This is a genomic window from Streptomyces morookaense, from assembly GCF_013030945.1.
GTDB classification, from domain to species: Bacteria; Actinomycetota; Actinomycetes; order Streptomycetales; family Streptomycetaceae; genus Streptomyces; species Streptomyces morookaensis.
The window spans coordinates 1-55,655 of the sequence record NZ_JABBXF010000054.1 but is presented as its reverse complement, the minus strand read 5'-3'; the positions used below and the strand labels follow the sequence as shown (position 1 = coordinate 55,655).

Genomic DNA, 55,655 nt, shown 5'->3' with positions numbered 1-55,655 from the left:
GAGGAGCGCTTCCAGGGGCTCTACGCGCCGTCGGCCGGCACGGTGTACCCGCGGCTGGCCAAGCTGGAGGCCGAGGGGCTCGTCACGCACGCGACGGAGGGCGGCCGAAAGGTCTACTCCATCACGGACGCCGGGCGCGCCGAACTCGCCGACCGGCAGGGCGAACTGGCCGAGCTGGAGCTGGAGATCGGCGAATCCGTCGCCGCGCTGGCCGCGGACATCCGCGAGGACGTCCGCGGCGCGGCCGGCGACCTGCGCCGCGAGATGCGCGAGGCCGCACTGCGGGCCCGCGCGGGCAACGGGGCGGGCGGCGGACCGGGCGGCGCCGAGGCGTTCACCGACTACTTCGCGGGCGCCAGGGAGGAGTTGCGGCGCGCGAAGGAGGAGTGGAAGGAGCAGGCCCGGCGGGCCAAGGAGGAGAGCCGGCGGGCCCGGCAGTCGTGGAAGGACGCCGGCCGCGAACTCGAGCGGCTGCTCGACCGGTTCCGCGACGAGGTGCGGGACACGGCCCGGGACCACGGCGTGACGGCCGATCAGCTGGCGGAGGTACGGGCCCACTTGACGGAGGCGGCGGCCGGCATCGGCGCCGTGCTCAGTCGAGGGCGGGGCCGGAAGGAGTGAACGGGCGCGCGGTGAGCTCCTTGTTCGGCAGGAACCGGCCCGCCGTGTCCACCGCGCAGTACCCGGCCCCGTAGCACCAGGTGTAGCTCGCCCAGCCGGAGGTGTACCGCTCCATCGACGCCAGCGCGTCGCGGTAGAACCGCCGCATGTGCGGCAACTCGCTGCGGGGCGAGCCCCATTCGCCCACCACGACGGGGACCTTGTACTCCCGCGCGTACCGCACCACGGCGGCCTCGAACCGCGCGAGCCAGCCGGAGGCGGGGTCGTAGTCCCGTCCCGCCTCCATCGCCGCGTCGTACAGATGCGGCGCGTACACCACCTTCGGGTCGGCGATCCGGCCGAGCCCGGTGGGCAGGCCCTCGCCGGCGGCGGGGGTCGGCTCCACGAACAGCCAGTTCCGCCGGTCCACGCGGCGGATCGCCGCGGCAATACGCCCGTACATCGGCGTCAGTTGCGTCGATTCGATGCGGCGCGCCGCGGCGGGGAAGTCCTCGCCGGGGCGCACTTTTCCCATCGGCTCGTTCATCAGGTCGTAGCCGAGAACCGCCGGATGCCGTACGAACCGGGCGGCCAGCACCTGCCACATGCGGGCCTGCGCATTCCGCAGATCCGCATCCTGGTAAAGGTGCTCGAACGCGGCCTGTACGGCGGGCTCGTAGTACTCGGAGAACCAGTCGCCGGGATGCGGCGTATACGGCAGGCCGTCCGTGCGCGTGGCCCATTCCGGAATGCCGCGGTGGCCGCCGAAAGCCGGTCCGTAGACGTCCTGATGGGCATCCAGGAGCACGCGGAGGCGATACCGGTGCGCCCAGTCCAGAATGCGCTCGATTCGGGCGAGATATCGCTCGCTGTAATGGCCGGGAACCGGTTCCAGATCGTCCCAGAACACCAGCAGGCGAACGAAGGTGAAACCGTGGGCGGAAAGGTCGCGGAAGTGGCGTTCCGTGATGTCCCGGAGGGCGTCGGGGCCGCGGTGGGTCTTGTCCTCGACGTTCCAGCCACGGAGCGGGACCGGCCCCGCCGGGGGCGGGGCCGGTGCCACGGCCACCAACAAGGCCGCCAGGACCGCGCGTAACACCCGGTACCTCCCCTGCGGGGCTCAGACGGTCAGGACCACCTTTCCGAACAGGTCTCCGCCCGCCATCTTCTCGAAGCCCTCCCGCGCCCGGTCAAGCGGCAGGACCGAGTCGATCACCGGCCGGACCCCGGTCGCCGCGCAGAAGTCGAGCAGGTCCGCCAGCTCGTCCTTCGTGCCCATCGTCGAGCCGAGGACCTTCAGCTCCAGGAAGAAGATGCGGTTGAGCTCGGTCGCGGGCGGGTTGGGCCCGCTGGTCGCGCCCGAGATGACCAAAGTGCCCCCGGGCTTCAGGGACTTGACCGAGTGCGACCACGTCGCCGCGCCCACCGTCTCGATGACCGCATCCACGCGCTGCGGCAGCCGCGCGCCCGTCTCGAACGCCGCGACCGCGCCCAGTTCCACGGCGCGCTCCCGCTTGGCCGCGTCGCGGCTCGTCGCATAGACCCGCAGTCCGGCGGCCGCGCCCAGCGCGATGGCCGCGGTGGCCACGCCGCCTCCGGCGCCCTGCACCAGGACGCTCTGGCCCGGCCGCACATTCGCGTTGGTGAAGAGCATCCGGTAGGCGGTCAGCCACGCGGTCGGCAGGCAGGCCGCCTCCTCGAAGGACAGCTCCTTCGGCTTCGGCAGCACGTTCCACGCCGGCACGGCGACGCGTTCGGCGAACGTGCCCTGATAGCGCTCGGTGAGGATCGAGCGGGGCTCGTCCGGGCCCACGCCGTGGCCGGTCTGGCCGATGACGGAGTGCAGGACGACCTCGTTGCCGTCCTCGTCGATCCCGGCCGCGTCACAGCCGAGGATCATGGGCAGGGCCTGCTCGGACAGGCCCACACCCTGCAGCGACCACAGGTCGTGGTGGTTGAGGGAGGTGGCCTTGACGGTGACGGTCGTCCAGCCGGGCCGCACCTCGGGCTCGGGGCGCTCCCCCAACTCGAGGCCGTTCAGCGGCTGGTCACGGTCGATGCGTGCGGCATAGGCAGCGAACATGATCAGAACCTAGCCGGGGCCGCGCCCGCGGCGGAACCGCAAACGCATGTGACACGCGCCGCGTCCGTCCAAGCGGTTCCCCGCGCCCCGTAGGGACGCGGGGAACCGCGCGAGCAACCACGAACGACCCGCAGCCGCCGAACCACACCTCGGCTCAGCGCCGCGCAACCCCGTCCTTCCGCGCGGCAAGCGCCACGGCGGCGGTGACGGCGGGCGCGACCCGAGGATCGAACGGCGACGGAATCACGCACTCCGCACTGAGCTCATCGGCCACCACAGCGGCCAGCGCCTCGGCGGCCGCCAGCTTCATGCCCTCGGTGATCCGCGTGGCCCGCACCTGGAACGCGCCGGCGAAGATGCCGGGGAAGGCGAGGACGTTGTTGATCTGGTTCGGGTAGTCGCTGCGGCCGGTCGCGACCACGGCCGCGTACTTGTGGGCGACGTCCGGGTGGATCTCCGGCGTGGGGTTCGCCATCGCGAAGATGAGCGCATTGTCGGCCATCGTGGCCACGGCGCTCTCCGGGACCGTGCCGCCGGAGACGCCGATGAAGACGTCCGCGCCGTCGAGCGCGGTCTCCAACGAGCCGGAGAGACCGGACCTGTTGGTGAATCCGGCCAGTTCGCGCTTGACGTCGGTGAGGTCCTCGCGGTCCCGGGAGACGATGCCCTTGCGGTCGCACACGGCGACGTCGCCGATGCCGGCCTCGACCAGGATGCGGGCGATGGCCACGCCGGCCGCGCCCGCGCCGGAGATGACGGTGCGCAGGTCGCCGAGCTCGCGGCCGGTGAGGCGGGCCGCGTTGCGCAGGGCGGCGAGGGTGACGACGGCGGTGCCGTGCTGGTCGTCGTGGAAGACGGGGATGTCCACGCGCTCCTGGAGGCGGCGCTCGATCTCGAAGCACCGCGGCGCCGAGATGTCCTCCAGGTTGATGCCGCCGAAGGAGGGCGCGAGCCGGGCGACGGTGTCGACGAGCTCGTCGACACCGCGGCAGTCGAGCGCGATCGGCACCGCGTCGACGCCGCCGAACTGCTTGAAGAGGATGGCCTTGCCCTCCATGACGGGCAGCGACGCCTCGGGGCCGATGTCCCCCAGGCCCAGGACCGCGCTGCCGTCCGTCACCACGGCGACGACCTGGGACTTCCAGGTGTAGTCGTGGACGAGTTCGGGCTGCTCGGCGATCGCGCTGCACACCTTGGCCACACCGGGCGTGTAGGCGAGGGACAGGTCGTCCCGGTCCCGGACCGGGACCGTCGCCCGGATCTCCATCTTGCCGCCACGGTGCAGCGCGAAGGCCGGGTCGAAGAGCTCGCCGTGAGCATCTCCGTCCTGACCGCTGTCGCTCCTGTCGCTCCGAGGATTCACAATCTCCGCTGACACTGTTGTTGACCCCTTTGTCGTAACTGCTGTCGAGGGTAGCCGCCCCGGGATGCGGAGCGGGTCGGACGCCGCGTCCGTGACAGGGGTGGTACGGACACCGGGCGCGCGCTGCAAACGGCGCGCCCTGAGCCCCGGGTGAGGGGTCCCGTGCCTTTCTACCGGATGAGTGCGAGCGCGGACGAGCGAGTTCCCGGGCGTTCTGCGGGTATGGGCGATTCCTGGTGACAAAAACATGCCAAGCCCGACCGGTTCCTTACCGACCAGTAGCGCATGCGGACGACCCGTTATCCGATTTTGATATAGCTGGGCCCCCGAATGGGGCACTCCGGATGGCAAGATGCGCAGACCGCACGAGGTCGCGACCGCACACACGGCGCACCGGACCTCTTCGGTACCCCTGTGCACCTCGGGTAACGCGTTACCGCTTGTGAACCACACGCAGTGTTGACCAGTCGGCTTACCCCCCCTCACCCGCAGGAGGAACCAGCAATGACCGCAAGCACCACCCCCCGCCCGGTTGCCGCCAGGAGTCGTTTGGCCGCGGCCGGCGCGATCGCGGTCGCCGGCGCCCTGCTGCTGACAGGCTGCGGCGACCAGCGCGGCAAGTCCGGCAACGGTGGCGGGGAGGCCACCGCCAAGGGCTCGTCCTCGGCGCCGCTCTTCGCCAAGCTGCCCAAGTCCGTCCAGGACGCGGGCGTCATCAAGGTCGGCTCCGACATCGCCTACCCGCCGGTCGAGTTCAAGAAGGACGGCAAGACCGTCGGCATCGACCCGGACATCGCCGCCGCGCTCGGCAAGCAGCTCGGTGTGACCTTCGAGTTCAACAACGGCACGTTCGACACGCTGCTGACCGGTCTGCGCTCCAAGCGCTACGACATGGCGATGTCCGCGATGACCGACACCAAGGACCGGCAGGAGGGCGTCGACTCCAAGACCCACAAGAAGGTGGGCGAAGGCGTCGACTTCGTCGACTACTTCACCGCGGGCGTGTCGATCTACACGAAGAAGGGCGACACCAAGGACATCAAGTCCTGGGACGACCTCTGCGGCAAGAAGATCGCCGTGCAGCGCGGCACGGTCTCGGACGACATGGCCAAGTCCGAGTCGGACAAGTGCGAGAAGGCCGACAAGGACAAGATCGGCATCGAGGCGTTCGACACGGACCTCGAGGCCCAGACCCGGCTGAAGGCCGGCGGCGTCGACGCCGTCTCCAGCGACTTCCCGGTCGCGGCCTACGCGGTCAAGACCTCGGGCGGCGGCAACGACTTCGAGATCGTCGGCGACCAGGTGGAGGCCGCTCCGTACGGCATCGCCGTCGCCAAGGGCAACACGCAACTGCGCGACGCCCTGAAGGAGGCCCTGGACGCCATCATCAAGAACGGCGACTACGCAAAGGTCATGAAGACCTGGGGTGTCGAGGCCGGAACGATCAAGGAACCGAAGATCAACGGCGGTTCCTGACCTTCCTTCCCTCGCACTGACCGTTGAAAGGTCGTTTCCATGACTGACTCCCCAGAGAAGCCGGAGAAGCCGCAGAATCCGGAGAAGGACGGGAAGGACGGGCAGACCGGGCAGCCCGGGCAGCCCGAGCCCGATGTCATACGGGCCATACCCGTACGGCACTACGGGCGTTGGGTCGCCGCCGCCGTCGTGATCGCGCTGCTGGGACTGCTGGTCAACGCGTTCGCCTCCGCGAACGTCCACTACGGCGCCATCCCCGACTACCTCTTCGACTCCTCCGTCGTCTCCGGCCTCGGCAAGACCGTCCTCATCTCGCTCCTCGCCATGCTGCTGGGTCTCGTCCTCGGCATCGTGCTGGCCGTGATGCGGCTGTCGAAGAACCCGGTGACGTCGTCCGTCTCCTGGCTCTACATCTGGTTCTTCCGCGGCACCCCGGTCTACGTCCAGCTGCTGCTGTGGTTCAACCTCGCGCTGATCTTCCCGGAGATCAATCTCGGCCCCATCTACCGTGACTACATGAGCTCGTTCATGACGCCGTTCATGGCCGCGCTGCTCGGTCTCGGGCTCAACGAGGCCGCGTACATGTCCGAAATCGTGCGGGCCGGCATCCAGTCGGTGGACGAGGGACAGACCGAGGCCGCGCACGCGCTCGGCATGAGCCAGGGCAGGACGCTCCGCCGGATCGTGCTGCCGCAGGCCATGCGCGTGATCGTGCCGCCGACGGGCAACGAGTTCATCAACATGCTCAAGACCTCGTCGCTGGCCGCGAGCGCCGCACAGTACCTGGAACTGCTGCGCTCCACCTCCGACATCGGGCAGACCACCGGTGCGACGGTGGAGATGCTGTTCCTCGCCGCCACCTGGTACCTGATCCTCACCAGCGTCTTCAGCGTCGGACAGTTCTACCTGGAGCGGTACTACGCACGCGGTTCGCTGCGCAGCCTGCCGCTCACGCCCTGGCAGAAGATCAGGACGAATCTGGCCGGTCTCGGCAACCGCACCAAGGGAGGCGTCAGCGCATGAGCGCCATGGTCAAGGCCGAGGGCGTCCACAAGTCCTACGGCGCCACACAGGTCCTCAAGGGCATCGACCTGGAGGTCGCACCGCGTGAGGTGTTCTGCCTCATCGGCCCCTCGGGTTCCGGCAAGTCGACGTTCCTGCGGTGCATCAACCACCTGGAGAAGATCAACGCGGGCCGGCTGTACGTCGACGGCGAACTCGTCGGCTACCGGCAGAAGGGCGACCGGCTCTACGAGCTCAAGGACAGCGAAGTCGCCCAGAACCGCCGGGACATCGGCATGGTGTTCCAGCGCTTCAACCTCTTCCCGCACATGACGGCGCTGGCCAACGTCATGGAGGCCCCCGTCCAGGTCAAGGGCGAGACCAAGGCGGTCGCCCGCGAGCGGGCGCTGAAGCTGCTGGACCGGGTCGGCCTGGCCGACAAGGCGGGCAACTACCCCTCGCAGCTCTCCGGCGGCCAGCAGCAGCGCGTCGCCATCGCGCGGGCGCTGGCGATGGAGCCGAAGCTGATGCTCTTCGACGAGCCGACGTCGGCCCTGGACCCGGAGCTGGTGGGCGACGTGCTGGACGTCATGCGGGGCCTCGCCGAGGACGGCATGACGATGATCGTGGTCACGCACGAGATGGGCTTCGCCCGCGAGGTCGGCGACTCGGTCGTCTTCATGGACGACGGCGTGGTGGTGGAGTCGGGAGCGCCGCGGGACGTGCTGACGAATCCGCAGCACGAGCGGACGAAGTCGTTCCTGTCGAAGGTGCTGTAGCGCCCCGTCAGGGGCGCGGGGCCCCGTTCGATATGCGGCTCCGCCGCGTGGGCGCGACCACGGCGCCCCGTCAGGGGCGCTGGGGGTACCCCCAGCGGTAGCTGGGGGAGGAACTGCGCGACCGGCCACAGCCGGCCCGCAGCCGACGCACCGCCTCGGGGTCCGGGGCGCAGCCCCGGGAACCTCGACCGCGGGCGCGTCACGGCTGAGCGCGCAGTTCCCCGCGCCCCTACGGGGCGCGGTCACCCGTCACTTCAGCGCCAGCACCATCGCATCGGACGGCGAACTCCACACGGTCCGCGCCTCACCGAACCCCGCCTCCCGCAGGGTGGCCGCGTGCCACCCTGCGGGAGGCGTGTCACCGTCGGCGTGCTCGCCGTAGATCCGGAAGCGCTCGGCGGTCGGCTCGGCCAGGACCGGGTCGGCGGCCGCGAGCTGCCACCAGTCGCGCCAGTCCAGGGCGCCCGCGGCGCGGGCGCGTTCCTGGCGGGTGTGGCGCAGGGCGCGCTCGGCCTGGTTGATGCGCGGGGTGGCCGGGTCCGGCATGTGGTCGGCGTTCATGAAGACGCCGCCCGTGCGCACCACGCCCGCGATCTGCCCGTAGAGGACGCGCAGATCGGTGGAGTGCAGCCAGTGCAGGGCGGTGGCGGTGAGCACGGCGTCGTATTCGGCGTGCGGCAGCCGGTCCGTCCAGTGCGGGTCCTTGAGGTCCGCGGTCACGAACTCCACGCGGTCGTCGCCCTCGAAGGTGCCGCGGGCGATGGTCAGCAGGGCGGGGTCGAGGTCGATCCCGGTGACGGTGGCCTTGGGGAAGCGCTCCAGCAGCCGCTGGGAGATCGATCCGGTGCCGCAGGCGAGGTCCAGGACCCGGGCCTCGGCGCCGACGCAGGCCTCGACCATGTCGAGCATGACCCGGAACCGCTCCTCGCGGTCGGGCAGGTACCACTCCTGCTGCCGGTCCCAGCTGGTCTGCCAGGCGCTCCAGTCCGGGGCGGTCGCCATGGTCTCGGACGTCTCGGACATCTTTCAGCTCCGCTCATCGAATGCGCCGCGGCAACGCGGTCGCACATGCCTACGGGCCGGGCCCCTGCGAAGCGAACACATGTAATACCCTCGAAGCAGGACCGGCCATTACTGATCGATGCCCCGCACCATAGACCTCGCCGCGTAAGGACCACAAGTGGAACTGGCTTATTACTCGGACTACGCCGTGCGGCTGGTCAACACCGAAGAACCCGCACGCGGCACGGACACCCTCACGTCGCTCGACGCCGTCCGTGAACTGTGCGGCTCCAGCACCCAGATGGCCCGCCGGCTCACCGACGGCGACCTGACCCGGCTGCGCGCGGTACGGATCCGGCTGCGTGCCGTCTTCGAGGCGGCGGACGAGGGCGACGAGGTCCGGGCGGTGGACCTGCTCAACGCCCTGATGATGGAGTTCCCCGTCAGCCCGCAGATCTCCGGCCACGAGCAGCGCGACGAGGACGGCCGCCCCGACTGGCACATGCACATCGCCGACCACGCGGCCAACGCCGGTGCCTCGTACACCGCCACCGCCTGCATGGGCCTGGCCGTCCACCTCACCGAACTGGGCGTCGACCGGCTCGGCATCTGCCACGCCGCGCCCTGCCGCAACGCCTACCTCGACACCTCCACCAACCGCTCCCGCCGCTACTGCTCGGACCGCTGCGCCACCCGCGCGAACGTGGCCGCCTACCGGGCCCGCAAGCGCCTGGAGAGCGCCCGCTCGGAGACCGCCCCCCGCAACGGCCGCACCGCCGAGAAGGCCCAGGACAGCCAGGCCCTCACCGACCGCTGACCCCGCTCCGGCGGCCGGCGCAGCCGCAGCCGCGCCCGGGCCACCACGAGCTCCTCCGGCACCACCCCGAACTCCCGGCTGTCGTTCTCGACCAGCGGGTTGTCCCCGGTCACCCACCAGCCGCCCGCGCGCCGCTCCACGGCGCGCTTGACGATCAGCAGGTCCTGCCGGAACGGGTGCCGCAGCACCACCACGTCGCCCGGCCGCACGGTCGCCCCGTACTGCACGAGCAGCTGGTCACCGGGGTTCAGCGTCGGCACCATCGACGGGTTGTAGACCTCGGCCAGCCCGATCCGCAGCAGCCCGCGACGCTCGCGGTCCAGCTCCTGCCCGCGTTCGTCCAGTCCCACCTGCACCACGGCACCTCCGTCGTCCTCTCCGTCCACGGTCCCAGACCGTCACCGGCCTTTTGACCCAATCCCCCCGGGCCGCCCGGGAAAAGCCTTCCCGCACCGAGTAATCTCGCACCCGAGAAGACGATCACGAGGAAGGACAGCACATGCTTTCCCGCCTGTTCGCCCCCAAGGTGAAGGTCAGCGCCCACTGCGACCTCCCCTGCGGCGTGTACGACCCGGCCCAGGCCCGCATCGAGGCCGAGTCGGTCAAGGCCGTCCAGGAGAAGTTCCAGGCCAACGAGGACCCCCACTTCCGCGCCCGCGCCACCATCATCAAGGAGCAGCGCGCGGAGCTGGCCAAGCACCACGTCTCGGTGCTCTGGAGCGACTACTTCAAGGCCCCGCACTTCGAGAAGTACCCCCAGCTGCACCAGCTGGTCAACGACACCCTCAAGGCCCTGAGCGCCGCCAAGGCGTCGACGGACCCGAAGACGGGCGAGAAGGCGCTGGAGCTCATCGCCGAGATCGACCGGATCTTCTGGGAGACCAAGAAGGCCTGACGCCTTCACGATCCCGCCCCCGGTGCGCCACGCCACCGGGGGCGGTTTCATGCCCGCGCCGGCTCACCTGACAAAAGTCACCGTGAGCCGTGGACAGCCCACACTGCCTCCGCCACCGTCCCGACCGCGAAGCTGGACGCATCCGCAGAACGGGATGCACCGCACCACGAGACGGGGGACTCCGACCATGTTCCAGACCACCACCGAACCCACGACCGCCACCGAGACCGCCACCCCGCAGCCGGTGTCCGCCGACGAGGCCGCCGCGCAGCGCCGGGCGCTGGTGCAGAGTCTCAAGCCGTTGGTCGTGGACGCCGGCATCCCCATGGCCGCGTACTACGTGCTCACCCGCGGCTGCGGCATGAGCACGATGGCCGCGCTGGCGTGGAGCGGTGTCGTGCCGCTCGTGCGGACCGTCTGGGGCATCGCCAAGGAGCGGAAGGTGAACGGGCTCGCCGCGGTGATGCTCGTGCTGAACGTCGCCGGGGTGCTGCTCAGCATGGTCGCCGGTGACGTCCGGCTGATGCTCGCCAAGGACAGTGCCGGCACGGGGGTGTTCGGGCTCGTGGTGCTCGCCGCCGCCTTCGCCGGGCGGCCGTTGATGAGTGCGGGGCTCAAGCCGTTCGCCACGAAGGGGGTACCGGCCAAGGAGGCCGCCTGGGAGCGGCTGTCGGAGGGGTCCGCGCGGTTCCGGCGGCTGGAGCGGCGGTTCTCGGCGATCTGGGGCGGTGCGCTGCTGATCGAGGCCGTCGCCCGGGTCGTCGGTGCCTACACCCTGTCCCCCGACGTGATGGCCTGGCTGGGCAACGTGCTCTTCGGGGTCGCCTTCGTCGCGGCGATGGTCGTCGGAGGCGGGGCGGCCGCCGACCCGATGGAGAAGTTGGTGGAGCAGGAGGCAGCGGCCTGAACGGCCTGCGGAATTGGTCTGGACAAAACCTCCCGCAGCGCCGGATAGTGATCCACTCCAAGATCACCACTTGTCCGGCAGCTCCCGAGGGTCACATGTTCGCCGCGTTCGAGTTCCTCTTCCCCGCCGTACCCGGCCTCATGGCGGCCGGCTCGGTCGCCGGCATCGTCGGAGCGGTCCGCAAACAGCGCCGCTTCCGGGCCGCCTGGACCAGCGGCATCGAGTTCGAGGCCCGCTGTGTGCGGTCGTACATCGTCAACACCACGACGATGCGCGGCCACCGGCCCGTCTCGTCGAGCAGCCACCACAAACACGTCTACGAGTTCACCGACGCCGACGGACAGCGCCGGCGCTTCGAGGAGGCGGGACCGGCGACGGTCTTCGAGGGGGACACGGTCGTCGTCCGACATCCGCCCGGGCGGCCCGACCAGGCCACGGCCGTCCCGCCCGGTGACCGCGGGACCAGGGCCGGGGCCCGCGTGCGGATCGGGTTCCTCTGCATCTTCACGCTGATATGCGTCACGATCGCGACGCTCTTCTTCACCATCGCCCACAAGATGACCGAACCGGACGACAACCGTCCGCCCGCGATCCCGCCGCTCCCGTCGCTCCCCTCCGGTCCGCCGCCCGGCTTCCCCACCGGCTTCCCCACCGATTTCCCCGACCCTCCGGCCCCCCGCTGACCCGCCCGACTTCTCCCGGTTGCCTAGACTGGTGACTTCCCGGGCGCACGACCGGCGCCCGAGTGCGGGGACGGGAGAGGGCTGTGACGGCAGGCGTCGGGAACTTCGACAGCATCGAAGGGTCTTTCGACGACCACTACGACCCCTACGGCCTGTCCGACCCGGCCGACCCGCCCGCGGATCCCCCGGCGGAGCTGCTGGCCGAGGCCGCTGCCGCGTTCGGGCTGCTCGCCTCCTCCGCCCGGCTGCACCTGGTCTGGGCCCTGGCCCAGGGCGAGAGCGACGTGAGCGGGCTGGCCGAGCGGGTCGGCGGTGCGCTGCCCGCGATCAGCCAGCACCTGGCCAAGCTCAAGCTGGGCGGCCTGGTGCGCTCCCGGCGCGAGGGGCGCCGGGTGGTCTACCTGGTGGACGACCCCCATGTCGTGGCCATGGTCCGGCTCATGCTGAAGCAGCTGGCCTCCCGCGAGCCGGAGACCGGCACCGCCTCCGTGGCCGGACGCCTCCGTGGCCTGGGCGCCTGAGGCCTCGCGTACGGCCGCGGGGGGCGGCGGTACGAACCTGGAGGTCCTGCGCGCGCTGGAGAGCGGACCGCGCGGACTGGTCGAGGCGGAGGCGGAGGAACGGCTCCTGCGGCACGGGGAGAACGTCTTTCCCGGCCGCCGCCCCGAACCCCTGCCGCTGCGCTTCGCGCGCAGCCTGCGCGACCCCTTCACCGCCGTCCTCGTGTGCCTGGGCCTGGTCTCGGCCGTGCTCGCGAGCTGGGCCACGACCTGCGTCATCGTCGTGCTGGTGGTCGTCAGCTGCGTGCTGCGCGCGACGGGCGAGCACCGCGCCGACCGCTCGGCGGCCGGCCTGCGCGAGCTCGTCGCCACCACGGCCACCGTCCGCCGCCGGGCCACGGAGACCTCGCCCCCGACGGCCCGCGAGGTCCCGGTCGACCAGCTCGTCCCGGGCGACCTGGTGCTCCTCTCCCCCGGCGACCTGGTCCCGGCCGACCTGCGGCTGCTGCGCACGACGGGCCTGACCGTCCACGAGGCCGCCCTGACCGGCGAGTCGGCGCCGGTCGACAAGAGCGCCCCGGCGGCCGAGGGTGCCCCGGACGACCGCCGGCACCTGTGCTTCCAGGGCAGCAGCGTCGTCTCCGGCAGCGGCAGCGGCGTCGTCGTCGCCACCGGCCGCGGCACCCTGCTCTCCGGCGCCCTGGCCGGCTCGTCGTTGCGGACGCACACACCGCGCGGGCCCTTCGACCGGTCCGTGAACGGGATCGCCTGGACCCTCATCCGGTTCATGCTGCTCACCGCCCCGCTCGTGCTGGTCGCGAGCGCGCTGCTGCGCGGACGCGGCCTGGAGACACTGCCGTTCGCGGTCGCGGTGGCGGTCGGGCTCACGCCCGAGATGCTGCCCGTCATCGTCACGTCCGCGCTGGCGCGCGGCGCGGCGCTGCTCGCGCGGGACAGCGAGGTGATCGTCAGGCGGCTGCCCGCGCTGCACGACCTCGGCGCGGTCGACGTGCTGTGCGTCGACAAGACCGGCACCCTCACCCAGGACCGCCCGGTCGTCGAGTGCTCGGTGGACGCGGACGGCGAGCCCGACCCGGCCGTGCTGCGCTGGGCCGCGGTCAACGCCCTGTGGACCCTGCACCTGGCCGAAGTGCCCGTCCCCGACGCCCTGGACGAGGCGCTGCTGGACGCCGACGAGGAGGCGGGCGCGGCGGCGTGCACCGGGGCGTTCGACGACTACGACGGCGTCGCCTCGCTGCCCTGCGGTCCGGGCCGCCGCATCTCCACCGCCGTCGTCCGACTGCCCGGCGACTCCCGGTTCGCCCTCGCGAACACCCACACCCTGGTCGTCAAGGGCGCCCCCGAGGACGTCCTGGACCGCTGCGCCCTCGACGACACGGAGCGCGAGCAGCTGGCCGGCCGCGCCGCCGCCCTGGCCGCCGACGGGCTGCGGGTGCTGGCGGTGGCCGTCGCCGAACGCCCCGCGTGCTCCGGCCCGTACACCCACGCCGTCGAGCGCGGCCTGGCCTTCACGGGCTTCGTCGGGCTGCGCGACGCGCTCGCCCCGACCGCCGCCGAGGCCATCGCCGAGCTCGCCCGCGGCGGCGTCGCCGTGAAGCTCCTCACCGGCGACCACCCGGGCACCGCCGCCCGGGTCTGCCGCGAACTGGGCGGCGACCCCGGCGTGCCCGTCACCGCCGACCGCATCGACGCCCTCACCGACGAGGAGGAGCTGAAGCAACTCGCCGCCGGGACGACCGTCTTCGCGCGCTGCACCCCCGAGCACAAGGCCCGCATCGTCCAGGCGCTGCGCTCCGGCGGGCACACCGTCGGGTTCCTGGGCGACGGGGTCAACGACCTGGCCGCGTTGCACGCCGCCGACGTGGGGATCTGCCCGCGCGACGGGGTCGACGTCGCGCGCGAGGCGGCCGATGTCGTGCTCGCCTCGAAGGACCTCACCGCCCTGGACCGGGCCATCGTCGCCGGACGGCGCAGCACCTCCAACATCGCGGCCTATCTGCGGATCACCCTGTCGTCGAACGTCGGCAACGTCGTCGCGATGCTGGTGGCCGGGCTGATGCTGCCGTTCCTGCCGATGCTCCCGGCCCAGGTGCTGGTGCAGAACCTGTGCTTCGACGCGGCCCAGCTGGCCCTCGCCTTCGACCGCCCCGACCCCGTCGCCCACAACCGCCCGGTGGTGCTGCGCCCGCGCGCGCTGCTGCGCTTCGTCACCGGTTTCGGTCTGCTGAACGCGGCCGCCGACCTGGCCACCTTCGGGGTGCTGCTGCTGGCCGTGCACTCGCTGGGCGAGGACGGCCAGGAGGCGTTCCACGCCGGGTGGTTCACGGAGAACCTGCTGACGCAGGCGATGGTGATGCTGCTCCTGCGGTCCGGCCGGCAGCTGGCGGAGGGCGGCACGCCCGGGCCGATCCGGTGGGCGACGGCAGGCCTCGCCGTGGTGGGTCTGCTGCTGCCGCTGTCCCCGATGGGGCCGCTGCTGGGGATGGCGGTACTGCCGGCGATGTACTACGCGCTGCTGGCGGTGGTGCTGGCGCTGTACGCCGTTGGCCTCGCGGCGGCGCGGGCGCGGTTCGACCGCGCCCCGTAGGGCGGCGGAGCCGCATGGCGAAACGGCCCCGCGCCCCTTACGGGGAGCGGGGCCGTGTTCCGGCGAAGCCGGTTTACCAGTCGCCGCCGCCGAAGTCGCCCCCGCCGCCGAAGTCTCCGCCGCCGCCCCAGTCCCCGCCGCCGAAGTCGTTCGGGTTGAAGTCCGAGCCGGAGTAGTCGCCGCCGTCGACACCGGGGTCGTACGACGGCTCGGCCGCCCAGGCCGACGGGCCGCTCAGCATGCTGCCCAGCAGCGTGCCCGCGAGCAGCCCCGGCAGCATGCCGCCGCCGAAGTAGCCGCCGGCCCAGGGCCCGTACGCCGGTCCGGCGTTCCAGTACGGCTGGGGGCCCGCCTCGGTCTGGACGGTGCGGGACATCGGCTCCTGGCCGTCGGCCAGCCGGGCCGCGTCCGCCGCGCAGGCGGGCACGGTGCGCATCGCGCCGCCCGGCGGGGCCCAGGCCACGTCCTGGACGGACGGCCCGTGCCGCGGGTCGAAGAAGCAGGGCATCCGGCGCTCGGGCAGCGGGGCCCCGGTGCGGCGGGCGGCGAGGGTGGCCAGGGCGAAGCGGCCCTTGTCGAGCGAGTCGGTGACGCCCGTGACCTCCTGCGGCCTGGTGGCCGCGGCGATCCGGGTCTTGGCCTCCTCGTAGGCGTCGAGGGCCTGCTCGTAGTCGTGGCGCATCTCGTCGGTGGCACCGGGCTCGGACGGCTTGAAGTCCAGCCGGTCGAGCTCCTCGCCGAAGGCGGTGATGTCCTCGTCGACGACGACGCGCAGCGCCTGCAGCTCGGCGCGCTCGCGCTCCTCGCGCCGCTTCTTGTTGCGCCGGTAGAGCGCGTAGCCGCCGGCGCCGCCGGCCACCACGACGCCGCCGATCACCAGCAGCCCGGTGGTGGCGGCGTCGCCGCTGCCACCGCCCCAGGAATCGGGGGCGTGGCCCTTGGCCTGCTTGTCGGCCTGGTCGACGAAGTTGCCGACCACGGTCTTGGTGTCGCCGCCCTCCGCCCGGACGGCGCCGACCAGGTTGCGGACGGAGTTCCGCGACATGACCTTGCTGTCCGCGTCGGCGTTGAACTTGTCGCCGAGGTGGACGGCGTAGACGCCGCTGATGCCGACGAGGGTGCGCAGGTTCTTCAGGATGGTCTGCTGGGGAAACTCGGGCGCGTTGGGCAGCACCGCGACGAACACCGGCTTGCCCGCGTCCTCGATCTTCTTCGCGAGATCCTTGGCGTCGGCGTCGGAGAGCTGCGAGCTCGCCCTCGGGTCGACGTAGACCGGGCTCTTCTTCAGCCCGTCGGCCACGGCCTTCAGGCCGGTGTCCGTGCCGGTGTCGGCGTGCGCGGCGGGAGCGTACGACGCCGCGCCTGCCAACGCGAACAGGGCGATGGCGAGAGCCGCGAGCGGCCTTGCCAGGGCCCGGGGAGTGGCGGACATGGCGTTGCTCCTCCAGGAAGGGCTCATGAGGGTCATGGCTTTACTCTTCGCTCACCAACAAAACGGGCCGAACGGTCACGAGGTTCCTCACGCATGGACTCACCGGTGGACTCACCCGTAGGAGAGGTTGGCGCACGGGTCGTCGTCGGCGGAGCGGGCCTTGTCCGCGACCTCCGAGGACACCGCGTCCGGCGTGGAGGCCGAGGCCGACGGGCTCGCTGCCGGGCCGCCCGCGGGGGCGTCCGCGTAGTCCTTGCCGAGCGTGACCGAGATGCCGCTCGCCGAGGCGCCCCGGACGTACGAGCCGGGGAAGAGCTTGGCGAGGGTCCTGGCGTGGTCCGCCTCGCCGGGCCCGAATTCGATCACGGTGGTGGCCTCGCCGCGCAGCCGGGAGTTCGAGGTGCCGGTGACGGTGTAGCCGTGCTGCTGGAGCAGTCCGGCGGCGCGGGCGCCGAGGCCGGGGACCGTGGTGCCGTTGGCGATGGAGACCTTGACGCCGGCGCCGTCGACGGCCTCGGAGGAGGATGCCGAGGGCGAGGGCTCGGACCCGTGACCGTCCTTTCCGGCGTCCTTGCCGTCGATGGTCCGGTCGGCCTTGAGGGAGGCCCACAGGGCGTTGGCGTCGGGCTGCTTCACGGCGACGCGGGCGCCGTCGTACTGCCAGGGCATCGTGACGAACTTGATGTTGTGCAGGTCGATGTTCTTCATCGCCATCGCGAAGGAGATCATCTTGTCGGCGCTGCCGAGCCCGGGGTCGACGGTCATCGACTTGGTGGCGGCGTCGGCCAGCGGCAGCAGCGTGGTGGGGTTGAGGCCCTGCGACTTGACCTTCTTGATCATCGAGGAGACGAAGGCCTGCTGGCGCTGGATGCGCCCGATGTCGGAGCCGTCGCCTATGCCGTGCCGGACGCGGACGTAGTCCAGCGCCTTCTGCCCGGAGACCTTCTGCGGCCCCTTGGGGAAGATCAGCTCTCCGCGCGAGCCGAGGTTGGGGTTGAGGTCGCCCTCGTAGAGGTCCTTGGGGACGCAGACCTCGACGCCGCCCACGGCGGAGGTCATCGCGGAGAAGCCCGAGAAGTCGACCACGACGGTGTGGTCCACGCGCAGCCCGGTCAGCTGCTCGACGGTGTTCTGGGTGCAGGCGGGGTTGCCCTTGGCGGTGTCGCCCACGGAGAAGGCCGAGTTGAACATCGCGTGGTGCTCCCCGGACGTCCAGCTGCCGTTGGGCAGCTTGCACGGCGGTACGTCCACGAGACTGTCCCGGGGTATGGAGACGCCGATCGCGTGCTTCCCGTCACCGTAGACGTGCAGGATGAACGCGGTGTCCGAGCGGCCCACGTCGCCCGTGCCGCCGCCCAGTTTGGCGTTGCCGCCCGCCCGCGAGTCCGAACCGATCACCAGGACGTTCTGCCCGGCGGCGTTGGCCGGGGGACGGTTCTTGGAGAGACCGTCGGCGCCGAAGGTGTTGATGTTGCCGTTGAGCTTCAGGTACAGCCAGCCCGCACCGGCGGTCACCAGCACCAGGAAGGCCACGGCGACGATGGTGGCCCCCCGCATCTTCCCGCGCTTCGCGGGTTTCCCCGGGGATATCCCCTCGGGGCGCTTGCCCCGCTTGCCACTCATATGCGCGCCTCGTTCCACTCCCCCGCCGCCCGTTTGTTCACGCCCGGTTAGACGATTGGCCATGGGCTTTGGTTGTCCATTTGCGCAATCTAGCAAGTATGGTGGGGAAAGCTGTTATGGCATCCGAGCCGGAGCAAGCGGAAAGAGAGGTGGGCGGCCATGCTGCGCAACGCCCTGGAACCCTGGCACCTCCTGGTGGTCGTGCTCGTGGTTGTCGTCCTGTTCGGGTCGAAGAAGCTGCCCGACACCGCCCGCGCACTGGGCAAGTCCATGCGCATCCTCAAGAGCGAGGCCAAGGCGATGAAGGACGAGGGCGGCACCGCACCCGCGAACACGGGCGCCGCGAGCGACACCGCCGCCGCCCCGGTCAGCGGCATCGTGCACCCCTCCTCCCCCAACGGCAGCACCGCCGACAGCGCGCGCTGAGCCGCCCCCCTGGGGGGAAATCAGCCCGTGGTGAGCCTCCTGCGGACCGGGACACGTCCCGGCCGGCACCGGAAGGCTGCGCACCGCGGGCTTTCACGCATGCCGTCGCACGACCAGCCGGCGTGATGGGGTTGCGACAGTAGTTCCGGCACAACATTGGCGGATCACGCACCGGGATCCGGCCAGGAAGCGTCGAGACTGGTCACCCGCACCGCTCGCGCGCCCAGGAGGAACCGCCATGTCCGGGTCTCGTGTACTGGCCATGGGCCACTACCAGCCGTCCCGGGTGCTCACCAACGACGAGCTCGCCACCATGGTCGACACCAGCGACGAGTGGATCAGCTCCCGGGTGGGCATCCGGACACGCCGCATCGCCGCGCCCGACGAGACGGTCGCCTCGATGGCCGCCCAGGCCGCCGCCAAGGCCCTCGCCAACAGCGGCCTCGCGCCGGAGGCCGTCGACCTCGTCCTCGTCGCCACCTGCACCGCCGTCGACCGCAGCCCCAACACGGCGGCACGCGTCGCCGCCGCACTGGGCCTCGCCGCCCCCGCGGTCCTGGACGTCAACGTCGTCTGCGCCGGCTTCACGCACGCCCTCGCCCAGGCCGACCACGCGATCCGCGCGGGAGCGGCCACCAACGCCCTGGTCGTGGGCGTGGAGAAGTTCAGCGACGTGGCCGACTGGACGGACCGCACCACATGCGTCCTGGTCGGCGACGGCGCCGGGGCCGCCGTGGTCACCGCCTCCCCCGAACCCGGCATCGGCCCCGTGGTGTGGGGCTCCGTCCCCGAGATGGGCCACGCGGTACGCATCGAGGGCGCCCCCTCGCGCTTCGCCCAGGAGGGCCAGTCCGTCTACCGCTGGGCCACCACGACCCTCCCGCCGATCGCCCGCAGCGCCTGCGAACGGGCCGGGGTGCGGCCGGAGGACCTGGCGGCGGTGGTCCTGCACCAGGCGAACCTGCGCATCATCGAACCGGTGGCGCGCCGGATCGGCGCGGTGAACGCCGTGATCGCCACAGACGTGACGGAGTCCGGCAACACGTCGGCGGCGAGCATCCCGCTCGCGCTGTCGAAGCTGGTGGCCTCCGGCCGGGTGGAGCCCGGCGCCCCGGTCCTGCTGTTCGGGTTCGGCGGGAACCTGTCGTACGCGGGGATGGTCGTGGAGTGCCCGTAGCGGCAGCCGCCTACGGCTGTTCCCGCAGGTACAGGGCCCCGCACGAGTGACAGATGGGGACGCCCGGCGTCCCCCAGTCGTCCGCGGAGCGGACCTCGGCGGCCGATTCCAGCTCGCGTCCGCACATGGCCGTCGACTCCTCCTGCCGCACCACGTGCCAGACCTTGACCTCGGCCCGCGGGTCCGCCGCCGCGCGGCCGTCGATGTACTCGGCGCGGAGTTCGTGGTTCATGCACCCCACCATGCGGTACCCCTGTCGGGGGCGCCACCCCGCGGTCCGGTCTCAGAACACCGACCAACCGGTCAGCGTCGTGAAATGGTCCAGCGCGGCGACACCCGCCACCGAGTTGCCCCGGGCGTCCAGGCCCGGGCTCCACACGCACAGCGTGCAGCGGCCCGGTATCACCGCCACGATGCCGCCGCCCACACCGCTCTTGCCGGGCAGACCGACCCGGTAGGCGAAGTCGCCGGCCGCGTCGTACGTGCCGCACGTCAGCATCACGGCGTTGATCTGCTTCGCCTCGCGGCGCGGCAGCAGCCGGGAGCCGTCGGCGCGCAGGCCGTGCCGGGCCAGGAAGCTGCCGGCGCGGGCGAGGTCGCCGCAGCTCATCCGGATCGAGCACTGCCAGAAGTAGTGCTCCAGGACCGTCGGTACGGGGTTGTCGAGGTTGCCGTAACTGGCCATGAAGTGGGCCAGCGCCGCGTTGCGGTCGCCGTGCTCGGTCTCGGACCTGGCGACCGTCGCGTCGAAGGAGACGTCCGGGTTGCCGCTCTCGGCGCGCAGGAACTCCAGCATCGTGGTGCTCGCGTCGCCGGTCAGCGTCTGCAGCCGGTCGGTGACGACGAGCGCACCGGCGTTGATGAACGGGTTCCGCGGGATCCCGTTCTCGTACTCCAGCTGCACCAGCGAGTTGAACGGGTTGCCGGACGGCTCGGTGCCGACGCGCTCCCAGATCTTCTCGCCGCCCTCGGCGAGGACCAGCGCGAGACCGAACGCCTTGGAGATGGACTGGACCGAGAACGGCCGTTCCCAGTCCCCCACTCCGTACACGCCGCCGTCGACGTCGGCGACCGCCATGCCGAAGTGGTTGATGTCGACCTCGGCGAGCGCCGGGATGTAGTCGGCGACCTGTCCCCGGCCGACCAACGGCCGCGCGAAGGCGGTGACCTCTTCGAGTACGGCCTGGTAGTCCACGTGGTGTGCTTCCTGTTTCTCCTCGCTGGCCGGGCCAGCGTACAAAATGGGTGACATGACCAGCGACAATCCCCCCGGCGCGGCCGGACTCGCCGCCCTCCGGCCCGTGCTGCCGTCGCCGCTCGCCGAGGTGGCCGACGCGCGGTTCGCCCGGCGCGGGCTGCGTCTGCTGCTCAAGCGGGACGATCTGATACACCCGGACCTTCCGGGCAACAAGTGGCGCAAGCTGGAGCCGAATCTGAACGCCGCGGCGGCGGCGGGGCGGCGCACCCTGCTCACCTTCGGCGGCGCCTACTCCAACCACCTGCGGGCCACGGCCGCCGCCGGCAGGCTCCTCGGCTTCGCCACGGTGGGCGTCGTCCGGGGCGAGGAACTGGCGGACCGGCCGCTCAACCCGTCGCTCGCGCAGTGCGCTGCGGACGGGATGGAGCTGCGGTTCGTCGACCGGGGTACGTACCGGCGCAAGACCGAGCCGGAGGTGCTGGCACGGCTGGCTCCCGAAGGGGCGTTCGTCGTCCCGGAGGGCGGCAGCAACGCGGCCGCCGCACGGGGCTGCACCGCGCTGGGACGGGAGTTGCACGGGGTGGCGGATGTGGTGGGGGTGGCCTGCGGGACCGGCGGCACGCTCGCCGGTCTGGCGGCCGGCCTGGCCGGGGGTCAGCGGGCGATCGGCTTCCCGGTGCTGAAGGGCGGCTTCCTCGGCGCCGAGGTGGAGCGCCTCCAGCGGGAGGCGTTCGGGGGGCGGCGCGGGGACTGGACGCTCGACGAGCGGTTCCACTTCGGGGGGTACGCGAGGAGCTCTGCCGAGCTGGAGCAGTTCGCGGAGGACTTCGGGAGCCGGCACGGGGTGCCCGTGGAGCGGGTGTACGTGGCCAAGTTGCTGTTCGGCCTGACGGCACTGGCGGAGGCGGGGGCGTTTCCCGCCGGTACGAACGTGGTGGCCGTCATCACGGGCGCGCCGCACACGGACGCCCCGTACACGAGCGCCCCTTAGGCCTGCTCCTCCCGATAGGCGGCCGCCTCCTCCAGGTCCAGCCTGCGCAGCAACACCCTCAGCATCTCGTCGTCGATCCGCCGCTCGTCCCGCAGCCGCACGAACACCTGGCGCTCCGCGCCGATCACCTCCCGCGTCAGCCGGCGGTACGTGTCGTCCGCCGTCTCGCCCGTCTGCTCGTCGACGACACCCAGCCGCTCCCACACCGCATTGCGGCGGCGTTCCAGAACCGCACGCAATCGGTCCGCGAGCGGAGCGGGAAGGGAGTTGTGCTCGTCCGCGAGGAGCTCCTCCAGCCGCCGTTCCGCCGCCGCGGACGCCTCGCTCTGTGCCTGGGCCTCGACCAGCGTCAGCGCCTCGGCCGGGGGACGCGGCAGCCGCAGCCGGCGGATCAGCGGCGGCAGGGTCAGGCCCTGCACCACCAGGGTGCCGATCACCGTCGTGAACGCCAGGAACAGGATCAGGCTCCGCGCCGGGAACGGCGCCCCGCTGTGCGTGGTGACGGGGATCGAGAAGGCGATGGCCAGGGACACGACGCCGCGCATGCCGGCCCAGCCGATGACGAACACCCCGCGGGCATCGGTGTCCGGCTCGCGCTCGCGGATCCCGGCGAAGAGCGCCCGCGGAACGAAGGCCGCGGGATAGACCCAGGCGAAGCGCGTCACCACCACGGCCGCGAACAGCACCACCGCGTACCAGGCCGCCGATCCCGGCCCGTACGTCCCCAGGTCCCGCAGCACGACCGGGAGTTGGAGCCCGATGAGGGCGAAGACGGCCGACTCCAGGACGAAGGCGACCATCCGCCACACCGCCTCCTCCTGCAGCCGGGTGGCGAAGTCGACCTGCCAGGACCGGTGTCCGAGGAAGAGGCCGACGACGACCACGGCGAGCACGCCGGACGCCCCGACCTCCTCGGCGGCGCCGTAGGCGACGAACGGGATGAGGAGCGAGAGGGTGTTCTGCAGCAGCGGTTCGCGCAGCCGCTTGCGCAGCCAGTGCAGCGGCACCATGAGGACCAGGCCGACGCCGATGCCGCCGACCGCGGCGACCGTGAATTCCCGGGCGCCCTCGGCCCAGGTGGCGCCCGCGCCGACCGCGGCGGCGAGGGCCACGCGGTAGGCGGTGATGGCGGTCGCGTCGTTGACCAGGGACTCGCCCTGCAGGATCGTCGTGAGCCGCGACGGCAGCCGCAGGCGGCGCGCGATGGCCGTTGCGGCCACCGCGTCCGGCGGGGCGACGACGGCGGCCAGCACGAGCGCCGCCGCAGCGGGCAGTCCGGGCACGACGAGGAAGGCCACGTACCCGACGACGAGCGTCGCGAAGAGCACGTACCCGACCGAGAGCAGGGCGACCGGCCGCCAGTTGGCCCGCAGGCCGAGGTACGAGCTGTCGAGCGCGGCGGTGTGCAGCAGCGGCGGGAGCACCAGGGGCAGCACGACGTCCGGTTCGAGCGTGTAGTCCGGTACGCCCGGCACGTACGAGGCGACCAGCCCGGCGGCGACGAGCAGCAGGGGCGCCGGAACGGGGGTGCGGCGGGCGGCGCCCGCGACGGCGGTGCTGCCGGCGACCAGCAGCAACAGCGGCATGACATTCATGTGTCCGGCCATCCCTCGGAGTGCGGGCGTGCGAACTACCCTGGCAATCATGATCGAGTGCACGCATGTCGATGCGCTACCGCGCCCCGAGCCGGCGCCGGCGAGTGCGACCTGCCCGGAGTGCGAAAGAGCCGGCAGCCACCCCGTGCAGCTGCGGATGTGCCTGGTGTGCGGGCACGTGGGCTGCTGCGACTCCTCGCCGTACCGGCACGCCACCGGGCACTTCGAGGAGACCGGCCACGCGGTGATGCGCAGTCACGAACCGGGGCAGACGTGGCGCTGGTGCTTCGTGGACCGGCACCTCGTGTGAGCGCCGCTCCCCGGAGCGGGCGCCGCCCGCACGCCCCCGCGCATGCCCCCGGCGGGGGCGCCGGTTCCGGGGGCTCTGTCGGCGGGGCCCGCTAGCATGCACACATGATCCGATCCGCGACGCCCGGCGACGTGCCCGCCGTCCACGCGATGATCCGTGAACTCGCCGCGTACGAACGGGCGCTGGAGCACGCGAAGGCGAGCGAGGAGCAGCTGCGCGAGGCGCTCTTCGGGGAGCATCCGGCGGCCTTCGTCCTGATAGCGGAGAGTGACGAAACGACGCCCGACGGCGGCCGCGCCGAGCGCGAACCGGTCGGCTTCGCACTCTGGTTCCGCAATTTCTCCACCTGGACGGGCACGCACGGTGTCTACCTCGAAGACCTCTACGTCCGGCCGCACGCGCGCCGTGCGGGCCACGGCAGGGCGCTTCTCGCGACCCTCGCCAAGATCTGCACGGACCGCGGCTACGAGCGTTTCGAATGGTCAGTGCTGGACTGGAACGAGCCCTCGATCGCCTTCTACAAGTCGCTCGGTGCCGAGCCCCTGAGCGAGTGGACGGTGCACCGGATGTCGGGAGAGCCGCTCCAGACTCTTGCGGCGCTCGCGCAGAGTGACGAAAATCCCAACAGGGCGATTTCTCTTTCGATTTGAGACCGCACAACCCTAGCCACTGTGCGTACTCATGGGCTTACCATGAGTGACAGTCGCGGGGCTGCGGCGCGGACCCGCAGATCGCGATAGCGTCTCAGCCGGACCATGTGCCGCACCGGCCCGCTTCTCCCCCGTCCGTTCTCCGGCCGGGGGGCCGCGGGACCGTGCCCCGTTACAGCTCAAGAAGCTTGTGCCACCTTGGAGGTGAGGGTGTCCCCCATCGCAGGCGAGCCTGGGACGACCCAGGACTTCGTGGAAGTCCGGCTGCCCGCTGCGGGTGCCTACCTGTCGGTGCTGCGGACGGCGACAGCCGGCCTCGCGGCCCGTCTGGACTTCACCCTCGACGAGATCGAGGATTTGCGCATCGCCGTCGACGAGGCCTGCGCGATCCTGCTCCAGCAGGCCGTTCCGGGCTCCGTCCTCAGCTGCGTCTTCCGCCTCGTCGGGGACGCGCTCCGGGTGACCGTCTCGGCACCCACCACCGACGGCCGCGCGCCCGAGCGCGACACCTTCGCCTGGACGGTGCTCTCCGCCCTGGCCGGCGAGGTCGACTCCACCGTCGCGGAGGACCGCACGGTCAGCATCAGCCTGCACAAGAAGCGCGGCGCCGGCCCCGGGCAGCCGTGACGGAAGAGGGGGCTCCGTGAGTACTGCGTCACCGCGGGGAGTGCGTACCCCGGCCATCCCGCAGCAGCCTGCCCGGCCCCGCCCGGGGAACCCGGCGGATCCGCTGCCGGTCCAGGCGGGCGACCCATCAGAGCGGGCGGACCACATGGATCATGTCCAGCACCGGCAGCAGCACGGCGGTCCGCACGACCGCAGCGGTGCCCGGGCCCTGTTCGTCGAGCTGCGTGCACTGCCGGAGGGCTCGCCGGAGCGGGCCGAGCTGCGCAATCACCTGGTGCGGATGCATCTGCCGCTGGTGGAGCACCTGGCCCGGCGGTTCCGCAACCGCGGCGAGCCGCTGGACGACCTCACCCAGGTCGCCACGATCGGCCTGATCAAGTCCGTGGACCGGTTCGACCCGGAGCGCGGGGTCGAGTTCTCCACATACGCCACGCCCACGGTCGTCGGCGAGATCAAGCGGCACTTCCGCGACAAGGGCTGGGCGGTGCGGGTGCCGCGCCGGCTCCAGGAGCTGCGGCTGGCCCTGACCACGGCCACCGCCGAGCTCTCCCAGCGGCACGGCCGCGCGCCCACGGTGCACGAGCTGGCCCAGCACCTGAGCATCTCCGAGGAGGAGGTGCTGGAGGGCCTGGAGTCGGCGAACGCCTACAGCACGCTCTCGCTGGACGTGCCGGACACGGACGACGAGTCCCCGGCCGTGGCGGACACCCTCGGCGCGGAGGACGAGGCGCTGGAGGGCGTCGAGTACCGGGAGTCCCTCAAACCGCTGCTGGAGGACCTGCCGCCGCGGGAGAAGAAGATCCTGCTGCTGCGCTTCTTCGGCAACATGACCCAGTCCCAGATCGCCCAGGAGGTGGGCATCTCCCAGATGCACGTCTCCCGCCTGCTGGCCCGCACCCTGGCCCAGCTCAGGGACCGCCTGCTGATCGAGGAGTGACGCGGGCGCGCCCCGTTCAGGGGCGCCCCGTAAGGGGCGCTGGGGGAGGAACTGCGCGAGCAACCACACCCGGCCCGCACTCGCCGGCGAGCTGCAACCGCCCGAGCTGTCAGGCGTCGCGAGGCCCGATACCGAGCGCCTCGGTGGCGGTCGGGTTGACCAGCAGGACAAGCGTGGCCACCGCCACGACCGCCACCGCGACCCCGGCCGCGAGCAACGCCCCGCCCGCATTGGCCAGCGTCCAGGCGACCGGCAACGCCATGATCTGCGTCGCCAGCGACGGCCCCCGGCTCCACCGCCGTCGCAGCCACAGCCCGCGCGCCGCGACGAGCGGCAGCGCGGCGAGGACGAGCACGGTCAGCCCGCCCATCTCCGCCTGCCGGGGGCTGTCCGGCCGCCCCAGCAGGCCCATGACCAGCAGGTAGAGCCCGCCGGCGACGAGCACGGCACCCTCGGCGCCGGACAGCACGGCGGCGGCGGTCAGCCGGCGCGGCCGGGGACCGGCGGGCACGGGCGGCGTGCTCCCCGCCTGGGTCGTACGGGCGGATTTCGGGGCGGACTGCTTGCTGCTCACCCCAGCAGGGTAGCTGTAGGCCTGCTCGTAAAAGGCCGACCTGGGACCGTTCATGTACCGGCAGGTAGGTAGGCTGGCGCGCATGCGTGCGCTTCTCGTGGTCAACCCTTCGGCCACCACCACCAGTGCCCGTACCCGTGATGTCCTGGCGCACGCCCTGGCCAGCGACCTCAAGCTGGAGGTCGCCACCACCGAGTACCGCGGGCACGCCCGCGACCTCGCCCGGGCCGCCGTGGAGAGCGGGAACACCGAGCTGGTGGTCGCGCTCGGCGGCGACGGCACGGTCAACGAGGTCGTCAACGGCCTGCTGCACGCGGGCCCGGCCCCGGAGCAGCTGCCCCGGCTGGCGGTGGTGCCCGGCGGGTCCACCAATGTCTTCGCCCGCGCGCTGGGCCTGCCCAACGACGTCGTGGAGGCGACGGGCGCCCTGCTGGACGCCCTGCGCGAGGGCCGTGAACGTACGGTCGGCCTCGGTCTGGCGGCCGGAACCCCGGGCACCGAGGACGAGGGGGTCCCGGAGCGCTGGTTCACGTTCTGCGCGGGCTTCGGCTTCGACGCGGGCGTCGTGGGCCGGGTGGAGCAGCAGCGCGAGCGCGGCAAGCGTTCGACCCACTCCCTGTACGTGCGACAGGTGGCCCGTCAGTTCTTCGGCGAACACCACCGCCGGCAGGGCACGATCACTCTCGAACGGCCGGGCGAGGAGCCACTCCGCAATCTCGTCATGTCGATAATCTGCAACACGGCCCCGTGGACCTATCTGGGCAACCGCCCGGTCTACGCGCTGCCGGACGCGTCCTTCGACACGGCCCTTGACGTGCTCGGATTCACCAAGCTGAGCACGCTGACGGCCGGCCGCCACGGCACCCAGCTGCTCATGTCCACCCCCGAGCGCGGCCCGCACGGCAAACACGCTGTGTCACTGCATGACCAGGACTCGTTCACCTTGCAATCGCAGGCCCCTCTCCCGTTCCAGATGGACGGCGACCACCTCGGACTGCGCACGAGCGTGACGTTCACAGGCGTTCGCCGTGCACTGCGTGTGATTGTGTGAGTGCCAGGGCCTAAAGTCCTTCCACTCGAACGTTTAGACTGGGTTGCACCCCCTGGAAGTACGGCTGTGACCTAGCCGACACCGAGGAATCAAAAAAAACTTTCCGGAAGGGGTTGTATCCGTCGCCGAGGTTTGCGAGGCTCTTCCTGGCGATCGGGACAGCCCTCCATCAAGGCTTCCTCTGAGAGCCCGAACCCCCTCCTTCACTTCATGGACCACACCAGTCTTATGACTGGCAGTCGGCCCTTCCCTTGCGGGGGGATTCGTGAAAGCGTTCACATTCACAAGCCACGTAGCCGTAACACGAGGAGATGGAGCAGCCATGGACTGGCGTCACAACGCCGTTTGCCGCGAGGAAGACCCCGAGCTGTTCTTCCCCATCGGCAACACCGGTCCTGCGCTGCTGCAGATCGAGGAAGCCAAGGCCGTCTGCCGCCGCTGCCCCGTCATGGAGCAGTGCCTGCAGTGGGCGCTCGAGTCCGGCCAGGACTCCGGCGTCTGGGGTGGCCTCAGCGAGGACGAGCGTCGTGCGATGAAGCGCCGCGCTGCCCGCAACCGGGCGCGCAACGCGACCGCCTGACCCCCCTGCTGTCTCACGACGGCCCTCGGCCCCCGAGCCGCAGCGCGCAGTAACCCCGGAGCTCCCCTGGCATCCGGGAGTGCATCAGCACAGTGAAGCTTTGAGCCCCGGACCTGAACATCAGGTCCGGGGCTCAGTGCTGTGCACGACCTGCAGGTCGTGCAGGGTCAGGGCTTCTCGGCGCGCACCGGGAGGTCGAGGGTGACGCGCGTCCCCTGCCCGGAAGCGGGCAGCATGTCGAACGTTCCGCCCAACTCCCCTTCCACCAGGGTGCGTACGATCTGCAGGCCCAGATTGCCGGCCTGCTGCGGGTCGAAGCCCTCGGGCAGTCCGCGCCCGTCGTCCTGCACCGAGATCAGCAGCCGGGAGTCGCTGCGGGTGCCGCCGCGCACGGCGGTGACCTCGACCGTTCCCGACTCGCCCGGACCGAAGCCGTGTTCCAGGGCGTTCTGCAGCAGTTCGGTCAGCACCATCGACAGCGGAGTGGCCACCTCGGCGTCGAGCACCCCGAAGCGGCCGGTGCGGCGGGTGCGGACGCGGCCCGGGGAGATCTCCGCGACCATGGCCAGGACCCGGTCGGCGATCTCGTCGAACTCGACGCGCTCGTCAAGGTTCTGCGACAGCGTCTCGTGCACGATCGCAATCGAACCGACACGGCGGACGGCCTCCTCCAGCGCCTCACGGCCCTCCGTCGAGGAGATCCGGCGCGCCTGCAGCCGCAACAGGGCCGCCACCGTCTGGAGGTTGTTCTTCACCCGGTGGTGGATCTCCCGGATGGTGGCGTCCTTGGTGATCAACTCGCGTTCGCGCCGACGCAGTTCGGTGACGTCGCGCAGCAGCACGAGCGAACCGATGTGCGTGCCCTTGGGCTTGAGGGGGATGGCCCGCAGGTGGATGACCCCGTCGTTGGCCTCGACCTCGAACTCGCGCGGCGCCCAGCCGCTGGCGAGCTTGGCCAGGCCCTCGTCCACCGGGGTGCGCGAGGGCGCCAACTGAGCGGTGGTCTCGCCCAGATGATGTCCGACGAGATCGGCGGCGAGGCCGAGGTGATGGTAGGCGGACAGTGCGTTGGGGCTGGCGTACTGGACGATGCCGTCGGCGTCGAGCCTGATCAGCCCGTCGCCGGCGCGCGGCGAGGCATCCATGTCGACCTGCTGCCCCGGGAAGGGGAAGGTGCCGTTCGCGATCATCTGGGCGAGGTCGGAGGCGCTCTGGAGGTAGGTGAGCTCCAGCCGGCTGGGGGTGCGCACGGTCAGCAGATTGGTGTTCCGGGCGATCACGCCCAGGACCCGGCCCTCGCGACGGACCGGGATGGACTCCACCCGGACCGGCACCTCCTCGCGCCACTCCGGGTCGCCCTCGCGCACGATGCGGCCCTCGTCGAGGGCGGCGTCCAGCATCGGCCGGCGGCCGCGCGGCACCAGGTGGCCGACCATGTCGTTCTGGTACGAGGTCGGGCCGGTGTTGGGCCGCATCTGGGCCACGGACACATAGCGGGTGCCGTCCAGGGTGGGGATCCACAGGACGAGATCGGCGAAGGACAGGTCGGAGAGCAGCTGCCACTCCGAGACCAGCAGGTGGAGCCACTCGAGGTCCGAGTCGTCGAGGGCGGTGTGCTGGCGTACGAGATCGTTCATGGACGGCACGGTCCCGAGCCTACCCGGGCGTACCCGGGCGCCCGCCGCCCACGGGCCGCCGGAAGTTCGGGGAGAAGTCGCCGGCCGGTCATGGACACCGCCGAATGGTCTAGTCCACAATGAAAAGGCAAAGAGCCCGCCCCTCCCGCACAGGGGGCGGAGCGACCGGCCGCGGCGCCGGCCGGGCCGAGGGTCCCGGCCGGGCGCTGCGGCCACCAGATGGTTAGAATTGGTCTATACCACCCTCTCCAGATCGGCAGGCCCAGCGTGGAAGTTGTCATCGTCCCGGACGCCAAGGCAGGCGGCGAGATCATCGCCGAGGCCATGGCCGCTCTGCTGCGCCGCAAGCCCGACGCCCTGCTCGGTGTGGCCACCGGCTCGACGCCGCTGCCCGTCTACGAGGCGCTCGCCGGCAAGGTCCGGGCCGGAGCGGTGGACGCCTCGCGGGCCCGCATCTGCCAGCTCGACGAATACGTCGGGCTGCCCGCCGACCACCCCGAGTCCTACCGCTCCACCGTGCTGCGCCAGGTCGTCGAGCCGCTCGGCCTGACCGCGGACTCGTTCATGGGCCCCGACGGCACCGCCGCGGACGTCCAGGCGGCCTGCGAGGCGTACGACCGCGCGCTCTCCGAGGCCGGCGGCGTGGATCTGCAGCTGCTCGGCATCGGCACCGACGGGCACATCGGCTTCAACGAGCCGTGCTCCTCGCTCGCTTCGCGCACCCGCATCAAGACGCTGACGGAACAGACGCGCGTCGACAACGCGCGCTTCTTCGACGGCGACATCGACCAGGTGCCGCACCACGTCATCACCCAGGGCATCGGCACCATCCTGGAGGCCCGTCACCTGGTGCTGCTCGCGACGGGCGAGGGCAAGGCGGACGCTGTCGCGCAGAGCGTGGAGGGGCCGGTGGCGGCCGTGGTCCCGGCGTCGGCGCTGCAGCTGCATCCGCATGCGACGGTTGTGGTGGACGAGGCCGCGGCCTCGAAGCTGAAGCTGGCGGACTACTTCCGCCACACGTACACCAACAAGCCGACCTGGCAGGGGCTTTAGCCCCTGGTCCCGCGCGACCAGGTGCGCCCCGCAGGGGCGCTGGGGGCACCTCCCAGCGCCCCTTACGGGGCGCCCCGCACCAGTGTTTCCGCGGCGGCCGTGCCGCAGACGCGGGCCGCGCCATGAGTGGCAACGTGCAACGCACCCGCCGGAGGCGCCTGGTTGAGGCCCATCTCCACCACTGCCGTGTCCGGGCGCGCCGTCAGCAGCGCGCGCAGCGCATCCGCCATCCACGGGTGGCGGTGGACGTCGCGGACGACGGCCACCACGCGGCGGTTCCCGGCAGCCGCCAGAACCGTGGCCGCGTCCGCCCCGGGCCCGTACGTCGCCGTCGTCGTGCCCGGCAGCAGCCGGGCCAGTTCGGCGCCCACGCCCCACGGTGTCTCGTCGCCCACGGCGATGTTCGCCACCGGCGCGAACGCCGCCACGTACACGGCCCCGTCCAGCGGTTTCCAGCCCGGCGCCGCCGTGACCCGCAGCGCCCGGCGGGCGGCCGCAAGGCCGATCCCGGGGGCCGCCGGAACGGGCGGCGTGCCGACCGGCGCCACCAGCGCCCGTACCCGCGCCGCCGCGTCGGCGAGCCGTTCCTCCGCCAGTTCACCGCCCCGCACCGCGTCGACGAGCGCGTCGCGCAGCCGCAGCACGGTGTCCTCGTCGGCCAGTCCGCCCCCGACGCAGATCGCGTCGGCGCCCGCGGCGATGGCCATGACGCTCCCCCGCCCGATGCCGTACGTGCCCGCGACGGCCCGCATCTCCATGCCGTCGGTGACGATCAGGCCGTCGAAGCCGAGTCCCCCGTCGGCGACGGGGGCCCGCAGCAGGCCGTGCAGCGCGGCCGGGCTGAGCGTGGCCGGCAGCTGCGGGTCGAGGGCGGGCAGCAGGATGTGCGCGCTCATCACCGCCTTGGTGCCGGCGGCCACCGCTGCCCGGAACGGCACCAGTTCGCGGGCGTGGAGCGTGCCGAGGTCCGCGTCGATGCGCGGCATGTCGTGGTGCGAGTCGACGGCGGTGTCGCCGTGCCCCGGGAAGTGCTTGGTGCACGCGGCGACCCCGGCGGACTGCAGGCCCTCGACATAGGCCGCGGTGTGCCGGGCGACCAGCTGCGGGTCGGCGCCGAAGGACCGTACGCCGATGACCGGGTTGTCGGGGTCGGAGTTGACGTCCGCGGAGGGCGCCCAGTTGAGGTTGACGCCGCAGGCGGCGAGCCGGCGGCCGAGTTCGCGGGCGACGGCCCGGGTGAGCTCGGTGTCGTCGACGGCGCCCAGGGCGAGGTTGCCGGGGAAGGAGGAGCCGGTGCGGACTTCGAGGCGGGTGACGTCGCCGCCCTCCTCGTCGATGGCGACGAGGACATCCGGATACTCCGCCCGCAACTGCGCGGTCAGTGCCGCGAGTTGCTCCGGCGACTCGATGTTGCGGCCGAACAGTCCTACGGAGGCCAGGCCCTCGCCGAGCCGGCGCAGCAGCCAGTCGGGAGCGGTGGTGCCGGTGAAGCCGGGCTGGAGAACGGTCAGGGCGTCGCGCGTGAGCGTGTCCATGGATGCAGTGCTAACCCTTCACTGCGCCGGAGGTGAGGCCTCCGACCGCCTTGCGCTGGAGGATGACGAAGAGGACGAGGATGGGGACGGCGAAGAGCGAGGAGGCGGCCATGGTGGCCCCCCAGTCGTCGCCGAAGGTGCTGCGGAAGCCGGTGAGCCAGAGCGGCAGCGTCTGGGAGCCGGGGTCCTTGTTGAGGATGAGGACCATCGGGAACTCGTTCCAGACGGTGATGAAGCCGAAGAGCGAGGTGGCCATCAGGCCGGGCGCCAGCAGCGGGAAGATCACCCGGACGAACGCCTGCGTGCGCGTGCAGCCGTCCACCATGGCCGACTCCTCCAGCTCCTTGGGCACGGCGGCAACATAGCCGCGCAGCGTCAGGACGGTGAAGGGCAGCACCATGACGGTGTAGATGGCGGTGAGCGGCACCAGGCTGTTCAGCATCTCCGCATCGCGCACGATCATGTAGTAGGCGATGACCATGACCTCCCAGGGGGCCATCTGGGCCATCATCATCACGAGGATGAAGCTCTTGCGCCCCTTGAAGCGCATGCGGGCGACGGCGAAGGACGCCAGCAGCGCGATGACGAGCGAGAGCCCGACGGCGATCAGGGTGACGGTGAAGGAGTTGCCGACGAACGTCCAGAAGCCGTCGGCGTGCACGGCCTTGGTGAAGTGGCCGAGCGTGGGGGCCTTGGGGAACCAGACGGGGGTGTCGCTGACGATGTCCTTGTTGGCCTTGAAGGCCGTGGCGAACATCCAGTACACGGGGAAGGCGAAGACGACGAACAGGACGGCCGCCGTCGCCCCGGGCCAGATGCGGCCGAGCAGTGAGCGCCTCACAGTTCGTCCTCCTCTTGCTTGAGCACGATGCGCAGGTAGTACGCGGTCAGGGCGAGCAGGATCACGATGGTGAGGATGGAGATCGCGGCGCCCATGCCGAAGTGCTGGTTGCCCATGCCCTCGACGAAGGCGTAGACGGGCAGGGTCTCGGTGAGCCGGTCGGGGCCGCCCTCGTTGATCGCGAAGACCTGGGTGAACGCCTTGAAGACCCAGATGACTTCGAGGAAGGTCGTCGCGAGGAAGAAGGGCCTGAGGAAGGGGAAGGTCACCGAGGTGAACGTGGTCCAGGTGCCCGCGCCGTCCAGCGAGGCGGCCTCGTAGAGCTCCTTGGGGATCGTGGTCGTCGCCGCGTAGAGGTTGATCGCCACGAAGGGGATGGACTGCCAGACGATCAGGACGGTGATCACGAAGAAGGTGGAGAGCTGGCCGCTGGTCCAGTTGTAGCCGTGCATGGAGTGCCGGCCGAGCTGGTCCAGCAGGTAGTTGACGACGCCGAAGCGCTGGTCGAACAGCCACTGGAAGACGGTGGTGGCGGCGACGACCGGCATGGCCCAGGCGAGGACGAGGCCGAGCGAGAGCAGCAGCCGCATCTTCTTGCCGAGCCGGGCGAGCAGCAGCCCGACGAGGCAGCCGAGCACCATGATGAGGACGACGTTGGCCGCGGTGAAGGCGACGGACCTGCCGGTGACGCGCCAGAACTCGGAACTCCCCAGCGTCCTGGTGTAGTTCTCGCCGCCGTTCCACTCGGTGACGTGCCGGATCAGCTGGCGCGGGTTGAGGTTCTGGAACGACAGCATGCCGTTCTTCACCAGGGTCCAGCCGAGCAGCAGGACGATGACGGCGGCTGCGGGGAGAATCAGCAGATAGGGGGCGGCGGTTGCGGCCCTGCGGGACGGTGTGCCGGGCGGCGGGGCGCCGCCTTTGCCGGTCCGGGGGGCGGTCACGGCCGCCTCTTCGGTCTGAGCTGACATCGTCGTCCGCCATCTCCCCTGTAGAACTGTGGTGCGTGCTGCCGGGGTTGTGCGATTCGCACCGCACAACCCCACCGGATCACTGCTTCTGGCTGAGGCGCTTGTTCATGTCGCCCTCGACCTGCTTGGCGGCCTCGTCCGCGGACTTTCCTTCGAGGACGGCCGTCATATAGGCCTTGATGGGGTTCGGCGCGTTCTCGACGGCGGCCCATTCGGGGATGAGCGGGGTGGTGCCGCCGCCCTTGGCGGCGGGTGCCGCGGCCTCGGCGGCCGGGTTGCCCTTGACGCTGGAGAGCAGGGAGTCCTTGTTGGGGATCGAGCCGACCTCCTTGGACAGCGCGGCCTCGTTCTTGTCGGACAGCGCGATCTTCAGGAATTCCTTGGCGAGTTCCTTCTTCTTGCTGCCCTCGGCGACCGCGAGGTTGGAGCCGCCGAGGAAGACGCCCTCGGGCTTGTCGGCCGTCTCACCGGGAATGGTGAAGTAGCCGATCTCCTTCTCGATCTCCGGGTTCGCCTTGATGGCGGTGGCCGCCTCCCAGCCCATGCCGATGAAGGCGCCGGTCTTCCCCTTGGCGAAGACGTCGGCCTGCTGCGGGGTGGCCTCGTCCTTGTCCTTGGGGGCCTTGCTGAAGGCCTGGTACTGCTTGTAGATGTCCATGGCCTTGGCGACCTTGGGGTCGCCGAGGTTGGAGACGTACTTGCTGCCGTCCTTCTTCACCAGGTCGGCACCGGTGCCGATGGTCAGGCCGTCGAAGAAGTACCAGTTCTGGCCGGGCAGATAGAGCGGCTCGGCGTCGCCCTTCTTCTGAATGGCGTCGAGGTCCTTGAAGAATTCGGCGCGCGTCTTCGGCGTGTCCGTGATGCCGGCGTCGGCCCAGATCTTCTTGTTGTAGATGACGACGCGGCTGGCGGCGTACCAGGGGGCGGCGTACTGCTTGCCCTCGAAGACGGACGGCTTGTTGAGGGAATCGGTCCAGTCGGCGCCGATCTCCTTCTTCAGGTCGCCGAGGTCGGCGATGCCGCCCGTCTGCGCGTAGAAGGAGGTCTGGGTGTTGCCCACTTCGACGACGTCCGGCGGAGCGGACTCGGACAGGGCGGTGGTGAGCTTCTGCTGGATGCCGTTCCACTTCTGGACCTGGATGTCCAGCTTGGCGCCCGTCTTCTGTTCGAATTCGGCCTGTACGGACTTGGTCCAGCCCGGCGGATTCGAGCCGTCCATGAACCAGACGGTCAGACTCTTCGCCCGGGAACCGTTTCCACCCGAATCCTTGTCACTGTCGCTGGACCCACAGGCAGCAACACTCACCAACATTGCCGCGACTCCCGTCGCCGCTATGAGCCCTCGCCTCACGGCACTCTCCTCAGGGACCGAATGTGGTCTTTAATGGTTTAGACCAGTGCCCGCAGCTTGGCCTAGACCTTTTGGGGTGTCAAGGGTGTATAAGAGTCGCTGTCGGCTCCGTTACCGGACCGACACCTGAGGCCGGCCCGGTCGTCCACGGGCCTGTCGGGCTCTGCCCGTGCCACCATGTGACCGCGATAAACGGAGGAGCCGGTGACGGCAGCAGGAACGGACTCGGGAAGGCACGCCATGGCAGCCGAGGGTGGTACGGCGGAGAGCGGCGGCGCCGCGAGCAGTGCGCGGACGGCCCGCGTTCCCAAGTACTACCGCCTCAAACGTCACTTGCTGGAGATGACCGAAACCTTGCCCCCGGGCACTCCCGTGCCGCCGGAGCGCACACTCGCCGCCGAATTCGACACCTCCCGCACCACCGTGCGGCAGGCCCTACAGGAACTGGTCGTCGAGGGACGACTGGAACGCATCCAGGGCAAGGGGACATTCGTCGCGAAACCCAAGGTCTCGCAGGCGCTCCAACTGACGTCCTACACGGAGGACATGCGGGCCCAGGGCCTGGAGCCCACCTCGCAGCTCCTCGACATCGGCTACGTCACCGCGGACGACCGGCTGGCCGGGCTGCTGGACATCGTGCCGGGCGGACGCGTCCTGCGCATCGAACGCCTGCGGCTGGCGAGCGGCGAGCCGATGGCCATCGAGACGACGCATCTCTCGGCGAAGCGGTTTCCGGCCCTGCGCCGGAGCCTGGTGAAGTACACGTCGCTGTACACCGCGCTGGCGGAGGTGTACGACGTGCACCTGGCGGAGGCGGAGGAGACCATCGAGACGTCCCTGGCGACCCCGCGCGAGGCGGGCCTGCTGGGCACGGACGTGGGCCTGCCGATGCTGATGCTCTCCCGCCACTCGCTCGACGCGGAGGGCCGGCCGGTGGAGTGGGTACGGTCGGTGTACCGGGGGGACCGCTACAAGTTCGTGGCACGGTTGCAGAGGCCGGCGGGGTAGCACGGCCCGTACCCAGGACCGGCCGGGGTCCCGGGGGTTGCCCCCCGGGACGATGCAGCATCAGAGCCACTCCGCGTCGCGTGTCAGCGCGCCCCCCGCATCGCCCGTGTTCAGTGCGCCCTCCGGGTCCAGGAGGACGACGTCGCAGCCCTCGGGGGTCACCGGCCGATGCTCGACGCCTTTGGGGACCACGAACAACTCGCCGGGGCCCAGCCGCACGGCGTCCCGGTCGCGCAGTTCTATCGTGAGCGTGCCGCGGAGCACGAGGAAGAGCTCGTCGCCCTCGGTGTGGCTGTGCCAGACGAACTCGCCCTTGAACCTGGAGACTTTCAGCTCGAGCCCGTTCACCTCCATGACGGTCCTCGGGGTCCAGTAGGCGTCGAGTTCCTCCAGTTTCTCGAGCTTCTCCGCCAGGTTGACCGGCTTGTCAGGACGGGCCATGGGTCGTGTCTCCTCGGGTCTGTACCAGGGTCAGCAGATGTTTGGACACCACGCCCGCCACATCCGCCTCATGCGTCCGCAGGAAGTGATGCCCGCCGGGATAGATCCGAACCTCGGCCCCCGCCGTGGTCAGTTCCTCCCACAGGGCCAGGTCGGCCGTGGGGCAGGTGTGATCGCTGTCGCCCCCGCAGGCGGTGACGGGGGCCTGGATCCGGGGCAGCCCGGCCCGCTCGGGCCGGTACGCGTCCAGCAGGCGCAGGTCCGCGCGGAGCGGCGGGAGGATGAGCGGCAGCAGTTGCGGGTGGTCGTAGACCTCGGCGTCCGGACCGCCCAGGGATCGCATCGAGGCGACGAGGTCCTCGTCGGAGAGCAGGTGCCGCTTCTCGCCGTGCACGTGGTGGGGTGCTGTCCGGGCCGAGACGAACAGGCGTGAGACGACGGTCCCGTGGTCCCGTTCCAGTCGTCCGGCCACCTCGTAGGCAAGGCCCGAGCCCATGCTGTGGCCGAAGAGGACCAGCGGCACGTCGCAGCGGTCGAGGAGTTCCGCGGTGACGCGGTCGGCCATCTCCCTCATGTCCTCGATGCACGGCTCACCGATCCGGTCCTGCCGGCCGGGGTACTGCACCACGAGGATCTCGACGTCCGCGGGCAGCCGGGCGGGCCAGCCCTGGAAGGCGGCGGCCGTGCCGCCGGCGTGCGGGAAGCACACAAGCCGGGCGGCGGTGTGCCGGCCCTCGACGGCATGGCGCCGCAGCCACCTTCCCGTACTCATGAGGCGTTCCGCTGCAGCTCGGTCAGCACCTCGCCGAGGCGGGCGATCCCGCGGGCGATCACGTCCTCCTCGCCGCTCAGGCTCAGCCGGACACAGCGCCTGCCGTGCCCGGCGAGGAAGGGCGTGTCGAGCGGGGGCACGAAGAAGTGCCGTCCGGGCACGACGAACACCTGCCGGTTCTTGAGTGCGCGGTAGGCGTCGAGGTCGTCGAACCAGGGATGGTCGATCCACAGCCAGCAGAACATGCCTCCGTCACCGGAGTGCAGCCGCCAGTCCACGGACTCCGGCAGGCGGTCGTGCAGCAGCTCCTCGGCCGTGCGGCGCTTGGCCCGGTAGTAGGGGTTGATGGTCTTCGCCGCCAGGACGTCGATCTCGCCGCTGTCGAGAGCCCGCGCGGCGGCCATCTGCACGAGCTGCGGGGCGTGCAGCGCCGCGTTGGCCGTGAACGACACCAGGACGTCGATCACTTCGGCGGGGCCGATGGCGAACCCGAGTCGCTCGCCGGGCAGTCCGGCCTTGGAGAAGGTGAAGCAGTTGACGACGTGGGGGTGGAACACCGGTGCCGACGGCGCGTCGACGACACGGGGGAAGGGCTGCCCATAGGCGTGGTCGACGATCAGCGGGACACCGCGCTCCTCGGCGATGGCGATCAGCCCGTTCAGCTCGGCCGCGTCGAGGCAGCGGCCCGTCGGGTTGCCCGGGCTGGAGATGAGCATCGCGCCCATGGACGTGCGGCGGCGTACGGCGTCCAGATCGACGGCGTACCGGAAGCGCCGCTCGTCCTCGTGCACCACCACGGGTTCGACGCCCGCGGTGCCGCCCTCGGCCATGCTCAGGCCCTGGTAGCCGGTGTAGTCCGGCACACAGGGCAGGACCAGCTCGCGGTCCCCGCCGGCCGCGGGGCCGGTGAAGGCGTTGACGGCCATGTAGGCGAGCAACTGGCTGCCGGGGCCGACGGCGACGTTCTCCGGGCCGATCTCCCATCCGTAGGCGGCGTTGAAGTACCGGACGACCGCGTCGACGAGCGCGTTCGCACCGCGCGACGGACCGTACTGGCCGCCGGCCGTGAAGAAGTCCTCGTGCAGGGCCTCGCCGGCCAGGCGGCGCCAGGTGTCGACGACTTCCGGGATGTGCGCCGGATTGCCCGGACTGAGGTTGCACCACGCGCCGTCCGACTGCCGGCCGGCCGTGGCGGCGATGTCGTCCATGATGCTGCGGATGCCGGACAGGCGGGACATGGTGGTGCCCCAGCTGGAGAGCTGCATCGGTTGGGTTTCCGTTCCCCGGTGAGGGCGGGCCCTGCCCCGTGACAGGGCCCGCGGAGGTTCAGGCGACCTGCTGGAGCGCCTCGATGTGGGCCGCGATGCCCGCGACCGTCGACTTGCGGAACAGTTCGTCCATCGGGACCTCGGTGCCCAGCTCGGCGGCGATGGCCTGCTGGATCCTGGTCATGATCAGTGAATGGCCGCCCAGTTCGAAGAAGTCGTCGTCGTTCGAGAAGCTCTCCAGCTTCAGCTCACGGCTCCAGATGCCGTGGATCGTCTCGGCGATCACCTTGCGGTCCTCTCTGCGGAGTGCGGGGTCGGGGGTCAGCGGGCCGTGCGGAGGGCGAACGCCTCGCCGTGGTTGTTCTCCGTACGGATCCGGTTGTGGTCGAAGGTGTTCTCGCCGGAGACGAGCACGCTGCCGTACTCCGACAGGTCGAAGGTGGCGCCGTGTGCGGTGAAGGAGTTCTGGTCCGGGTAGACGCGGACGTGCGTCGGCACGTAGCGCCCGGCGATGGCGAAACGCGTCTCGCGCTCGGTGAGGTTGGGCGTGGAGCCGTGCACGCACGAGGCGGTGAAGATGACCGCCTCGCCCGGCTTCATCTCCAGCTCCACGACGTCCTCGGGCCGCGGCTCCCAGTGGGGGTCGACCGCGAAGTCCGAGAAGTTGTAGCCGAAGAAGCCGGTGTCGGCGTGGGCGACGTCGTAGTCGTCGCTGCGGCCGCTCTGCGTCGCCTTGTGCTCGTCGAAGATCCACTCGCGCTGCGAGCCGCGCACGAACTTCATGCAGGCCCGGTCCCTGGTGGCCGGCGTGAAGGTGGTCCACACGGTGATGTCGATGTAGGCGTTCCAGTCCGACTCGGTGGGCAGCAGCTGCGGTTTGCCGTTCGCGTAGCTGTAGTCGCGGACCTGGTGCCACTCGGTGGCCTTGGCGCCGGGGAACTTCGGGAACCACTCGGTGCGCCACAACAGGACGTCCGGGCCCAGGATCGCATTGAGGTACTTGACGATCGTCGGGTGTGTGACGTGCCGGGTCAGCTGCGGGATGTCGAAGTGGCGGTCGTAGTTGACGCTGTTCTTGTACAACGCCCGGTCGGTGACGTGGTTGTTGATCCGGATCTCGCGGATCAGCTCCGCGGCCTCCTCGGGCTCGTAGAGCTTGATCGGGCCGATGAAGCCGTCGCGGCCGAACTGCTCGATGTCTGCCTTGATGTCGTCTGGCACCACGGCGTTGCCGGAGATCTGGGCGGCCGGCTCGGGGTGCTGGGCTGTGGTCACGCGGGAGTCAACTCCTTTGACGGAAACGGGGGGCGGGTCATACGGCCGAGGCGGCGAGCGCCTTGCGGTCGATCTTTCCGTTGGGGTTCAGGGGGAAGGCGGACAGCTCGACGAACTGCTCGGGCACCATGTTCCGCGGCAGTACGGCCAGCAGCCCGGCGCGCAGGGCCCTGGTGTCGAGCGGGGCGGCGGCCGGGACGACGAAGGCCACCAGCCGGGCCCCGCCGTCACCGCCGGGCAGGGCGAGGACGACGGCGTCCTCCACCGCGGCGCTCGCGCGCACGCCGTGTTCGACGTCCCCCAGGTCCATGCGCATGCCGCGGATCTTCACCTGGGCGTCGACCCGTCCGACGACGACGAGATTGCCGTCGGCGTCGGCGTATCCGCGGTCACCGGTCCGGTAGAGGCGCACCTGTCCGTCGCCCGTGTCGAACGTGGTGAAGCGTTCGGCATCCTCGGGCGAGGCGTTGAGATAGCCCTCGCCGACGCTGGTCCCGGAGATGCAGATCTCGCCGGTCTCCCCGTCCGGCACCTCGGCGAGGCCGTCATCGGTCTCGTCCATGAGACGGATCTCGGTGTTGTACACCGGACGGCCGACCGGTGCGGAACCGGTGCGGTGGCGGGGGTAGTCGTGGAGGGCGTACGAGGAGGCCACATCGGTGCACTCGGCCACGCCGTACTGGTGCAGGAGGGTGCAGGTGTTGCCCTCCAGGGCCGCCCACTCCTCGATGCGGGGGACGGACAACGGCTCACCGCCGATGAAGACATGGTCGACGCCGGTCAGCGGGCCGCCCCGCGGCGATTCGGCCAGGTCCCGCTCGGCCAGCAGGTAGAGCGTGCTGGGGGCGCAGTGGAGCGTGCGGACCCTGCGCCTGCCGATGATGCGGTGGGCCATGGCGACGTCGAAGCTGCGGCTGGGCAGCAGGTGCAGCGGCGCACCCGTGAACAGCGGTGCCATCAGCCCGCGTTGGCTGATGTCGAAGCCGAACGAGCTGACGCTCAGGCCGCTCGACCGCTCGTCCAGCCCGTACTCCAGGGCCAGCCAGTTGAGCAGGTTGTACCAGCCTTCGTGGCGGACCGCGACGGCCTTGGGGGTGCCGGTGGAGCCCGAGGTGAAGACCACGTAGCACAGGTCGTCGCCGGTCACGTCGGTCTGCGGGTCCTCGGCGGGCAGGGCGTCCAGGCGGGGCGCGAGCGCCTCGATGTCGAGCACCTTGGTGTGGTCGTGCCCGATGAGGTCCTGGGTGGCCGGTGAGACCACGGTGAGTTCGAGCCGGCCGAGGTTTGCGAGCATCAGGTCCAGCCGCTCGCGGGGATAGGTCGGGTCCAGCGGGGAGTAGGCGGCACCGGACTTGAGGATGCCCAGGACGGCGGTCATCAGCTCCGGCGTACGGTCCAGGCAGACGCCGACGACCGTGCCGCGGCCGACGCCGAGGCCGCGCAGGTGGTGGGCGAACCGGTTGGCCCGCGCATTGAGTTCGGCATAGGTGAGCTCCTCGTCGCCGCAGGTGAGGGCGGTGGCGAGGGGAGTTCTGCGGGCGTGTGCCTCGACGACGCGGTGGACGGCGGTGTCGTCGGGCAGCGGCGTGCGCAGGCCCTTCAGAGTCATTCAGGGGTTCCTTTCCGGCATCCGCACCGGCGGCAGCGGCAGGGGCGGGGCCAGGGTCGGGCGGAAGTTCTCGATGCCGTTCCGCCGCCGTCCGCTACGACGGGTCCAGCACCCGGTTGACGGCCGAGAGCACGGAGTTGACCAGAGCCGTCTCGGGTGCCGGGTCGAGCCCGACGCCATGGACGGTCACCCCGCCGACGTTCATCTCCGCGTAGGCGACGGTGCGTTCGCCGTGGTTGTCGGCGAGCGGGTGGTGCGTCACGGTGACGAGGGCGACGTCGAGGCCGAGCCGGGCGACGGCGGTGGCGAAGGCGTCCGCGGCGTCCGCGCCGGTGCCCTCGACGGACGTCTCACGGCCGTCGGCCTCCACGACGGAGGCCTGCACCAGGGTCGTCCCGCCGCGCGCCTCCGTCCGGAACTCCTTCAGCAGCAGGCCCAGCGGACGCTGTTCGAGGTACTCGCGCCTGAGAACGGCCCACAGGTCGCGCGAGGTCAGTTCGATCCCCTCGGCATCGGCGACCTTCTGCACGGTGCGGGCCAGCTCCACGCGCAGCCCGCGGGGGATGTCCAGGCCGTACACGTTCTTGAGGATGTGGGCGATGCCGCCCTTGCCGGACTGGCTGTTGACCCGCACCACGGATTCGTAGCTGCGCCCCACGTCCTTGGGGTCGATCGGCAAGTAGGGCACTTCCCAGCGGGTGTCCCGGGCGGGGACCCCGGCGGCCGCGGCCCGGGCCTCCACGGCGGCCAGGCCCTTGGCGATGGCGTCCTGGTGGGTTCCGGAGAAGGCGGTGTAGACCAGATCACCGGCGTAGGGGTGGCGCGTGTGCACGGGGATCTGGTTGCAGTGCTCGACGGTGGCACGGATGCCGTCGATGTCGGAGAAGTCGAGCTGGGGGTCTACGCCCTGGCTGAAGAGGTTGAGCGCCATGGTCGCCAGGCAGACGTTGCCGGTCCGTTCGCCGTTGCCGAAGAGCGTGCCCTCGACCCGGTCGGCGCCGGCCATCAGGGCCAGTTCGCCGGATGCGACGGCGGTGCCGCGGTCGTTGTGCGGGTGCACGGAGAGGATGAAGGACTCGCGGTTGTCCAGGTTGCGGTGCATCCACTCGACCTGGTCGGCGAAGACGTCCGGGGTGTCCGTCTCGACGGTGGTCGGCAGGTTGAGGGTGACGGGCCGGTCGGGGGATGCGTCCCAGACGGATGCGACGGCCTGGGAGAGTTCGAGGACGAACTCCGGTTCCGTGACGTTGAACGTCTCCGGCGAGTACTCGAAGCGCAGTCGCGCCCCCTTGGCCGCGTCGGCACGCCGGGCGACGTGCCGGGCAGAGGAGACCGCCATCCGCCGCACCTCGGCCGGGGTCATGGCGAAGACGACCTCGCGCCACAGGCAGGCCGTGGCGTGGCACAGGTGCACCACGGCACGATCGGCCCCCGCGACGGCCTGGAAGGTCCGGTCGATCAACTCGGGCCGGGCCGGCGTGAAGACGGAGATGGTGACGTCGTCGGGCACCAGGTCCCGGGTGATCAGGCGGCGCACGAAGGCGAAGTCGGCGTCGCTGGCCGAGGGGTAGCCGACCTCGATCTCCTTGAAGCCCATCCCCACCAGGAGGTCGAACATCCGGCTCTTGCGCTCGATGTCCATGGGGTTGGCCAGCGCCTGGTTACCGTCCCGCAGGTCGACCGAGGCCCACAGGGGCGCGCGGTCGAGCTGCCGGCCGGGCCAGACGCGCTCGGCCGGCGGCTCCGGCAGCCGGGATCCGGTGCGGACGTAGCGGTGGACGGGCATCGCGGACGCCCGCTGGGTGTTCCACCACGGCTGACCGGTCCGGGAGGGGCCGGAGGGGCGGCGGAGTCGGGGGGCGGTGTGCGGGGACGGAGGGATCTGGGGCATTCCTGCCTCCCTGGGCGTCGGGCGGGATGCCCGTCGACGGGTGTGTCAGGTGGTCGGTGAGTGACACGACGACCGTAGGAAGGCCCGTCCCCGATCTGTCCCCGCCGTCTCCCCGGCCCGTCCCGCCCGTCCCCGCCTCAGCCCCGTCCCGTCCTCGACACGGCCCCGGCCGGCCGCGGCGCGGAGAGCGCTCCGGTCGCGGCCGTGTCCGGGCCGCGCCGGGCGCCGTCACGCACGAGGTTGAGCAGCGGGCCGGTCATGGCCGTGGTGACCACGGCCATGATCAACATGATCGAGTAGAACCGCCCGTCGATGAGGTGCATCTGCAGTCCGACGGTGACGATGACGATCTCCGTCAGGCCGCGCGTGTTCATGAGGACCGCGATGGGCAGCGCCATCCGGTGCCCCGTGCCCGACAACCGTGCCCCGGCATAGGCACCCGCCGCCTTGGAGGCCACCGCGACCGCCACCACCGCCGCCAGCGTGCCGAGCAGCCCGGGGCCGACCCCGGAGAGGTCGACCTTGGTGCCGGCCACGATGAAGTACAGCGGCAGCAGGAAGTGCGAACCGGCGTGTTCCAGTTGCTCGACGAGCCGGGTGCGCACCTGCTCCGGCCCCGTCTTCGGCAGCACCGCGCCGAGGGCGAAGGCGCCGAAGATGAAGTGCACGCCCATCCATTCGGTGGCCGCGCACGACGCGGCCAGCGCCACGGTCAGCGCCGGGAGGAGCCCTGCGGGCAGTTCGCCGCCGAGTCCGGGGCCCGCCGACAGCCGCCGGAACAGCGGGCGTACGGCGCACCAGAGGACGGCCGCGTAGAGGGGCAGGAACATCACGTGCCACTGCCCCGTCGCACCGCAGAACGCCACGACGGCCGCGAGGCAGAGCCACGCCGCCACGTCGCCGACGGCCGCCGCCGCGAGCGTGATCCCGCCGAGCGGCCGGGAGTTGAGGCCGCGGTCGGTGAGGATGCGGGCCAGCACGGGGAAGGCCGTGACGGACATGGCCACCCCGAGGAACAGCACGAAGCCCGTGCGGTTCCCCGGCGCGTACGTACCGGCCAGCGGCAGGGCCAGCAGCACGCCGGCCGCCAGCGGGACGACGACCGACCCCGCCGCCAGGGTGAGCGCGGTCCGTCTGCGTCCCCGCAGCAGGGCGAGGTCGAGTTCGTATCCGACCGTGAACATGAAAATGGCGAGGCCGATATTGGCCAGCCCTTCGAGGAGCGGCCGCACGCTGCCCGGAATGAGTGCGTGGCTCACCGGCGCGGTCAGCACGGTGGGGCTGAGGAGAATACCGGCGAATATCTCGCCGACCACCGGAGGCTGTCCGATCCGCCGGGCCGCCGCGCCGCAGAGCCGGGCGGCGGTGAGGGCGAGGGCCAGGGCGAGGAAGAAATCCGTCTGAAGGTGCCCGGTCATATCGAATCCCAAGAAGGCTGGAGGGGGCAGGGGTCGCCCGCGTAGGAGAGGATCAACTGCCGTTCCATGTAGAAGTCGTGCAGACCCTTGAGCGCCGACTCGCGGGCCTCGGGGGTGTCCAGTCGGCACGACAGCTGCCGGCAGTAGGCCTGCACGAGGCCGAGCACCCGGTAGTGGCCGGCCTCGGGCTGCTGCAGCAGGTGTTCGTCCACCAGCCCCTCCAGCAGTTCCTCGGTGCGCTGCACCGGAAGGCCGCACAGCGCCGAGGCGCTGTGGGCGCTCACCACCGGGGTGGCCATGAGACCGAGCAGTCTCAACAGCCGCTGCTGGTCGGGGTGGAGGCCGCCGTAGGAGAGGTCGATGCGGTGCAGCAGGCCGCCGTCCTCGGTGCGCAGTTCGGCCAGGCGCCGACCCGGGTCGGCGAGGCGGGCGGCGAGGTATCCGATGCTCCAGGCGGGCCGGTGGCCCAGTTTCGTGGCGGCGGCCGCGACGGCGAGCGGGTGGTCGTCGCAGTGCCCGAGCAGCCCGTCCAGCTCGTCGGGCCGCACCTCCTGCCGTCCGGCGAACCGGCCGGAGCCGTCGTCGGCCAGGCGGTGGAACAGCTCGCGGGACTCCTCGCGCGAGAAGGGGCCCAGGAAGTGCGGGCGGGCCGCGGACAGGCCGGTCAGGCTGCGGCGGCTGGTGACGAGGGTGAGGCAGCCGGGACTGTCGGCCAGCAGCGGGCGGATCTGGTCGGTGCCGGCCGCGTCGTCCAGGACCAGCAGCACGCTGCGTCCGGCGAGCCAGGAGCGCCACAGGCCCGACAGTTCCGTCACCGAAAGCCCCTCCGGCACGTCGATTCCGCCCGTCTCCACGCCTGCGGCGCGCAGCAGTTGCGCCAGTGCCGCGGCGGGGGGCAGCGGTTGCGCAGCGGCACTGTGCCCGCACAGGTCGAGAAAGAGGGCGCCGTCCGGGTACCGGGGCGCGAGGCGGTGGGCGGCGTGCACGGCGAGCGCGGTCTTGCCCACCCCGGCCATCCCTTCGATCAGGGCGGTGCGCACCGCCCCCGGGCCGTCGTCCTCGCCGGTGAGCCCGAGCAGCCGGCGGCGGACGGCAGCCCGGCCGGTGAAGTGCCCGAGGTCTGCGGGCAGGTTGCCGGGCAGCTGCGCCCGGGGGACGGCGGTGCGCTCCGGGAGCGGTGCGGTGGCCGGGCCCGGGACGCACATGTCGTCGGCCAGCATGCGCTGGTGGGCCTCCTGGAGTTCCGGGCCGGGATCCAGGCCGAGGGTGTCCGCGAGCTTCCGGCGGGTGCGCTCGTGGACGGCGAAGGCGCGGGCCCGGTCCCCGGAGTGGAAGAGGGCCAGGACGAACTGCGCCACCAGCCGCTCCCGGAGCGGGTGTTCGGCCACCGCTGCCGACAGTTCGCCGATCACGGCGGCATGTCGGCCCCGGGCAAGCTCCAGCTCCGCCCACTCCTCCAGGACCGCCAGCCGCTGCTCCTCCAGGACTGCGGTCTGCGCCCGCAGCCCGGACCGCTCGAGGCCGGACAGGACGGGGCCCTGCCAGAGGGACAGCGCCGCGCGCAGCTCCGTCCTGGCATCACCGTCCTGGCCCTGCTCCAGGCAGAACCGGGCCCGGCCGCAGTGCTCCTGGAACGTCCGCGCATCGAGGGCGGCGTCGCCGAGGTCCAGCCGGTAGCCGTCGCTCTCGTGGCGGACGGCGGCTCCGGCCGCCTGCAGCACGCCCCGGAGCCCGGAGACGGCGTTGCGGATCTGTTTGCGCGCGGTGGCCGGCGGATGGTGTTCCCAGACGGTGTCCGCCAGCCGGTCCAGGGAGACCCGCCGGCCGTGGCACAACAGCAGTGTGCCGAGGATGACTTGCTGTTTCGCGCCGTGCAGCTGGACGGACTGCCCGGATATCGATAAGGAAAGCGGTCCGAGGACCCGGAATTCGGCAACAGACATAGGCACGCCAACCTTCGAATACTGTGCGAGAGGGGGTCCGGGCGCCGGAGAACGGCAACGGGCGGCCGGACAGCAGGGATTCGAGCCGATGAGGGGGCGAAGCGGCTCGCCTCCGCCGCCGGTGCACGGAACACGGTCCGGAAGAACGGAACGGAGAGGGGACCGGAGAGCGGCGGCGGTGCGAGTACGCGGAACGGCGGTGCAGTTGCAGAGAAGCAGAGATGCAGACGATGCAGGTGCAAAGACATGCAGTGCTGAACGCCAGCCCGCGAGGCAGCCGGTGGGCCTCCGCGCCGGTCCCGCCGTCCTGGTGAGGACGGCCTTCACCGCTGACATCACGACCCTGCCGGACGCACGGCTTCCAGTCCAAGTCCTAGTCGGCATGGTCGTATAACTTCTGATCATGGTGACCCTGCGGCAGCTCCAGTACATGCTCGCCATCGTGGAGGAAGGCTCCTTCACGCGGGCTGCACAGCGGCTGCACATCTCTCAGCCCGCCCTATCACGGCAGTTACAGGCTCTGGAGCGGTTCTGCGGCGGGTTGCTCGTCGAACGCGACGCGCGACCGTTGCGGCTGACAGCCCTGGGGCAGGCGATACATCCCCACGTGCGCGCCGCCGTGACCGAAGCGGGCCGGATCCGTCCGGCGGCGGCGAGGGCGGTGAGCGGGCTCCGGGGCGAACTGCAGCTGGCCACAATGGACTCGATCAGCCTCGGGCTGCTGCCGCCCGTGCTGCGCGCCTGGCACGAGAGCCATCCCGCGATGGAGGTGCGGCTGGCCGAACACCGCCGCACGAAGGACCTCATGGCCGCGCTCGGAGAGGGCCGCGCCGACATCGCCATCGGCCCCGCGCTCGACGGCTGGCACGGGAGTCGGCGCCTGATCGGCGTGGCCGAATTCGTGGTGGTGCTGCCGCCCGGGGACACGGCCGCGGAACACGCCGCCGGGGAGGCCCTGCCCCTCGCCGACCTCGCAGACCGGGCCTGGGTGCGCCTGGCACCGGACAACACCCTCGGCGCCGTCCTCGACGAGGCCTGTGCGACGGCCGGTTTCACTCCGAGGACAGCCGTGCAGGCCGAGCAGAGCGCGGCGACACCCTGGCTCGCGGCCTCGGGACTGGGCCCCGCCCTCGTACCGGCCTACCTGCTGCCGCCGAGCTTCACCGGACGCACCAGGCTGCCCGACCCACCGGTCCGGCAGCCTCTGTTCGCGTACACCGCCGCCACCCCCGGCCCGGTGGTCGCCGGGTTCGTCGAGGTGCTGGTCCGGCACGCGAGGGTCGCCCGCGCCCCGGATCCGGACGGCCCCGGTGCCGTGAGCGGCCGTTGAGGGCGCACGAGGGCCGTCCGGACCGTTCAGTTCGCCCGTGCACCTTCCGGAGCAACGGCCGACGGGGAGGCCTGCGGTGCCGGCGCCGCCTTCCGTCCGGCACGCGCGAACCGTCCCTGGGTCACGGCCAGCACGGCGCCGGCCAGCATGACGACACCGCCCGCCACCTGGGTCGCCGTGAACGACTCGTCCAGAAAGAGCACCGAGCTGGTCACCCCGAAGACCGGGACCGCGAACATCATCACCGTGGCCGTCGAGGGACTGACACTGCGCAGGCCCCGGTAGAAGCAGAGATAGGCGATGGCAGTCGGACCGACCGCCAGGTAGCCGACGTTGGCCCAGGTGCTCGCGGGGAGGCTGCTCCAGTGGGTGTCCGGCACGGCCGGAAGGGCGAGCAGCACCAGTCCGAGTGAGCCGGCGACGGTGCCGTACGTGGTGGCGCGCAACGGCTCGATGCCGGCCAGCACCCGCTTCGAGGTGATGCTGTAGGCCGCCCAGGCGGCGGCGCCCAGCAGATAGACGAGGTCTCCCGTCAGCCGCTGCCCGCTCACGCCCCCGGCCGCGTCGCCGATGCCGAGGAAGAAGACCACGGCCCCGGCCACGCCGAGCACCAGGCCGGCGATGCGCGGGACGGACGCGGTCTCCTTGCCCATCACGAGCAGCGCGGTGGTCGTGAGGACCGGGCTGAGCACCGGGACGATGATGCTGCCGTCGACGGACGGCGCAAGCGAGAGCCCCCAGAAGAAGAAGAGGTTGTACGCGAAGACGCCCAACAGCCCGACGAGACCGGCCCGTACGGCCTCCCGCCACACGAAGGGACCGGACCTGCGCCCGGCCACGGCCAGGATCAGCAGCAGGATCACGGCCCCGCCTCCGAACCGCAGCGCCGCCGCCACCTGGTGCGGGACATGTCCCACGACCACCTTGGAACTGGTGAAGGCACTTCCGAAGAACGCCATCGTGGCCAGCAGGTAGAGGTGGGCATCGACAGGGTCACGTCGTTGCGCGGTCGTCTCGGACACGCTGCTCGCTCCAGTCTGACGGTCCGTCTGGTGGTTCGGCCGGTTCGGCGATGCAGGGTCAGGGGTGCATCGTGGCGCCCTTGAGCACCTTGTCCACGCCGTTGCGCGGACCGTAGAGAGCGATGCCGACCAGGTCGAGCTGGTCCTTGCCCACGGCACGCACCGCAGCGCGGTTGTCACGGTCGTTGTTGGTGGTGAACAGGTCCGAGGTGAAGACGGACAGCGGGATCCCGCGGCCCAGGGCCCGGCCGTGCGCCGTCGTCAGCAGCTCCTTCGACCCCTCGAAGACGAGCACGGGCTGCCGGAACATCGACAGGTACTCCGTGCCGTCGGCGTCCCCGTAGGGCTCGCCGATCACCTCGGGAAGCGCGGTGCCGATCCCGCTGACCAGGAAGGCCGTGACGTTCAGGCGCTGCCAGGTGTGCAGGTCGTCGCGCAGCAGGACAGCGATCTTGGTGTCGAAGCGGACGGGGGCGTTCTCGGTTTCCATGCACCGGATTGTGACCCGCTGCAACGACCCCGGTCTTGTACGATCTTTGCATGGTTGCCCGCCCCGACCTCACGGCGTGGCGGCCGGCCGTGGCCGGGGTCGCCGAAGTCCTCCACGCCCACTTCACCGACCACGTCTACCCCATGCACGCGCACGACACGTGGACGCTCCTCATCGTCGACGACGGCATGGTCCGTTACGACCTGGACCGCCACGAGCACGGCGCCCTCAGCGACCTCGTCACTCTGCTCCCCCCGCATGTGCCGCACAACGGCTGCCCGGTGACGCCGCACGGCTTCCGCAAGCGGGTCCTGTACCTGGACGCGGACGTGCTGGGCGTGGAGCACATCGGGCGGGCCGTGGACGGACCGGCGCTGGCCGACCCGCTGTTACGGCGCCGCATCCACCAACTGCACACCGTGCTCGCCGAACCCGGCGAGGACCTGGAGGCGGAATCCCGCCTCGCCCTCATCTGCGAACGCATCCTGGGACACCTGGGGCACCCGAGCCGCCTCGTCCCCCCGTCCCCGCCCCGCCCGGACCGGGTCGGCCTGGCCCACCGGCTGCGCGACCTCCTCGACGAGCACGTCCCCGAGGGCCTGTCCCTCCAGGAGGCGGCAACCCTGCTGCACGCCCATCCCGCCCATCTCGTCCGGGCGTTCAGCCGCGAATTCGGCATCGCCCCGCACCAGTACCTGACCGCCTGCCGCGTCGACCGCGCCCGCCGGCTCCTGCTGGAGGGCCGGGCCGCACCCGAGGTGGCCGCGAGCACGGGATTCTGCGACCAGTCGCACCTGGCAAGGAACTTCAAACGGATCGTGGGCGTCGGCCCTGGGTGGTACGCCCGTACGGTCCGCGGGGCGGGCAGCGGCCCGCCGGGGATGCGGACCTGAACCCGACTGCCCACTGCCCAGGAGCCCGTACGTGCCCGACACCACCACCCCGCTCGCCGAGCGCCTCACCGCCCACGCCGTCCTCGTCCGCGACCCGGCCGTCCCCGGCATCGCCGCCGACTACTGGGAAGCGAGCGAGCCGCATTACCGGACGGTCGACGGATTGCTGTCCGGTTTCGTCACCGGTGACGCGGCAGCCGCGTACAAGGCGCTGTGCGCCGACCCCACACCACCACCCGGCCCGGGCCCGCGGCCGCCGACATCGTCATCCCGTTCCGCGACCGCGAGGGCGGCGGCCTGCGCGGGCTGCTGCTGCGGGAGCCGCCGGGCGGCTGCGTGTGGGTGCGGAACGATGTCTTCCGCCAAGTCGGCGGCTTCGACGAGCGGTTCGAGGGCTGGGGCGGCGAGGACGACGACGTCGTCGCCCGGCTGGGCGCCGCGGCACCGGTGGTCCGGTACGAGGACACACTGCTGCACCTCGACCACCCGCGGCCGGCGATGACGCGGGACGACGGGGTGCCGTTCAACGCGCACATCGAGCCGCTGAGCTGGGCGCCTCCGGAGGGCGGTTACGGGGATCCGTACGCGTACCGACAGTAAGTGCGATCTGCGCGGCGCGGCGTTTATACGGCCATTACCATCACCCCCGTACCAAGTGTCCCGTCTCGTCACACACTCCTCACCCACAGAGGTTGCTCGCATGAAGCTGTCCCGAATAGCGACGGTCGCGGCCGCCGTCTCCCTCGCCCCTGCCGTCTTCCTCGCCACGCCGGCGCTCGCCGACGACGGCAACAACACCGTGCAGCCGGCGGGCCAGACGGCCACGGAGCCGCAGAAGGAGACGGAGGCCAAGGCCACCCTGACCTTCCCGGACTTCCCCAAGAAGCTTGTCACCGGGGACAAGAACTGGACGGAGTTCTCCTTCGTCGTCGACAACGCCAAGGGCGATGCCGTCAAGGACTTCTCGCTCACGTTCATTCTCAACGCCGTGTTGGATAAGAGGGACGGTTCCAAGACGGACAAGCCGGAGATCGAGTACCAGGGCGCGGACGGGTCGTGGCGATCGGTCTACCAGCCCTCCGCCTACGGTTCCGTGTTCGGCAGAGTGGAGGATGGGAAGCTCGAGAAGGGCGAAAGGCGCACCATCAAGCTGCACATCCGCCTGGATGCCGACTTCCCGGTGTTCCCCAAGGCCACCGCGACGGTGGTGGTTTCCGGCGTGGCGCGTACAGAGCTTCCGACCATCGCCGTGGAGGGCCAGGCCACGTCCCCCTCGCCCCAGCCGGCCGAGCACGGCGGAGACAAGGACCACAAGGCCTCGGAGTCCCCCTCCCCGGCCAAGCAGAGCCCGTCCCCGAGCCCCAAGCCCAGCCCGACCGCCAGCGCGAGCGCCACCGCCTCGGCGAGCCCCAGCCCCGCTGCCGCCGCCGGCACCGGCGACAGCAACACCACCGCCAACGGCGGTGACACCACCCAGCTGGCCTCCACCGGTGCCGGCAGCGAGACGCCGTGGCTGATCGCCGGCAGCGCCGCCGCCCTCGTGGCGGGCACCGGCATGGTCGTCGCGGCCCGCCGCCGCTCCGCTTCGCGCGGCTGACGCCGCCCGCCTGTGAACCCCGCCCGGACCGGGCGGGGTTCACCTGCATACATGTGAAGGCGCCATAAGATACTGACCGGCCGGTTTGTCATTCCGGCCGCGTACGCACACACCGATCACGGGGGACGCATCACTCATGGGTGCACTGCAGGGCAAGACCGCGCTCGTCACCGGATCCAGCCGCGGCATCGGCCGCAGCACGGCCGAGGAACTCGCCCGCCAGGGCGCCCTCGTGGCCGTCCACTACGGCAGCAACGAGGCGGCGGCGCGGGAAACCGTCGCCGCGATCGAGGCGGAGGGCGGCCGGGCCTTCCCGGTCCGCGCGAACCTCGCCGAACCCGGTGCCGTGACGGAGCTGTACGCCGCCTTCGACACGGGTCTGAAGGAACTCGGCGCCGAACCCGGCCTCGACATTCTCGTCAACAACGCGGCCGACGGCACGATGCGGGAGCTCGCCGACGTCACGCCGGAGCACTTCGACGACCTCGTGGCCGTCAACGCCAAGGCCCCGCTGTTCGTGATCCAGCAGGGCCTGGAGCGCATGCGCGACAACGGCCGCATCATCAACCTCACCTCGGCGGTGACGCGCCACGCCTTCCCCGACGCCATCGTCTACGCGATGACCAAGGGCGCCGTCGACGTCATGACCCTGGCCCTGGCCCAGCAACTCGGCAGCCGGGGCATCACGGTCAACTGCGTGGCCCCCGGCTTCGTCGAGACGGACATGAACGCGGCGATACGCCAGAGCCCCGAGGCCCGCGAGCAGTTGGCGGCCTTCTCCGTCTTCCGGCGGATGGGCGTGCCGCAGGACATCGCCGACGTGATCGCCTTCCTCGCGTCGGACGCGGGCCGCTGGATCACCGGTCAGCGGATCGACGCCACGGGCGGCTCGAAGCTGTGACGGTCATGATGCGGCGGTCATGACCGTCAGCGGGACGTCCAGCGTGACGCCTTCGGGGGTGGTGAGGCGCAGGACGTACGCACCGGGAGTCCGGCCGGCGCGGAGGGCGGGCAGCGTCACGACGCCGTCGGAGGCGGGCGCGGGCAGGGCGAGGGTACGGACGGGGATGCCGTCCGCAGCCGTGAAGTACGGCGCGTCCTCACCCTCGCCGGTGAGGGTCGCAGTGACCCGCGTCCCGAGGGCGGCCTGCCCGTAGCGGGTCGCCTCGATGCGTGCCTCGCCCGGGAACTCACCGCCGACGACGGCCTGCAGAGGCTTCTCTTCGAGCATCCGGAGGCTGTCGGCGGTGGCGGTGGGCGAGAGCCGCAGAGCCACCTGGACCCCGGCCTCCCGGCCGGCACCCCGGGCCCGGACGGCGAAGGTGCCGGGCCGGTCCCCGGTGTGGAGGGGCGGTGCAACGGCGACGCCGTGGCCGTCGGTTCGGACGGTGACGTTCCTGGTGCCGCCGGGGAACCGCGCATCGGTCCCGTCGCCGACGATCTCGAAGACGACGTCCTGCCGGGGAACGCCCTGGCCGCTGCGGTTGCCGACCCAGACGCGGAACGGGTCGCCGAGCACCTGGCCGGTCTCGGCACCGACCCGGTCGGGCCCGAGGACGTCGAGGCGGGCGGGGGTGAGATCGGGGGCCGGGACGGGTTTGGGCTCGGGCTTCGGTTCGGGCTTCGGTTCGGGTCGGGGAGCGGGGGTCGGCGGCCGCGAAGTGCCGTCACCGGCAACGGCCTTGGCGGACGACGTGACCGACGCCCCGCGAGCCCCCGGATCGGGCCGGTACGGCGTGGCCGGAGTGTCATCGGGAATCGCGGTGGCGTGGCCGCCCTGGTACGTCCGCATCCACTGCAGCACGGCGTTCACGTATTCCCGCGAATTGTTGTAGCTGAGAATCGCCTTGTCGAGGTCGGCGGGATGGTTGAGATCCCGGTCCCCGGCACAGAGATAGCGGGCGGTACCGAGGGCGGCGTCGTAGATGTTGTTGGGGTCCTTGGCCCCGTCGCCGTTGCCGTCGGCACCCCAGACGGCCCACGTCGACGGAATGAACTGGGTGGGCCCGACGGCCCGGTCGTACTCGGTGTCCCCGTCCCAGCGCCCGCCGTCGGTGTCCCGGATGAGCGCGAACTGTTTTCCGTCGAGCCGGGGCCCGCGGATGGGCGTCGCGGTGGACCCGTCCTCGCGCAGCCCGTACCCCGAGGCGTGCACGGACTCGACCCGCCCGATACCGGCGACCAGTTCCCAGGGGATGTGACAGCCGGGCTGACTGCCCGCGACGGCTTCTGCGGCCTTCTTGTACGCGTCCAGGGCGGTGGCGGGAATCCCGGCATCCCCGGCGGCGGAGGGCCCCGGCTGCGCACCGGGCTTCCACAGGTCGGGCAGGGACAGGTTGGGCACACCGCGCGACGGCGCGGCCTGCGCACTGTTCTGCCCGGGAGCGGCCTGGCCGGCACTGGCGGTGAGCGGTCCGGCGGCGGCCGCGGTGGACAGCGAGGCGGCGAGGGCGACCCCGCAAAGGCCGCGGCGGGTGAGGGGGGTGGCGAACTTCATGGGGTCCTCGGTAAGGAGACCCGCGCCCCGTCAGGGGCACGGGTCCGGGTACGGCTACAGGTTGTTGTTCCAGACCTTGCGCGGCGACTCGAAGCCACCGCCGGTCTTGCCGGCGAAGGTCCACACGCCGGTCTGCACGCGGCCGTCGGCACCCTGCCCGTAGCTGTAGGTGACGCCGATGTCGGTCTTGCCGTCACCGTTGAAGTCACCGGCGGTCAGCTCACTCGAGTCCCAGCTCCAGCTGTCCTTGCCGGACTCCCACACCTTGCGGGGAGCGTCGAAGCCGTTCTTGCTGCCGTCGAAGACCCACAGGCCGGTCTGGTTGCGCCCGTCGGAAGTCTTGCCGTAGTTGTACAGAACGGCGAGATCGGTCTTCCCGTCGGCGTTGAAGTCACCGGCGACAATCTTGCTGGCGTTCCAGTCCCAGCTGTCCTTGCCGGAATCCCACACCTTGCGCGGCTCGTTGAAGCCGTTGGAGTCGTTGGCGGTGAACCAGAGAGCGGACTCGTTGCGCCCGTCGGCAGTCTTGCCGTAGCCGTAGAGCACGGCGAGGTCGGACTTGCCGTCGCCGTTGAAGTCGCCCGCGGCGAGCTTGCTGGTGTTCCAGTTCCAGCTGCCCTTGCCGGACTCCCATACCTTGCGGGGGGAGTTGAAGCCGTCGCCGTCGCTGGTGAAGGTGAAGAGGGCGGACTCGTTGCGCCCGTCGGAGGTCCTGCCGTAGTTGTACAGAACGGCGAGGTCGGCCTTGCCGTCACCGTTGAAGTCACCGGCGACGACCTTGCTGGCATCCCAGTTCCAACTGTCCTTGCCGGAATCCCACGTCTTGCGGGGAGCGTCGAAGCCGTCGGGGCCCTTGCTGGTGAACGTCCACAGACCGGTTTCGTTGCGCCCGTCGGCCGCCTTGCCGTAGCGGTAGAGGACGCCCAG

The 55,655-nt window shown here is 71.2% G+C and carries 55 protein-coding genes (1 of these 55 running past the window's edge); 26 read left to right on the top strand and 29 right to left on the bottom strand.

Annotated features, from left to right (window positions below):
- Positions 1-621, top strand: partial view of a PadR family transcriptional regulator gene (locus tag HG542_RS22755; protein WP_171084366.1) — the 3' portion only. 96 nt of this gene lie to the left of the window's left edge; only the last 621 of its 717 coding nucleotides appear in the window; the start codon falls outside the window, past its left edge; it ends in the stop codon at positions 619-621.
- Here HG542_RS22755 and HG542_RS22750 read toward each other — a convergent pair.
- From HG542_RS22750 to HG542_RS22740, 3 genes are all read right to left on the bottom strand, one after another.
- Positions 593-1,699 carry a glycoside hydrolase family 5 protein gene (locus HG542_RS22750; RefSeq protein ID WP_171084364.1) on the bottom strand — a complete coding sequence of 369 codons (1,107 nt, stop codon included), beginning with the start codon at positions 1,697-1,699 and terminating at the stop codon, positions 593-595. The two genes, HG542_RS22755 and HG542_RS22750, sit on opposite strands and share 29 nt — an antisense overlap.
- Positions 1,700-1,720: 21 nt before the next feature.
- On the bottom strand, positions 1,721-2,683 hold the full coding sequence (locus HG542_RS22745) for a zinc-binding dehydrogenase (protein ID WP_171084362.1): 963 nt from the start codon (positions 2,681-2,683) through the stop codon (positions 1,721-1,723).
- A 154-nt stretch (positions 2,684-2,837) separates the two neighbouring features.
- Positions 2,838-4,061 (bottom strand): NAD(P)-dependent malic enzyme, encoded by a 1,224-nt coding sequence (locus HG542_RS22740; protein ID WP_171084360.1) that lies wholly within the window; start codon positions 4,059-4,061, stop codon positions 2,838-2,840.
- A 489-nt stretch (positions 4,062-4,550) separates the two neighbouring features.
- Here HG542_RS22740 and HG542_RS22735 point away from each other — a divergent pair, with 489 nt between their 5' ends.
- Genes HG542_RS22735 through HG542_RS22725 form a run of 3 tightly spaced genes read left to right on the top strand, consistent with a single transcriptional unit; the run spans position 4,551 to position 7,303 of the window.
- On the top strand, positions 4,551-5,522 hold the full coding sequence (locus HG542_RS22735; RefSeq protein WP_171084358.1) for an ABC transporter substrate-binding protein: 972 nt from the start codon (positions 4,551-4,553) through the stop codon (positions 5,520-5,522).
- A 39-nt stretch (positions 5,523-5,561) separates the two neighbouring features.
- On the top strand, positions 5,562-6,545 hold the full coding sequence (locus HG542_RS22730) for an amino acid ABC transporter permease (protein ID WP_171084356.1): 984 nt from the start codon (positions 5,562-5,564) through the stop codon (positions 6,543-6,545).
- A complete protein-coding gene (locus HG542_RS22725) occupies positions 6,542-7,303 on the top strand; it encodes an amino acid ABC transporter ATP-binding protein (protein WP_304414298.1) in 762 nt (253 codons plus the stop codon). Before HG542_RS22730 ends, HG542_RS22725 begins: the two co-directional genes overlap by 4 nt.
- A gap of 249 nt (positions 7,304-7,552) precedes the next feature.
- On the opposite strand, the gene HG542_RS22720 is transcribed toward HG542_RS22725, so the two are convergent.
- A complete protein-coding gene (locus tag HG542_RS22720) occupies positions 7,553-8,326 on the bottom strand; it encodes a class I SAM-dependent methyltransferase (protein WP_171084355.1) in 774 nt (257 codons plus the stop codon).
- A 157-nt stretch (positions 8,327-8,483) separates the two neighbouring features.
- Here HG542_RS22720 and HG542_RS22715 point away from each other — a divergent pair, with 157 nt between their 5' ends.
- Complete coding sequence (locus HG542_RS22715) at positions 8,484-9,122, top strand: CGNR zinc finger domain-containing protein (RefSeq protein WP_171084353.1); 639 nt, start codon at positions 8,484-8,486, stop codon at positions 9,120-9,122.
- On the opposite strand, the gene sodX is transcribed toward HG542_RS22715, so the two are convergent.
- Positions 9,017-9,478, bottom strand: a complete 462-nt coding sequence (gene sodX, locus HG542_RS22710; RefSeq protein WP_227725420.1) for a nickel-type superoxide dismutase maturation protease — start codon at positions 9,476-9,478, stop codon at positions 9,017-9,019. The two genes, HG542_RS22715 and sodX, sit on opposite strands and share 106 nt — an antisense overlap.
- Before the next feature lie 143 nt (positions 9,479-9,621).
- On the opposite strand from sodX, the gene sodN reads away from it, so the two are divergent.
- From sodN to mgtA, 5 genes are all read left to right on the top strand, one after another.
- Positions 9,622-10,017 carry a superoxide dismutase, Ni gene (sodN, locus tag HG542_RS22705; RefSeq protein WP_171084351.1) on the top strand — a complete coding sequence of 132 codons (396 nt, stop codon included), beginning with the start codon at positions 9,622-9,624 and terminating at the stop codon, positions 10,015-10,017.
- A 187-nt stretch (positions 10,018-10,204) separates the two neighbouring features.
- The gene (locus HG542_RS22700; RefSeq protein ID WP_171084348.1) at positions 10,205-10,924 is read left to right on the top strand and encodes a VC0807 family protein; all 720 of its coding nucleotides are present in this window, start codon (positions 10,205-10,207) and stop codon (positions 10,922-10,924) included.
- A 95-nt stretch (positions 10,925-11,019) separates the two neighbouring features.
- Positions 11,020-11,607, top strand: coding sequence for a DUF3592 domain-containing protein (locus tag HG542_RS22695; RefSeq protein ID WP_171084346.1), 588 nt, complete (start codon positions 11,020-11,022; stop codon positions 11,605-11,607).
- Between the two features lie 152 nt (positions 11,608-11,759).
- Positions 11,760-12,128, top strand: a complete 369-nt coding sequence (locus tag HG542_RS22690; RefSeq protein WP_176606861.1) for an ArsR/SmtB family transcription factor — start codon at positions 11,760-11,762, stop codon at positions 12,126-12,128.
- The gene (gene mgtA / locus HG542_RS22685; RefSeq protein WP_171084341.1) at positions 12,112-14,715 is read left to right on the top strand and encodes a magnesium-translocating P-type ATPase; all 2,604 of its coding nucleotides are present in this window, start codon (positions 12,112-12,114) and stop codon (positions 14,713-14,715) included. The genes HG542_RS22690 and mgtA overlap by 17 nt, the downstream gene beginning before the upstream one ends.
- Positions 14,716-14,788: 73 nt before the next feature.
- Here the strand turns inward: mgtA and HG542_RS22680 are convergent, their stop codons facing one another.
- Complete coding sequence (locus tag HG542_RS22680) at positions 14,789-16,147, bottom strand: hypothetical protein (RefSeq protein ID WP_171084339.1); 1,359 nt, start codon at positions 16,145-16,147, stop codon at positions 14,789-14,791.
- A 111-nt stretch (positions 16,148-16,258) separates the two neighbouring features.
- A complete protein-coding gene (locus tag HG542_RS22675; RefSeq protein WP_171084337.1) occupies positions 16,259-17,770 on the bottom strand; it encodes an LCP family protein in 1,512 nt (503 codons plus the stop codon).
- Between the two features lie 159 nt (positions 17,771-17,929).
- On the opposite strand from HG542_RS22675, the gene tatA reads away from it, so the two are divergent.
- On the top strand, positions 17,930-18,196 hold the full coding sequence (gene tatA, locus HG542_RS22670) for a Sec-independent protein translocase subunit TatA (RefSeq protein ID WP_171084335.1): 267 nt from the start codon (positions 17,930-17,932) through the stop codon (positions 18,194-18,196).
- 238 nt (positions 18,197-18,434) lie between these two features.
- The gene (locus tag HG542_RS22665; RefSeq protein ID WP_171084334.1) at positions 18,435-19,373 is read left to right on the top strand and encodes a beta-ketoacyl-ACP synthase III; all 939 of its coding nucleotides are present in this window, start codon (positions 18,435-18,437) and stop codon (positions 19,371-19,373) included.
- 10 nt (positions 19,374-19,383) lie between these two features.
- Here the strand turns inward: HG542_RS22665 and HG542_RS22660 are convergent, their stop codons facing one another.
- Both HG542_RS22660 and HG542_RS22655 read right to left on the bottom strand, forming a co-directional pair.
- Complete coding sequence (locus tag HG542_RS22660) at positions 19,384-19,605, bottom strand: hypothetical protein (RefSeq protein ID WP_171084332.1); 222 nt, start codon at positions 19,603-19,605, stop codon at positions 19,384-19,386.
- A gap of 51 nt (positions 19,606-19,656) precedes the next feature.
- On the bottom strand, positions 19,657-20,568 hold the full coding sequence (locus HG542_RS22655; protein ID WP_171084330.1) for a glutaminase: 912 nt from the start codon (positions 20,566-20,568) through the stop codon (positions 19,657-19,659).
- A 55-nt stretch (positions 20,569-20,623) separates the two neighbouring features.
- Between HG542_RS22655 and HG542_RS22650 the strand changes: the two genes are divergently transcribed.
- Positions 20,624-21,562, top strand: a complete 939-nt coding sequence (locus HG542_RS22650) for a 1-aminocyclopropane-1-carboxylate deaminase/D-cysteine desulfhydrase (protein ID WP_171084328.1) — start codon at positions 20,624-20,626, stop codon at positions 21,560-21,562.
- Here HG542_RS22650 and HG542_RS22645 read toward each other — a convergent pair.
- Positions 21,559-23,157: a Na+/H+ antiporter gene (locus tag HG542_RS22645; RefSeq protein WP_171084326.1), complete on the bottom strand. Its 1,599-nt coding sequence runs from the start codon at positions 23,155-23,157 to the stop codon at positions 21,559-21,561. The two genes, HG542_RS22650 and HG542_RS22645, sit on opposite strands and share 4 nt — an antisense overlap.
- A gap of 49 nt (positions 23,158-23,206) precedes the next feature.
- On the opposite strand from HG542_RS22645, the gene HG542_RS22640 reads away from it, so the two are divergent.
- The 4 genes from HG542_RS22640 to HG542_RS22625 all read left to right on the top strand — a co-directional run bounded on the left by HG542_RS22640 (position 23,207) and on the right by HG542_RS22625 (position 25,681).
- A complete protein-coding gene (locus HG542_RS22640; RefSeq protein WP_171084324.1) occupies positions 23,207-23,467 on the top strand; it encodes a UBP-type zinc finger domain-containing protein in 261 nt (86 codons plus the stop codon).
- 104 nt (positions 23,468-23,571) lie between these two features.
- Positions 23,572-24,117, top strand: coding sequence for a GNAT family N-acetyltransferase (locus HG542_RS22635; protein WP_171084321.1), 546 nt, complete (start codon positions 23,572-23,574; stop codon positions 24,115-24,117).
- 210 nt (positions 24,118-24,327) lie between these two features.
- A complete protein-coding gene (locus HG542_RS22630) occupies positions 24,328-24,744 on the top strand; it encodes an ATP-binding protein (RefSeq protein WP_126915983.1) in 417 nt (138 codons plus the stop codon).
- A 16-nt stretch (positions 24,745-24,760) separates the two neighbouring features.
- Positions 24,761-25,681 (top strand): RNA polymerase sigma factor SigF, encoded by a 921-nt coding sequence (locus HG542_RS22625; protein ID WP_227726833.1) that lies wholly within the window; start codon positions 24,761-24,763, stop codon positions 25,679-25,681.
- Between the two features lie 109 nt (positions 25,682-25,790).
- Here HG542_RS22625 and HG542_RS22620 read toward each other — a convergent pair whose 3' ends face one another.
- A complete protein-coding gene (locus HG542_RS22620) occupies positions 25,791-26,255 on the bottom strand; it encodes a hypothetical protein (protein ID WP_308111216.1) in 465 nt (154 codons plus the stop codon).
- An 82-nt stretch (positions 26,256-26,337) separates the two neighbouring features.
- Between HG542_RS22620 and HG542_RS22615 the strand changes: the two genes are divergently transcribed.
- Complete coding sequence (locus HG542_RS22615; protein ID WP_171084319.1) at positions 26,338-27,306, top strand: diacylglycerol/lipid kinase family protein; 969 nt, start codon at positions 26,338-26,340, stop codon at positions 27,304-27,306.
- A 322-nt stretch (positions 27,307-27,628) separates the two neighbouring features.
- Positions 27,629-27,886, top strand: a complete 258-nt coding sequence (locus HG542_RS22610; protein WP_004937597.1) for a WhiB family transcriptional regulator — start codon at positions 27,629-27,631, stop codon at positions 27,884-27,886.
- 167 nt (positions 27,887-28,053) lie between these two features.
- On the opposite strand, the gene HG542_RS22605 is transcribed toward HG542_RS22610, so the two are convergent.
- The gene (locus HG542_RS22605) at positions 28,054-29,523 is read right to left on the bottom strand and encodes a sensor histidine kinase (RefSeq protein ID WP_171084317.1); all 1,470 of its coding nucleotides are present in this window, start codon (positions 29,521-29,523) and stop codon (positions 28,054-28,056) included.
- Positions 29,524-29,790: 267 nt separating this feature from the next.
- Here HG542_RS22605 and nagB point away from each other — a divergent pair, with 267 nt between their 5' ends.
- Positions 29,791-30,576, top strand: a complete 786-nt coding sequence (nagB, locus tag HG542_RS22600; RefSeq protein WP_171084315.1) for a glucosamine-6-phosphate deaminase — start codon at positions 29,791-29,793, stop codon at positions 30,574-30,576.
- A 62-nt stretch (positions 30,577-30,638) separates the two neighbouring features.
- Here nagB and HG542_RS22595 read toward each other — a convergent pair whose 3' ends face one another.
- The 4 genes from HG542_RS22595 to HG542_RS22580 all read right to left on the bottom strand — a co-directional run bounded on the left by HG542_RS22595 (position 30,639) and on the right by HG542_RS22580 (position 35,274).
- Positions 30,639-32,111 carry a glycoside hydrolase family 3 protein gene (locus HG542_RS22595; protein WP_171084313.1) on the bottom strand — a complete coding sequence of 491 codons (1,473 nt, stop codon included), beginning with the start codon at positions 32,109-32,111 and terminating at the stop codon, positions 30,639-30,641.
- 10 nt (positions 32,112-32,121) lie between these two features.
- A complete protein-coding gene (locus tag HG542_RS22590) occupies positions 32,122-32,952 on the bottom strand; it encodes a carbohydrate ABC transporter permease (RefSeq protein WP_171084311.1) in 831 nt (276 codons plus the stop codon).
- On the bottom strand, positions 32,949-33,923 hold the full coding sequence (locus tag HG542_RS22585; RefSeq protein ID WP_171084309.1) for a carbohydrate ABC transporter permease: 975 nt from the start codon (positions 33,921-33,923) through the stop codon (positions 32,949-32,951). Before HG542_RS22585 ends, HG542_RS22590 begins: the two co-directional genes overlap by 4 nt.
- A 79-nt stretch (positions 33,924-34,002) precedes the next feature.
- On the bottom strand, positions 34,003-35,274 hold the full coding sequence (locus HG542_RS22580; protein WP_171084307.1) for an extracellular solute-binding protein: 1,272 nt from the start codon (positions 35,272-35,274) through the stop codon (positions 34,003-34,005).
- Positions 35,275-35,514: 240 nt separating this feature from the next.
- Between HG542_RS22580 and HG542_RS22575 the strand changes: the two genes are divergently transcribed.
- On the top strand, positions 35,515-36,282 hold the full coding sequence (locus tag HG542_RS22575; protein WP_171084305.1) for a GntR family transcriptional regulator: 768 nt from the start codon (positions 35,515-35,517) through the stop codon (positions 36,280-36,282).
- A gap of 60 nt (positions 36,283-36,342) precedes the next feature.
- Here the strand turns inward: HG542_RS22575 and HG542_RS22570 are convergent, their stop codons facing one another.
- The 9 genes from HG542_RS22570 to HG542_RS22530 all read right to left on the bottom strand — a co-directional run bounded on the left by HG542_RS22570 (position 36,343) and on the right by HG542_RS22530 (position 46,899).
- A complete protein-coding gene (locus tag HG542_RS22570) occupies positions 36,343-36,723 on the bottom strand; it encodes a cupin domain-containing protein (protein WP_171084303.1) in 381 nt (126 codons plus the stop codon).
- Positions 36,710-37,495: a thioesterase II family protein gene (locus HG542_RS22565; RefSeq protein WP_171084301.1), complete on the bottom strand. Its 786-nt coding sequence runs from the start codon at positions 37,493-37,495 to the stop codon at positions 36,710-36,712. The genes HG542_RS22570 and HG542_RS22565 overlap by 14 nt, the downstream gene beginning before the upstream one ends.
- Positions 37,492-38,760 carry a valine--pyruvate transaminase gene (locus HG542_RS22560; protein ID WP_171084300.1) on the bottom strand — a complete coding sequence of 423 codons (1,269 nt, stop codon included), beginning with the start codon at positions 38,758-38,760 and terminating at the stop codon, positions 37,492-37,494. The genes HG542_RS22565 and HG542_RS22560 overlap by 4 nt, the downstream gene beginning before the upstream one ends.
- A 61-nt stretch (positions 38,761-38,821) precedes the next feature.
- Complete coding sequence (locus HG542_RS22555) at positions 38,822-39,049, bottom strand: phosphopantetheine-binding protein (protein ID WP_171084297.1); 228 nt, start codon at positions 39,047-39,049, stop codon at positions 38,822-38,824.
- Between the two features lie 35 nt (positions 39,050-39,084).
- Positions 39,085-40,038, bottom strand: coding sequence for a chlorinating enzyme (locus tag HG542_RS22550; RefSeq protein WP_218039070.1), 954 nt, complete (start codon positions 40,036-40,038; stop codon positions 39,085-39,087).
- 37 nt (positions 40,039-40,075) lie between these two features.
- Complete coding sequence (locus tag HG542_RS22545) at positions 40,076-41,647, bottom strand: amino acid adenylation domain-containing protein (RefSeq protein WP_171084296.1); 1,572 nt, start codon at positions 41,645-41,647, stop codon at positions 40,076-40,078.
- A gap of 94 nt (positions 41,648-41,741) precedes the next feature.
- Positions 41,742-43,538 (bottom strand): 2-isopropylmalate synthase, encoded by a 1,797-nt coding sequence (locus HG542_RS22540; protein WP_171084294.1) that lies wholly within the window; start codon positions 43,536-43,538, stop codon positions 41,742-41,744.
- A 137-nt stretch (positions 43,539-43,675) separates the two neighbouring features.
- A complete protein-coding gene (locus HG542_RS22535) occupies positions 43,676-44,956 on the bottom strand; it encodes a cation:proton antiporter (protein ID WP_171084291.1) in 1,281 nt (426 codons plus the stop codon).
- Positions 44,953-46,899: an AfsR/SARP family transcriptional regulator gene (locus HG542_RS22530; protein ID WP_171084289.1), complete on the bottom strand. Its 1,947-nt coding sequence runs from the start codon at positions 46,897-46,899 to the stop codon at positions 44,953-44,955. Before HG542_RS22530 ends, HG542_RS22535 begins: the two co-directional genes overlap by 4 nt.
- Positions 46,900-47,302: 403 nt before the next feature.
- Between HG542_RS22530 and HG542_RS22525 the strand changes: the two genes are divergently transcribed.
- Positions 47,303-48,229: a LysR family transcriptional regulator gene (locus HG542_RS22525; RefSeq protein ID WP_171084287.1), complete on the top strand. Its 927-nt coding sequence runs from the start codon at positions 47,303-47,305 to the stop codon at positions 48,227-48,229.
- A gap of 26 nt (positions 48,230-48,255) precedes the next feature.
- On the opposite strand, the gene HG542_RS22520 is transcribed toward HG542_RS22525, so the two are convergent.
- Both HG542_RS22520 and HG542_RS22515 read right to left on the bottom strand, forming a co-directional pair.
- Positions 48,256-49,251, bottom strand: coding sequence for a DMT family transporter (locus HG542_RS22520; protein WP_229922519.1), 996 nt, complete (start codon positions 49,249-49,251; stop codon positions 48,256-48,258).
- A gap of 58 nt (positions 49,252-49,309) precedes the next feature.
- Complete coding sequence (locus tag HG542_RS22515; RefSeq protein WP_171084284.1) at positions 49,310-49,741, bottom strand: DUF2000 domain-containing protein; 432 nt, start codon at positions 49,739-49,741, stop codon at positions 49,310-49,312.
- Between the two features lie 50 nt (positions 49,742-49,791).
- Between HG542_RS22515 and HG542_RS22510 the strand changes: the two genes are divergently transcribed.
- From HG542_RS22510 to HG542_RS22495, 4 genes are all read left to right on the top strand, one after another.
- Positions 49,792-50,634 (top strand): helix-turn-helix domain-containing protein, encoded by an 843-nt coding sequence (locus HG542_RS22510; protein ID WP_171084282.1) that lies wholly within the window; start codon positions 49,792-49,794, stop codon positions 50,632-50,634.
- Between the two features lie 213 nt (positions 50,635-50,847).
- On the top strand, positions 50,848-51,234 hold the full coding sequence (locus HG542_RS22505; protein WP_171084280.1) for a galactosyltransferase-related protein: 387 nt from the start codon (positions 50,848-50,850) through the stop codon (positions 51,232-51,234).
- Positions 51,235-51,334: 100 nt separating this feature from the next.
- Positions 51,335-52,231 carry an LAETG motif-containing sortase-dependent surface protein gene (locus tag HG542_RS22500; protein WP_171084278.1) on the top strand — a complete coding sequence of 299 codons (897 nt, stop codon included), beginning with the start codon at positions 51,335-51,337 and terminating at the stop codon, positions 52,229-52,231.
- A gap of 136 nt (positions 52,232-52,367) precedes the next feature.
- Entirely contained in the window at positions 52,368-53,132 is a 765-nt protein-coding gene (locus HG542_RS22495; protein WP_171084276.1) for an SDR family oxidoreductase, read from the top strand.
- A 3-nt stretch (positions 53,133-53,135) separates the two neighbouring features.
- Here HG542_RS22495 and HG542_RS22490 read toward each other — a convergent pair whose 3' ends face one another.
- Complete coding sequence (locus tag HG542_RS22490; protein WP_171084275.1) at positions 53,136-54,728, bottom strand: lytic transglycosylase domain-containing protein; 1,593 nt, start codon at positions 54,726-54,728, stop codon at positions 53,136-53,138.
- Positions 54,729-54,782: 54 nt separating this feature from the next.
- Positions 54,783-55,655 (bottom strand): FG-GAP repeat domain-containing protein (locus tag HG542_RS22485; protein WP_171084273.1); only part of this gene is annotated, 873 nt, incomplete at its 5' end.

Bases quoted from the DNA above. Each gene is read 5' to 3' on its own strand.
- HG542_RS22745 (WP_171084362.1), bottom strand. From the start codon at position 2,683: ATGTTCGCTGCCTATGCCGCACGCATCGACCGTGACCAGCCGCTGAAC.
- HG542_RS22735 (WP_171084358.1), top strand. From the start codon at position 4,551: ATGACCGCAAGCACCACCCCCCGCCCGGTTGCCGCCAGGAGTCGTTTG.
- HG542_RS22730 (WP_171084356.1), top strand. From the start codon at position 5,562: ATGACTGACTCCCCAGAGAAGCCGGAGAAGCCGCAGAATCCGGAGAAG.
- HG542_RS22725 (WP_304414298.1), top strand. From the start codon at position 6,542: ATGAGCGCCATGGTCAAGGCCGAGGGCGTCCACAAGTCCTACGGCGCC.
- HG542_RS22720 (WP_171084355.1), bottom strand. From the start codon at position 8,326: ATGTCCGAGACGTCCGAGACCATGGCGACCGCCCCGGACTGGAGCGCC.
- sodN (WP_171084351.1), top strand. From the start codon at position 9,622: ATGCTTTCCCGCCTGTTCGCCCCCAAGGTGAAGGTCAGCGCCCACTGC.
- HG542_RS22700 (WP_171084348.1), top strand. From the start codon at position 10,205: ATGTTCCAGACCACCACCGAACCCACGACCGCCACCGAGACCGCCACC.
- HG542_RS22695 (WP_171084346.1), top strand. From the start codon at position 11,020: ATGTTCGCCGCGTTCGAGTTCCTCTTCCCCGCCGTACCCGGCCTCATG.
- HG542_RS22680 (WP_171084339.1), bottom strand. From the start codon at position 16,147: ATGTCCGCCACTCCCCGGGCCCTGGCAAGGCCGCTCGCGGCTCTCGCC.
- HG542_RS22675 (WP_171084337.1), bottom strand. From the start codon at position 17,770: ATGAGTGGCAAGCGGGGCAAGCGCCCCGAGGGGATATCCCCGGGGAAA.
- tatA (WP_171084335.1), top strand. From the start codon at position 17,930: ATGCTGCGCAACGCCCTGGAACCCTGGCACCTCCTGGTGGTCGTGCTC.
- HG542_RS22665 (WP_171084334.1), top strand. From the start codon at position 18,435: ATGTCCGGGTCTCGTGTACTGGCCATGGGCCACTACCAGCCGTCCCGG.
- HG542_RS22660 (WP_171084332.1), bottom strand. From the start codon at position 19,605: ATGAACCACGAACTCCGCGCCGAGTACATCGACGGCCGCGCGGCGGCG.
- HG542_RS22650 (WP_171084328.1), top strand. From the start codon at position 20,624: ATGACCAGCGACAATCCCCCCGGCGCGGCCGGACTCGCCGCCCTCCGG.
- HG542_RS22645 (WP_171084326.1), bottom strand. From the start codon at position 23,157: ATGAATGTCATGCCGCTGTTGCTGCTGGTCGCCGGCAGCACCGCCGTC.
- HG542_RS22640 (WP_171084324.1), top strand. From the start codon at position 23,207: ATGATCGAGTGCACGCATGTCGATGCGCTACCGCGCCCCGAGCCGGCG.
- HG542_RS22635 (WP_171084321.1), top strand. From the start codon at position 23,572: ATGATCCGATCCGCGACGCCCGGCGACGTGCCCGCCGTCCACGCGATG.
- HG542_RS22615 (WP_171084319.1), top strand. From the start codon at position 26,338: ATGCGTGCGCTTCTCGTGGTCAACCCTTCGGCCACCACCACCAGTGCC.
- HG542_RS22610 (WP_004937597.1), top strand. From the start codon at position 27,629: ATGGACTGGCGTCACAACGCCGTTTGCCGCGAGGAAGACCCCGAGCTG.
- HG542_RS22605 (WP_171084317.1), bottom strand. From the start codon at position 29,523: ATGAACGATCTCGTACGCCAGCACACCGCCCTCGACGACTCGGACCTC.
- HG542_RS22595 (WP_171084313.1), bottom strand. From the start codon at position 32,111: ATGGACACGCTCACGCGCGACGCCCTGACCGTTCTCCAGCCCGGCTTC.
- HG542_RS22585 (WP_171084309.1), bottom strand. From the start codon at position 33,923: ATGTCAGCTCAGACCGAAGAGGCGGCCGTGACCGCCCCCCGGACCGGC.
- HG542_RS22575 (WP_171084305.1), top strand. From the start codon at position 35,515: ATGGCAGCCGAGGGTGGTACGGCGGAGAGCGGCGGCGCCGCGAGCAGT.
- HG542_RS22570 (WP_171084303.1), bottom strand. From the start codon at position 36,723: ATGGCCCGTCCTGACAAGCCGGTCAACCTGGCGGAGAAGCTCGAGAAA.
- HG542_RS22565 (WP_171084301.1), bottom strand. From the start codon at position 37,495: ATGAGTACGGGAAGGTGGCTGCGGCGCCATGCCGTCGAGGGCCGGCAC.
- HG542_RS22560 (WP_171084300.1), bottom strand. From the start codon at position 38,760: ATGCAGCTCTCCAGCTGGGGCACCACCATGTCCCGCCTGTCCGGCATC.
- HG542_RS22545 (WP_171084296.1), bottom strand. From the start codon at position 41,647: ATGACTCTGAAGGGCCTGCGCACGCCGCTGCCCGACGACACCGCCGTC.
- HG542_RS22540 (WP_171084294.1), bottom strand. From the start codon at position 43,538: ATGCCCCAGATCCCTCCGTCCCCGCACACCGCCCCCCGACTCCGCCGC.
- HG542_RS22535 (WP_171084291.1), bottom strand. From the start codon at position 44,956: ATGACCGGGCACCTTCAGACGGATTTCTTCCTCGCCCTGGCCCTCGCC.
- HG542_RS22530 (WP_171084289.1), bottom strand. From the start codon at position 46,899: ATGTCTGTTGCCGAATTCCGGGTCCTCGGACCGCTTTCCTTATCGATA.
- HG542_RS22525 (WP_171084287.1), top strand. From the start codon at position 47,303: ATGGTGACCCTGCGGCAGCTCCAGTACATGCTCGCCATCGTGGAGGAA.
- HG542_RS22515 (WP_171084284.1), bottom strand. From the start codon at position 49,741: ATGGAAACCGAGAACGCCCCCGTCCGCTTCGACACCAAGATCGCTGTC.
- HG542_RS22510 (WP_171084282.1), top strand. From the start codon at position 49,792: ATGGTTGCCCGCCCCGACCTCACGGCGTGGCGGCCGGCCGTGGCCGGG.
- HG542_RS22500 (WP_171084278.1), top strand. From the start codon at position 51,335: ATGAAGCTGTCCCGAATAGCGACGGTCGCGGCCGCCGTCTCCCTCGCC.
- HG542_RS22495 (WP_171084276.1), top strand. From the start codon at position 52,368: ATGGGTGCACTGCAGGGCAAGACCGCGCTCGTCACCGGATCCAGCCGC.
- HG542_RS22490 (WP_171084275.1), bottom strand. From the start codon at position 54,728: ATGAAGTTCGCCACCCCCCTCACCCGCCGCGGCCTTTGCGGGGTCGCC.